The 57,671-nt window shown below is 50.7% G+C and carries 55 protein-coding genes, 1 tRNA gene, 1 other RNA gene, 1 pseudogene and 1 riboswitch (1 of these 59 running past the window's edge); of the genes and pseudogenes, 47 read left to right on the top strand and 11 right to left on the bottom strand.

What is annotated here, in order from left to right:
• Together H6A13_RS03215 and tadA are read left to right on the top strand one after the other, a co-directional pair.
• On the top strand, nucleotides 1–668 hold a 668-nt coding region (locus tag H6A13_RS03215; protein WP_243424715.1), incomplete at its 5' end, for a DUF6128 domain-containing protein.
• A gap of 24 nt (nucleotides 669–692) precedes the next feature.
• Nucleotides 693–1,136 (top strand): annotated as a pseudogene (tadA, locus tag H6A13_RS03220) (tRNA adenosine(34) deaminase TadA); the annotation flags it as partial.
• Between the two features lie 25 nt (nucleotides 1,137–1,161).
• Here tadA and ffs read toward each other — a convergent pair.
• An RNA gene (gene ffs, locus H6A13_RS03225) (signal recognition particle sRNA large type) lies at nucleotides 1,162–1,424 on the bottom strand.
• 39 nt (nucleotides 1,425–1,463) lie between these two features.
• Here ffs and H6A13_RS03230 point away from each other — a divergent pair.
• The 22 genes from H6A13_RS03230 (at nucleotide 1,464) to H6A13_RS03335 (ending at nucleotide 23,606) form a co-directional block, all read left to right on the top strand.
• Entirely contained in the window at nucleotides 1,464–3,224 is a 1,761-nt protein-coding gene (locus H6A13_RS03230; protein WP_204908192.1) for a B12-binding domain-containing radical SAM protein, read from the top strand.
• 123 nt (nucleotides 3,225–3,347) lie between these two features.
• Entirely contained in the window at nucleotides 3,348–4,862 is a 1,515-nt protein-coding gene (locus tag H6A13_RS03235) for a VanW family protein (RefSeq protein WP_243424716.1), read from the top strand.
• A 50-nt stretch (nucleotides 4,863–4,912) separates the two neighbouring features.
• Nucleotides 4,913–5,455, top strand: a complete 543-nt coding sequence (locus H6A13_RS03240) for an AIR synthase-related protein (RefSeq protein ID WP_204908193.1) — start codon at nucleotides 4,913–4,915, stop codon at nucleotides 5,453–5,455.
• 116 nt (nucleotides 5,456–5,571) lie between these two features.
• Nucleotides 5,572–6,063 (top strand): tRNA (cytidine(34)-2'-O)-methyltransferase, encoded by a 492-nt coding sequence (locus H6A13_RS03245; protein WP_204908194.1) that lies wholly within the window; start codon nucleotides 5,572–5,574, stop codon nucleotides 6,061–6,063.
• Between the two features lie 108 nt (nucleotides 6,064–6,171).
• On the top strand, nucleotides 6,172–6,492 hold the full coding sequence (locus tag H6A13_RS03250) for an ATPase (RefSeq protein ID WP_338042998.1): 321 nt from the start codon (nucleotides 6,172–6,174) through the stop codon (nucleotides 6,490–6,492).
• A gap of 56 nt (nucleotides 6,493–6,548) precedes the next feature.
• On the top strand, nucleotides 6,549–8,564 hold the full coding sequence (locus H6A13_RS03255; protein WP_204908195.1) for a V-type ATP synthase subunit I: 2,016 nt from the start codon (nucleotides 6,549–6,551) through the stop codon (nucleotides 8,562–8,564).
• Between the two features lie 2 nt (nucleotides 8,565–8,566).
• The gene (locus H6A13_RS03260) at nucleotides 8,567–9,052 is read left to right on the top strand and encodes a V-type ATP synthase subunit K (protein ID WP_204908196.1); all 486 of its coding nucleotides are present in this window, start codon (nucleotides 8,567–8,569) and stop codon (nucleotides 9,050–9,052) included.
• Nucleotides 9,053–9,104: 52 nt separating this feature from the next.
• Nucleotides 9,105–9,704 carry a V-type ATP synthase subunit E gene (locus H6A13_RS03265; protein ID WP_204908197.1) on the top strand — a complete coding sequence of 200 codons (600 nt, stop codon included), beginning with the start codon at nucleotides 9,105–9,107 and terminating at the stop codon, nucleotides 9,702–9,704.
• A gap of 18 nt (nucleotides 9,705–9,722) precedes the next feature.
• Entirely contained in the window at nucleotides 9,723–10,691 is a 969-nt protein-coding gene (locus H6A13_RS03270) for a V0D/AC39 family V-type ATPase subunit (RefSeq protein WP_204908198.1), read from the top strand.
• Nucleotides 10,684–11,001 carry a V-type ATP synthase subunit F gene (locus H6A13_RS03275; protein WP_204908199.1) on the top strand — a complete coding sequence of 106 codons (318 nt, stop codon included), beginning with the start codon at nucleotides 10,684–10,686 and terminating at the stop codon, nucleotides 10,999–11,001. Before H6A13_RS03270 ends, H6A13_RS03275 begins: the two co-directional genes overlap by 8 nt.
• A 24-nt stretch (nucleotides 11,002–11,025) precedes the next feature.
• Nucleotides 11,026–12,795, top strand: coding sequence for a V-type ATP synthase subunit A (locus H6A13_RS03280; protein ID WP_204908200.1), 1,770 nt, complete (start codon nucleotides 11,026–11,028; stop codon nucleotides 12,793–12,795).
• 2 nt (nucleotides 12,796–12,797) lie between these two features.
• Entirely contained in the window at nucleotides 12,798–14,171 is a 1,374-nt protein-coding gene (locus H6A13_RS03285; protein WP_204908201.1) for a V-type ATP synthase subunit B, read from the top strand.
• 71 nt (nucleotides 14,172–14,242) lie between these two features.
• Nucleotides 14,243–14,902, top strand: a complete 660-nt coding sequence (locus H6A13_RS03290) for a V-type ATP synthase subunit D (RefSeq protein ID WP_204908202.1) — start codon at nucleotides 14,243–14,245, stop codon at nucleotides 14,900–14,902.
• A gap of 235 nt (nucleotides 14,903–15,137) precedes the next feature.
• On the top strand, nucleotides 15,138–15,743 hold the full coding sequence (locus H6A13_RS03295) for a PD-(D/E)XK nuclease family transposase (RefSeq protein ID WP_204908203.1): 606 nt from the start codon (nucleotides 15,138–15,140) through the stop codon (nucleotides 15,741–15,743).
• Complete coding sequence (locus H6A13_RS03300; protein WP_204908204.1) at nucleotides 15,743–15,979, top strand: hypothetical protein; 237 nt, start codon at nucleotides 15,743–15,745, stop codon at nucleotides 15,977–15,979. The genes H6A13_RS03295 and H6A13_RS03300 overlap by 1 nt, the downstream gene beginning before the upstream one ends.
• Nucleotides 15,980–16,169: 190 nt before the next feature.
• Nucleotides 16,170–16,526, top strand: a complete 357-nt coding sequence (locus tag H6A13_RS03305) for a hypothetical protein (RefSeq protein WP_204908205.1) — start codon at nucleotides 16,170–16,172, stop codon at nucleotides 16,524–16,526.
• A gap of 78 nt (nucleotides 16,527–16,604) precedes the next feature.
• Nucleotides 16,605–17,105, top strand: coding sequence for a shikimate kinase (locus H6A13_RS03310; protein ID WP_204908206.1), 501 nt, complete (start codon nucleotides 16,605–16,607; stop codon nucleotides 17,103–17,105).
• A 144-nt stretch (nucleotides 17,106–17,249) separates the two neighbouring features.
• A complete protein-coding gene (locus H6A13_RS03315) occupies nucleotides 17,250–18,542 on the top strand; it encodes a UDP-N-acetylglucosamine 1-carboxyvinyltransferase (RefSeq protein WP_204908207.1) in 1,293 nt (430 codons plus the stop codon).
• A gap of 73 nt (nucleotides 18,543–18,615) precedes the next feature.
• The gene (locus H6A13_RS03320; RefSeq protein ID WP_204908208.1) at nucleotides 18,616–19,860 is read left to right on the top strand and encodes an MFS transporter; all 1,245 of its coding nucleotides are present in this window, start codon (nucleotides 18,616–18,618) and stop codon (nucleotides 19,858–19,860) included.
• A 90-nt stretch (nucleotides 19,861–19,950) separates the two neighbouring features.
• Nucleotides 19,951–20,051: riboswitch (SAM riboswitch) on the top strand.
• 115 nt (nucleotides 20,052–20,166) lie between these two features.
• Entirely contained in the window at nucleotides 20,167–21,348 is a 1,182-nt protein-coding gene (gene metK / locus H6A13_RS03325) for a methionine adenosyltransferase (protein ID WP_204908209.1), read from the top strand.
• A 79-nt stretch (nucleotides 21,349–21,427) separates the two neighbouring features.
• Entirely contained in the window at nucleotides 21,428–22,924 is a 1,497-nt protein-coding gene (locus H6A13_RS03330; protein ID WP_204908210.1) for a HAMP domain-containing sensor histidine kinase, read from the top strand.
• Entirely contained in the window at nucleotides 22,917–23,606 is a 690-nt protein-coding gene (locus H6A13_RS03335) for a response regulator transcription factor (protein WP_204908211.1), read from the top strand. The genes H6A13_RS03330 and H6A13_RS03335 overlap by 8 nt, the downstream gene beginning before the upstream one ends.
• On the opposite strand, the gene H6A13_RS03340 is transcribed toward H6A13_RS03335, so the two are convergent.
• Complete coding sequence (locus tag H6A13_RS03340) at nucleotides 23,596–24,648, bottom strand: hypothetical protein (protein ID WP_204908212.1); 1,053 nt, start codon at nucleotides 24,646–24,648, stop codon at nucleotides 23,596–23,598. The two genes, H6A13_RS03335 and H6A13_RS03340, sit on opposite strands and share 11 nt — an antisense overlap.
• Before the next feature lie 141 nt (nucleotides 24,649–24,789).
• Here H6A13_RS03340 and H6A13_RS03345 point away from each other — a divergent pair, with 141 nt between their 5' ends.
• The 4 genes from H6A13_RS03345 (at nucleotide 24,790) to H6A13_RS03360 (ending at nucleotide 29,441) form a co-directional block, all read left to right on the top strand.
• Entirely contained in the window at nucleotides 24,790–25,824 is a 1,035-nt protein-coding gene (locus H6A13_RS03345) for a GntR family transcriptional regulator (RefSeq protein WP_204908213.1), read from the top strand.
• A gap of 17 nt (nucleotides 25,825–25,841) precedes the next feature.
• Entirely contained in the window at nucleotides 25,842–26,855 is a 1,014-nt protein-coding gene (locus H6A13_RS03350) for an aldo/keto reductase family protein (protein WP_204908214.1), read from the top strand.
• Nucleotides 26,840–28,318: a xylulokinase gene (xylB, locus tag H6A13_RS03355; protein WP_204908215.1), complete on the top strand. Its 1,479-nt coding sequence runs from the start codon at nucleotides 26,840–26,842 to the stop codon at nucleotides 28,316–28,318. The genes H6A13_RS03350 and xylB overlap by 16 nt, the downstream gene beginning before the upstream one ends.
• Nucleotides 28,319–28,391: 73 nt before the next feature.
• The gene (locus H6A13_RS03360) at nucleotides 28,392–29,441 is read left to right on the top strand and encodes an NAD(P)-dependent alcohol dehydrogenase (RefSeq protein WP_204908216.1); all 1,050 of its coding nucleotides are present in this window, start codon (nucleotides 28,392–28,394) and stop codon (nucleotides 29,439–29,441) included.
• A 78-nt stretch (nucleotides 29,442–29,519) separates the two neighbouring features.
• Here H6A13_RS03360 and H6A13_RS03365 read toward each other — a convergent pair whose 3' ends face one another.
• The 6 genes from H6A13_RS03365 to H6A13_RS03390 form a co-directional block, all read right to left on the bottom strand.
• The gene (locus H6A13_RS03365) at nucleotides 29,520–30,497 is read right to left on the bottom strand and encodes a dipeptidase (protein ID WP_204908217.1); all 978 of its coding nucleotides are present in this window, start codon (nucleotides 30,495–30,497) and stop codon (nucleotides 29,520–29,522) included.
• A gap of 90 nt (nucleotides 30,498–30,587) precedes the next feature.
• On the bottom strand, nucleotides 30,588–31,826 hold the full coding sequence (locus H6A13_RS03370; protein WP_204908218.1) for a DUF819 family protein: 1,239 nt from the start codon (nucleotides 31,824–31,826) through the stop codon (nucleotides 30,588–30,590).
• 172 nt (nucleotides 31,827–31,998) lie between these two features.
• Entirely contained in the window at nucleotides 31,999–33,369 is a 1,371-nt protein-coding gene (locus H6A13_RS03375; protein ID WP_204908219.1) for a UDP-N-acetylmuramoyl-tripeptide--D-alanyl-D-alanine ligase, read from the bottom strand.
• A 60-nt stretch (nucleotides 33,370–33,429) separates the two neighbouring features.
• Entirely contained in the window at nucleotides 33,430–34,494 is a 1,065-nt protein-coding gene (locus H6A13_RS03380) for a D-alanine--D-alanine ligase family protein (protein ID WP_204908220.1), read from the bottom strand.
• Between the two features lie 37 nt (nucleotides 34,495–34,531).
• Nucleotides 34,532–35,983: a nicotinate phosphoribosyltransferase gene (locus tag H6A13_RS03385; protein ID WP_204908221.1), complete on the bottom strand. Its 1,452-nt coding sequence runs from the start codon at nucleotides 35,981–35,983 to the stop codon at nucleotides 34,532–34,534.
• 104 nt (nucleotides 35,984–36,087) lie between these two features.
• The gene (locus H6A13_RS03390; RefSeq protein ID WP_204908222.1) at nucleotides 36,088–36,822 is read right to left on the bottom strand and encodes a lysophospholipid acyltransferase family protein; all 735 of its coding nucleotides are present in this window, start codon (nucleotides 36,820–36,822) and stop codon (nucleotides 36,088–36,090) included.
• A 129-nt stretch (nucleotides 36,823–36,951) separates the two neighbouring features.
• Here H6A13_RS03390 and H6A13_RS03395 point away from each other — a divergent pair, with 129 nt between their 5' ends.
• From H6A13_RS03395 to H6A13_RS03455, 13 genes are all read left to right on the top strand, one after another.
• Entirely contained in the window at nucleotides 36,952–37,371 is a 420-nt protein-coding gene (locus H6A13_RS03395; RefSeq protein ID WP_204908223.1) for a protease complex subunit PrcB family protein, read from the top strand.
• Between the two features lie 13 nt (nucleotides 37,372–37,384).
• On the top strand, nucleotides 37,385–38,944 hold the full coding sequence (locus tag H6A13_RS03400; protein WP_204908224.1) for a DUF3794 and LysM peptidoglycan-binding domain-containing protein: 1,560 nt from the start codon (nucleotides 37,385–37,387) through the stop codon (nucleotides 38,942–38,944).
• 82 nt (nucleotides 38,945–39,026) lie between these two features.
• Complete coding sequence (ispE, locus tag H6A13_RS03405) at nucleotides 39,027–39,902, top strand: 4-(cytidine 5'-diphospho)-2-C-methyl-D-erythritol kinase (RefSeq protein WP_204908225.1); 876 nt, start codon at nucleotides 39,027–39,029, stop codon at nucleotides 39,900–39,902.
• 1 nt (nucleotide 39,903) lies between these two features.
• Entirely contained in the window at nucleotides 39,904–40,587 is a 684-nt protein-coding gene (locus H6A13_RS03410) for a GntR family transcriptional regulator (protein ID WP_204908226.1), read from the top strand.
• A 77-nt stretch (nucleotides 40,588–40,664) separates the two neighbouring features.
• Nucleotides 40,665–41,306 (top strand): stage II sporulation protein R, encoded by a 642-nt coding sequence (gene spoIIR, locus H6A13_RS03415; RefSeq protein WP_204908227.1) that lies wholly within the window; start codon nucleotides 40,665–40,667, stop codon nucleotides 41,304–41,306.
• On the top strand, nucleotides 41,299–42,474 hold the full coding sequence (locus tag H6A13_RS03420; RefSeq protein ID WP_204908228.1) for a cation diffusion facilitator family transporter: 1,176 nt from the start codon (nucleotides 41,299–41,301) through the stop codon (nucleotides 42,472–42,474). The genes spoIIR and H6A13_RS03420 overlap by 8 nt, the downstream gene beginning before the upstream one ends.
• Nucleotides 42,471–43,193, top strand: a complete 723-nt coding sequence (locus tag H6A13_RS03425; protein WP_204908229.1) for an acyl-[acyl-carrier-protein] thioesterase — start codon at nucleotides 42,471–42,473, stop codon at nucleotides 43,191–43,193. Before H6A13_RS03420 ends, H6A13_RS03425 begins: the two co-directional genes overlap by 4 nt.
• Before the next feature lie 3 nt (nucleotides 43,194–43,196).
• On the top strand, nucleotides 43,197–44,036 hold the full coding sequence (locus tag H6A13_RS03430) for a CvfB family protein (RefSeq protein ID WP_204908230.1): 840 nt from the start codon (nucleotides 43,197–43,199) through the stop codon (nucleotides 44,034–44,036).
• Between the two features lie 46 nt (nucleotides 44,037–44,082).
• Nucleotides 44,083–44,316 (top strand): polya polymerase, encoded by a 234-nt coding sequence (locus H6A13_RS03435; protein ID WP_204908231.1) that lies wholly within the window; start codon nucleotides 44,083–44,085, stop codon nucleotides 44,314–44,316.
• Between the two features lie 187 nt (nucleotides 44,317–44,503).
• The gene (locus tag H6A13_RS03440) at nucleotides 44,504–47,980 is read left to right on the top strand and encodes a DNA polymerase III subunit alpha (protein WP_204908232.1); all 3,477 of its coding nucleotides are present in this window, start codon (nucleotides 44,504–44,506) and stop codon (nucleotides 47,978–47,980) included.
• A 68-nt stretch (nucleotides 47,981–48,048) separates the two neighbouring features.
• Nucleotides 48,049–49,026 carry a 6-phosphofructokinase gene (gene pfkA, locus H6A13_RS03445; protein WP_204908233.1) on the top strand — a complete coding sequence of 326 codons (978 nt, stop codon included), beginning with the start codon at nucleotides 48,049–48,051 and terminating at the stop codon, nucleotides 49,024–49,026.
• Nucleotides 49,027–49,174: 148 nt separating this feature from the next.
• Complete coding sequence (murI, locus tag H6A13_RS03450; RefSeq protein WP_204908234.1) at nucleotides 49,175–49,996, top strand: glutamate racemase; 822 nt, start codon at nucleotides 49,175–49,177, stop codon at nucleotides 49,994–49,996.
• A gap of 8 nt (nucleotides 49,997–50,004) precedes the next feature.
• On the top strand, nucleotides 50,005–50,490 hold the full coding sequence (locus H6A13_RS03455; RefSeq protein WP_204908235.1) for a YwiB family protein: 486 nt from the start codon (nucleotides 50,005–50,007) through the stop codon (nucleotides 50,488–50,490).
• 27 nt (nucleotides 50,491–50,517) lie between these two features.
• Here the strand turns inward: H6A13_RS03455 and H6A13_RS03460 are convergent, their stop codons facing one another.
• Nucleotides 50,518–51,516: an AraC family transcriptional regulator gene (locus H6A13_RS03460; protein WP_204908236.1), complete on the bottom strand. Its 999-nt coding sequence runs from the start codon at nucleotides 51,514–51,516 to the stop codon at nucleotides 50,518–50,520.
• A 210-nt stretch (nucleotides 51,517–51,726) separates the two neighbouring features.
• Here H6A13_RS03460 and H6A13_RS03465 point away from each other — a divergent pair, with 210 nt between their 5' ends.
• The 5 genes from H6A13_RS03465 to H6A13_RS03485 all read left to right on the top strand — a co-directional run bounded on the left by H6A13_RS03465 (nucleotide 51,727) and on the right by H6A13_RS03485 (nucleotide 55,081).
• Nucleotides 51,727–51,960, top strand: coding sequence for an HPr family phosphocarrier protein (locus H6A13_RS03465; protein WP_204908237.1), 234 nt, complete (start codon nucleotides 51,727–51,729; stop codon nucleotides 51,958–51,960).
• Between the two features lie 291 nt (nucleotides 51,961–52,251).
• Nucleotides 52,252–53,394: a PucR family transcriptional regulator gene (locus H6A13_RS03470; protein WP_204908238.1), complete on the top strand. Its 1,143-nt coding sequence runs from the start codon at nucleotides 52,252–52,254 to the stop codon at nucleotides 53,392–53,394.
• A gap of 98 nt (nucleotides 53,395–53,492) precedes the next feature.
• Complete coding sequence (locus tag H6A13_RS03475; RefSeq protein WP_204908239.1) at nucleotides 53,493–54,038, top strand: M48 family metallopeptidase; 546 nt, start codon at nucleotides 53,493–53,495, stop codon at nucleotides 54,036–54,038.
• Nucleotides 54,035–54,673, top strand: coding sequence for a lactate utilization protein (locus tag H6A13_RS03480; RefSeq protein ID WP_204908240.1), 639 nt, complete (start codon nucleotides 54,035–54,037; stop codon nucleotides 54,671–54,673). The genes H6A13_RS03475 and H6A13_RS03480 overlap by 4 nt, the downstream gene beginning before the upstream one ends.
• Nucleotides 54,674–55,009: 336 nt before the next feature.
• Nucleotides 55,010–55,081: transfer RNA gene (locus H6A13_RS03485), tRNA-Cys, on the top strand.
• A 219-nt stretch (nucleotides 55,082–55,300) separates the two neighbouring features.
• Here the strand turns inward: H6A13_RS03485 and H6A13_RS03490 are convergent.
• Both H6A13_RS03490 and H6A13_RS03495 read right to left on the bottom strand, forming a co-directional pair.
• A complete protein-coding gene (locus H6A13_RS03490) occupies nucleotides 55,301–56,509 on the bottom strand; it encodes a tyrosine-type recombinase/integrase (RefSeq protein ID WP_087151956.1) in 1,209 nt (402 codons plus the stop codon).
• 92 nt (nucleotides 56,510–56,601) lie between these two features.
• Entirely contained in the window at nucleotides 56,602–56,808 is a 207-nt protein-coding gene (locus tag H6A13_RS03495; RefSeq protein ID WP_087151957.1) for a helix-turn-helix domain-containing protein, read from the bottom strand.
• A gap of 370 nt (nucleotides 56,809–57,178) precedes the next feature.
• Between H6A13_RS03495 and H6A13_RS03500 the strand changes: the two genes are divergently transcribed.
• Nucleotides 57,179–57,671, top strand: partial view of a hypothetical protein gene (locus H6A13_RS03500; RefSeq protein WP_204908241.1) — the 5' portion only. It continues 1,262 nt past the right edge of the window; only the first 493 of its 1,755 coding nucleotides appear in the window; its start codon is at nucleotides 57,179–57,181; the stop codon falls past the right edge of the window.

Genomic DNA, 57,671 nt, shown 5'->3' on the forward strand with positions numbered 1-57,671 from the left:
GGTTTTTTACAGAAGAAGGAGCGTGTTTTGGAATATGGCAGGGGGATGCACAGAATGTGAACCCTGCCATTAATTACCGTCTGTACTATACAGATCAGGACGTGGGCGGCAAGGAGCAGTTTGCCCGGATCGGCGGAGTGATCCTGGAGGCGGCCGGAGGAAGAAAATTTGCAGCCGTGTGGGATGATGAAGCAGTGAACATAGGCGGCATGCGCGTGTATACGGAAGAGCGCAGGGAGCAGGAGATCCCCGCCGGGGAAGAAGCAGATGAGCAGGAGATCCCCGCCGGAGAAGAAGCGGATGCGCAGGAGCAGGATATGGAAGCGGCGGATCAGGATCGCCCGGGCGGATTCCTTTGTACCAAGATCCAGAGAAAGGATCTGGCCAGACTGCCCAGATGCGAGTGGAAGCTGTCCAACAACAGTTTCCTGCTTCACGGCTATTATAATTACCATCACCTGGTATTTCTGGACGACGGGGAATGGCTCCGGGTGGGAGTGCCGGGGATCTACCATCCAAAGGAGCAGAAGGCGGCGGAAGCCTTCGGGTTTTCGGAATTCATCCGGCGAAGAGACATTGCAGTGGAGTTGGAAAAAGAAGAGCGGGAAGAAGACGACGGATTCGGATACTGGTGCCGGTGTGTCAGGAGGCAGAGGCCGGGAATCTAGTGTGAGCATGCGGGAGAAGATACCATGGAAGAACAGAAAAAGGATGAAAAATATATGAGGGAGGCGATCCGGCAGGCAAAGAAAGCCTATGCGCTGGGAGAAGTGCCTATCGGCTGCGTCATCGTTTATCAGGATAAGATTATCGGACGGGGATATAACCGGAGAACAGTGGATAAGAATACGCTGGCGCATGCAGAGATGATCGCCATACGCAAAGCCAGCAAAAAAATGAATGACTGGCGGCTGGAAGGGTGTACGATGTATGTGACGCTGGAGCCGTGCCAGATGTGCTCCGGCGCGATCGTGCAGTCCCGGATGACGAGAGTGGTGGTAGGGTGCATGAACCCGAAAGCGGGCTGTGCGGGATCCATATTAAATCTTCTGCAGATGGATGCCTTTAACCATCAGGCAGAACTGACGACTGGTGTTTTGGGGGAAGAATGCAGTCAGATGATGAAAGCATTTTTCAAAGAACTTCGTAAAAAGAAAAAAAGCGTGCATTGCGCTTCGAACGCAGATTCCCAGACGTTACCTTGACAGTTGACTCAGCCCAGGCACCCTTACGGCACCCGGAAGGTTCCGCTTAGTGCTGCTTCGTTCCCGACCTGACACGATTCACAGATTTCCGTCGCGTAAGACCCAAGCCTCAATGCCACTTATCAAGGGCAGCTCTGCAAAGCTGTGCCCTCAGCGCAATATCACCCCTGCTATAGCGGATTGCAGGTACAAGGTACCGCTAACACCCCGGCTGCACGGTTCTTAATTTTACCCTGTTTTGGAGGAAATGTCAAGGATATGAAGATACTTTTGACGGCGATTAACGCGAAATATATACACTCAAATCTTGCGGTTTACAGCCTGAAGGCCTATGCAAAAGACCCGGGGGTGGAGATCGCGGAATATACCATTAATCAGACGGTAGACAGCATCCTGGGAAGCCTGTATGAGAGGCGTCCGGATATCTTATGTTTTTCCTGTTATGTCTGGAACCTGGACTATGTGGAATCACTGGCGAGGGAGTTTGCCAAGATCTGTCCGGAGACGGAGATCTGGCTGGGAGGCCCGGAAGTGTCCTATGATGCCGGAGAAGTGCTCCGTCGGCTTCCGAAGGTCCGCGGCGTGATGAAAGGAGAAGGAGAAGCAACCTTTGCCGGCCTTTGCCGCGCGTATCGGAAGGGAGAAGACAAAGGACCGGAAGCGTTGATGACAAGGGAACGGGAACTGTCCGGATTGCAGGGGATCACATACCGGACCATGGAAGGAGAGATCCGGGAAAATCCATGGAGAGAGCCTCTGGATCTGTCAGAGATTCCTTTTGTATATGAAGAAATGGAACTGCCTGCCCATAAGATCCTGTATTATGAATCCAGCAGGGGATGTCCCTTTGCCTGCAGTTACTGCCTTTCTTCTATTGATAAGAAACTCCGGTTCCGGGATCTTGACCTGGTAAAAAAAGAACTGCAGTTTTTTATCGACCGGGAAGTGCCGCAGGTCAAGTTTGTGGACAGGACTTTCAACTGCAGCCACAGCCATGCCCTGGCTGTCTGGAAATATATCATGGAGCATGACAGGGGAAAGACCAATTTCCACTTTGAGATCGCTGCGGATCTTCTGAATGAAGAAGAACTTGCTCTGATTTCACATATGCGTCCCGGCCTGATCCAGCTGGAGATCGGCGTGCAGACCGTCAATCCGGATACGATCCGCGAGATCCGGCGGAAGATGGATCTGGAGAAAGTGGAGCGGGCTGTAGAGCGGATCCGAAAGGGACGGAATATCCATCAGCACCTGGATCTGATCGCTGGGCTTCCCATGGAGGATCTGGAGAGTTTCCGCCGTTCGTTTGACCGGGTTTACCGGATGAAGCCGGATCAGCTTCAGCTTGGTTTCTTAAAGGTGCTGAAGGGATCTTATATGAAGGAGATGGAGCAGGAATATGAACTGCAGCACACGGAGAGACCGCCATATGAAGTCTTAAGCACCCGCTGGCTTTCCTATGCCGATATCCTTCTTCTCAAAGGGGTAGAAGATATGGTGGAAAACTATTATAACAGCGGACAGTTTTCTCATACCCTGGAAGCCTTAAGCGCCCGGTATGATTCGCCCTTCCGGATGTTTGAGGAACTGTGGGAGTATTATAGAGGCCGGGGACTGGATCAGGTGCAGCATAAAAGGAGCGCAAGGTATGAGATCCTGCTGGAGTTTGCGGCAGGGAAGCTGCCGGAGGAGAAAGAATATTTCAGGGAGCTTCTGACCTTTGATTATTACCTGCGGGAAAATGCAAAGACGCGGCCGGAGTTTGCAGGAGACTACCAGGTGGACAAGGATACGCTCCGCGTTTTTTATGAATGGGAGGCCCGGACCGGAACCTATCTTCCGGATTACCGGGGGTATGATAAGAATCAGATCCGGCGCATGACCCATCTGGAGTATTTCCATTGGAGGAATCAATATGTGCTGTTTGATTATTTTGTAAAAAATCCATTGAACCACGAGGCAAGAATCTGTAAAATAGATATGTGTTGTTTGGAAGGAGAAGAACATGAATTTTCATAATAAAAGAACGAGAAGGATCATTGCTATTGTTATCATCGCTGTTATTATAGCGATGATTTTGACGATGGTGATCCCTTATCTGATGGTGTAGGTTAGGATGAGCAAGAGTCTGTAGGGGGAAATATGTCAGACGGAAAGCTGAAAAGCAGGATTCGAAGGAGCCAAAGAAAAGCACAGAAGAAAAAACAGAGAATGTACCTGATGGCAGGGGCGGCATGCGCCGTGGTCCTGGCAGTGATCGGGATCGTCTATGGCGTTATGTACAGTTATGTGAACCAGTATCCGGAAAACAGGATCCTGGATCATGTCTTCATCGGAACGCAGGATGTATCCGGCATGACCAAAAAAGAAGCAGTACAGGCGATCCAGTCCCATCATGAGGAACATCTGAATTATAAGGTTACCATGAAGGTGGGCGAGGAATCGGCGCAGGCAACGCTTGCGGAACTGGGACTGGAACACCGGGATGTGGACCAGCTGGTGGAAAGCGCCATGGATTATGGCAAAAAAGGCCCCATTGCCATGCGTCTTATGAAAATACGGGGACTGGAAAAAGAACCTTATGTGATAAAAGAGGTTATGAAGCTGGATGAAAAGAAAGCGGAAGCCGTTATCAAGGAACGGGCAGTGCCGCTGGCGGCCCGTGCAGAAGACGCCTATGTGGAACGGACCGGGGACGGGGATTTTCAGGTGGTGGATGAAAAGGAAGGGTACACCGTAAATGTGGAAGCGTCCATCCAGAAAATGAACCAGTACATAGAGAAGACCTGGGATCACTCGGATTTTGAGATCGAGATGGAACTGAAAAAAGAGGAGCCGAAGATCAAGGCGGCAGATCTTTCCACCATTGAGGATGAACTGGGCAGTTTTTCCACAGACGCCGGAGGAGGCGAGCGGTGGCAGAACTTAAGTACCGGAGTGAGCAAACTGAATGGAACGATCCTGATGCCGGGCGAGAGCCTGTCTGTCTGCGATGCAACCGCTCCTTATGACGCGGAGCACGGATACGTGGAGGCCGGATCCTATGAAAACGGCCAGGTCGTGGATTCCTTTGGCGGCGGGATCTGCCAGGTATCGACCACCTTATATAATGCGGTGTTGTACGCGGAACTTCAGGTGGAGAAAAGATATCCGCATTCCATGCTGGTCAATTATGTGAAGCCGTCCAGGGATGCGGCGATCGCGGAAGGGATCCTGGACTTTGTATTTACGAATAATTACGATACACCGATTTATATTTTTGGAGAGATCGATGATGCGAACCAGATGCGGTTTGCGATTTACGGAAAAGATACCAGACCGGAAGGAAGAACCGTAGAATATGAAAGCGAGACGCTGGAGACGGAAGATTACGGGGTGACCTACCAGGAGGATCCGGATGCGCCGCTTGGAAGCATGCAGTATTCCGGAAGCCCCCATACCGGTGTTACCGCACAACTCTGGAAGGTGGTATATCAGGACGGCGTGGAAGAGTCCAGGGAAGTGATCAATCACAGTCAGTATTCCAAATCCGATCAGATCATTCTGGTGGGAACGAAGTCTGACGATCCCAATAAATCCGCGCTTGTAAGAAGCGCTATCTCCACGCAAAGCGCATCGCAGATCAGTGCTGCGACAGCGCAGGCAAATGCATCATAAGCAGCAGCTCCGGAAAGTGTTTTTTGAATGTCAGGAGGGCAAAAGAACAGATGGACAAAGGTGTGCGGGCCGGGCAGAAGATCATCCTGACAGGATGGATCGGCCTGTCCGGCATGCAGATTGTGATGGATAAAAAAGAAAGAGAGCTCCGGGAACGGTTTTCCCGGGCTTTTCTTGCAGAAATCAAAGAACAGGCAGACCGCGTTCCGGCCTGTCCGGCAGAAGAGATGGAAGCGCTGACTGGCGAGACAGTGCGCCCGGTGGGAGAAGGCGGGATCTTCGCAGCCCTCTGGGATCTGGCGAAGGAGGAGAAGACGGGCCTTCATGTGGATCTGAAGAAATTCCCGGTGCGGCAGGAGACCATTGAGATCTGCGAACTGTACCGGCTGAATCCGTACCAGCTTCGATCCGGAGGGTGTTTTCTGATCGTAACAGAGGATGAAAGCCGGGTGGTAAGAGAATTGTCTGCCAGGGGCATACCGGCGGCGGTGATCGGCGAATTGACCAATAATAATGATAAAATCATCCAAAACGGGGAAGATATTCGTTATATTGACCGCCCCGCTCCGGATGAACTGGAAAAGATATTGTGAAAATAGATAATTATTGGTAAAAATTAGAGAAAATAATGATAAGAATTTAACAAATGTGTATATTGACGGGCGTCCTTCATTTATTTACAATATTAATAAAAGGAGGACGCCATATTATGTTTCATATTGTTTTACTGGAGCCGGAAATCCCGGCAAACACGGGAAATATCGGCAGAACCTGCGTTGCTGTCGGTGCCAGGCTCCATCTCATTGAGCCGCTTGGCTTCCGGCTGAATGAAAAAAATCTGAAGCGGGCAGGCATGGATTACTGGAAGGATCTGGATGTCAGAACATATATCGACTATGCAGATTTTCTGGAACAGAATCCGGGCGCAAAAATCTATATGGCAACCACCAAGGCGGCGAAGGTCTATACAGAGGTCCGGTATGAACCGGACTGTTATATTATGTTCGGAAAAGAGAGTGCGGGGATACCGGAAGAAATTCTGGTCCGGCATAAAGAGGACTGCGTGAGGATTCCAATGATCGGGGATACGCGTTCCCTGAATCTCGGGAACTCGGCAGCCATTATTTTGTATGAAGCGCTCCGGCAGAATCAGTTCGCAGGGCTGAATCTGGAGGGACATTTGCACAGGCTGGAATGGTAAAAATGCAGGATGAATTGTGCGACTATTCAAGAGGGTGCGACGATTGTGCTAGACTTTTGCTAAGAATCATATTATAATTGTGACTATAGCACGAAAACGAGAGAGGTGGTGAACAGACGAATGGTAGAAGAAACCATTAAATCCATCAGGGAAACGGAGAGCGCGGCAGAAGAAATCGTAAAAAAGGCAGACGCCGAGTGCGCCGGTATTCTTGAGGAAGCGTCAAAAAAAGCGGCCGGGATCAGAGATGAAGCGGTCCGGGACGCAAAAGAAAAGGCAAATGCCAGTCTGTTGTCGGCAAAAGAAGTCGGAGAGAAGAAGATGGAGGATGCTTTGAAGGAAACACAAGAGCAGATTGCATCTTTGAAAGAAGCAGCGCTTGCAAAAGAAGAGGAAGCTGTAGCCGCGGTGATCGCGGACCTCGTCTGACTTGTCTGGCTGATAAAAAGAAGCCGAAAAATAAGTAGAGAAGGAGGGATGAGGCTATGGCAGTTTTGCAGATGCAACGAATTAGTATCTGCGCGCTGAAAAAAGATCGTAAGGCAATCCTGGAAAAGATACAGTCCATGGGCATTATGGAAATGAACCAGGTAGCGGAAGGCGAAGAAGGCTTTGAAAAAATGGATACCTTCGGCGCCAGGCAGCGTTTCGAAAAGAAAGCGTCGCTTACCGACAATGCCCTGGATATCTTGGACATCTATGCTCCGGAAAAGAAGTCGATGTTTGCCAGCCTGGAAGGCAAGGCGCTGGTTGATGCGGATCAGTTTACAGAGATCACAGGACGGAAAGACGAGATCCTGAAAAAAGCGGACCGGCTGGTGGCCTGCAATAAGGAAATTGCGGAACACCGGGCTGAGATCACAAAGCTTGAGAATCAGATCGAAGCGCTGGTACCCTGGCTTGAACTGGACGTGCCGATGAATTTAAAAGGCACGGGAAAGACAGAACTGCTTCTTGGAACCATGCCGGGAGAGACGGAACTTTCCACAGTTTATGAAAAGATTGCAGAAAACTGTCCGGAGACGGAAGGCGTGGATGTACAGATCATCCACAAAGATCAGGACGCCACATATCTGGCGGTGCTGTGCCTGAAAACGGATGCGGCCGCGGTGGAAGAAGCATTAAGGGCCGCAGGATTTGCAAGGCCTTCCCAGGCGACAGACGCAGTGCCTGCAAAAAAGACAGCAGAACTGAAAGAGCAGATTGAACAACTGAATACGAAGATCGGGGAGATTGAGGAGGAGATCAAAGCCTGCGCAGACGACAGGGGCGACTTAAAAGTAGTCGGCGATTATTTCCGGATGCGGGCAAAGAAATACGAAGTCCTCGGTACACTTCCCCAGTCCCAGCGGGCATTTGTGATCAGCGGATATATTCCGAAGAAAGCGGCGCCGGCTGTGGAGAAAGCCATCGGTGACCACTATGACTGTGTGATCGATATTGATGAAATAAAGGAAGACGAAGAACCGCCGACTGTACTTCAGAACAACGCATTTTCTTCCAGTGTGGAAGGTGTTCTGGAGGCATACGGACTCCCCCACAAGGGCGAGTTTGACCCGACCACGATCATGTCATTTTTCTATGTATTTTTCTTTGGCATGATGTTGTCGGACGCGGCGTATGGAGCGATCGTAGCCATCGCCTGTTTTGTAGCACTGAAAAAATATCCGCGGATGAGCGCCAGCATGCATAAGTCGCTGAAGCTGTTTTTCTTCTGCGGATTATCCACCATCGTATGGGGAATCTTATTCTCCGGATATTTCGGCGATGCGGTGGACGTGATCGGAAGGACTTTCTTTGGCGTGGATGTAACGGTGCCGCCTCTGTGGTTCGCACCTTTGAACAACCCGATGAAGCTTCTGATCTATTCCATGGCGTTTGGTCTGGTCCATCTGTTTGTGGGCCTTGGGATCAAAGGGTATATGCAGATCAAGGATAAACAGTATCTGGACTTCTTCTGTGACGTGGTCCTGTGGTACATTTTCCTGATCGGTCTGATCCTGATGCTGATCCCGTCAGACATCTTCGCATCCATCGCGCAGATGACGGTGGTATTCCCGCCGGCTCTTAACACACTGGCGAAGGTGCTGGCCATCATCGGAGCGGTCGGACTTCTCCTGATGAGCGGCCGGTCCAGCAAAAATCCGGTGCTTCGGATCGCGCTTGGCGCTTACGACATTTATAATATCACCGGATGGCTCAGCGATGTGTTATCCTACTCCCGTCTTCTGGCCCTGGGCCTTGCGACCGGAGTTATCGCATCCGTAGTCAATCAGATGGGAAGCATGTTCGGAGGCGGCGTGATCGGAGCCATTCTGTTCGCACTGGTCTTTGTGGTAGGACATCTGATGAACCTTGCGATCAACCTTCTGGGGGCATATGTACACACCAATCGTCTCCAGTTTGTAGAGTTTTTCGGAAAATTCTATGAAGGCGGCGGACGGCCGTTTGAACCGTTCGAGACAGATACAAAATATGTAGATATTAAGGAGGAAAGTTAATCATGAGTATATGGGAGAATTTAGGACTTGTATATGCACTTCTTGGTGCAGCAGCAGCAGTATTTCTTGCAGGCGCAGGATCCGCGCTTGGTGTAGGTATCGCCGGACAGGCGGCTTCCGGAGTTGTAACCGAAGACCCCAGTAAATTTGCCAAGGTACTGGTAATGCAGCTTCTGCCTGGTACACAGGGTATCTACGGACTTCTGGTAGGATTTATCACTCTTTCCAAGATCGGACTTCTTGGAGGCGGAGCGGCAGATCTGACACCGGAAACCGGACTTCTTGTTCTGGCGGCGTGTCTCCCGGTAGGTATCGTAGGACTGATCTCCGGAAAATCTCAGGGACAGTGTTCTGCGGCAGCCATCGGAATCATCGCAAAGAAACCGGATCAGTTTGGTAAAGCCATGCTGTTCCCGGCAATGGTTGAGACCTATGCGATCCTTTCTCTTCTGATTTCTATCCTGGCCGTAACAGCAATTCAGATTTAGTTTGTCAGAAAAACGATAGAAGCAGAAATTAAGAAAAGGAGTGCAAGGGTTTATGACTGGATTAGATAAAATGAAAAGTCAGATCCTGGACGAAGCGAAAGCGGCTGCAGAAGGCAAGATCGCCGAGGCAAAGGCGCAGGCGGAAGAGACGATCCGCAATGCGAAAGAAGATGCCGCAAAGCAGACCGAGAGCATCCTGCACAAATCCAAGAACGATGTGTCAAATTATCAGGAGCGGCTGGAGTCATCCATCGACCTGCAGAAAAGGACGAAGATCCTGGCTGCAAAGCAGGAAGTGATCGCCGGAGTGCTGGAAAAGGCACGGGCAAAGGTAGAAGCGATGGAAGCCGGAGAATATTTCTCCATGCTGCTGAAAATGGTAGAAAAGTATGCGCTGGCACAGGACGGCGAGATCTGCCTGTGCGCGGCGGATCTTGCAAGACTGCCGGAAGGATTTGAGGCAGAGGTTTCCAGGATCGCAAAGGAAAAGGGCGGAAGCCTGAAGTTGTCCGGGGAAGGCAAACAAATTAAGAATGGATTCATTCTGGTCTATGGCGGGGTCGAGGAAAACTGTACGATCAATGCCATGTTTGATGCGAAGAAAGACGAGCTGTCCGACATCGTGCACCGGTTAGTATTTTCACAGGCGTAACCAGATGGGAGGAATAAAATGAGCGAACAATATACCTACGCGGTTGCGCGCATACGAGCCCTGGAAGTCGGACTGTTTTCGAACAGCACCATCGATCAGCTGATCGCCTGCCAGGATTACGGGCAGTGCCTGCAGTTTCTGGAGGAAAAAGGCTGGGGAGACAGTGAAAGCTCCGGCGATGCGGAGGCGATCCTGACCAGAGAAGAGGAGAAGATCTGGGAAGTTGTCAAAGATCTGCATATTGATATGGATCATTTTGCAGTCCTTTCCTATCCCAAGCTTTTCCACAATCTGAAGGCCGCAATTAAGGAGGTATGCACCGGGGAAAAGAACAGACACATTTATTATGAGGATGTGTCGATTCCCGGAGATGCGATGCGCGAGATCGTTTCTGAGAAAGATTTCGGAAAACTTCCTGCGTATATGCAGCATGCGGCAGCAGAAGCCTATGAGTCGCTTCTTCATACCGGGGACGGACAGTTGTGCGATTGTATCATTGACCGGGCGGCGCTTGACGCCATCTATGAAGCCGGGAAAGAATCGGATGCCGCGATCATTCGTGATTATGCGGAATCCACGGTAGGCGTGGCGGATATCAAGATAGCCGTTCGTTCACAGAAGACCGCGAAGTCAATGGATTTTATGAAACGGGCCATGGCGGAATGTGAAAGTGTAAATGTAGACCAGCTTTCCAAAGCGGCGCTTGCCGGCATGGACGCGATCCGCGATTATCTGCTGGGAACAGCCTATGCAGAAGGAGCGGATGCGCTGGCCGAGTCACCGTCAGCATTTGAACGCTGGTGCGACAACCGGATCATTCAGACCATCAGTCCACAGAAATATCAGGCATTTACGATAGGTCCTGTAATCGCCTATGTAATTGCCAGACAAAATGAAATAAAAACGGTACGAATCATTCTTTCCGGCAAACAGAACGAATTACCGGAGGATTCGATCCGAGAAAGGGTAAGGGAGATGTATGTATAAGATTGCAGTGATCGGCGATTATGACAGTATCTACGGCTTTGCCGCGCTGGGACTGGATACGTTTCCTGTAACAACCCACGAGGAAGCCGGAGAAAGATTGCATGTGCTGGCTGCCAAAGGATATGGGATCATCTATATCACCGAGGCGCTGGCGGCAGAATTGAAACATGAGATAGCAAGATATCAGGGACAGCTGCTCCCGGCCATCATCCAGATCCCGGGAATATCCGGAAATACCGGAGACGGAGTCCGGGGTGTCAAAAAGTCGGTGGAACAGGCTGTCGGCTCCGATATCTTGTTCAGTAACTAAGAAAGTAGAGGTGATTCGTCCATTATGAGTAGCATAGGTACGATTAAAAAAGTAGCGGGACCGCTGGTCATCGCTTCCGGCATGCGAGATGCCAACATGTCAGACGTGGTACGTGTAAGTAAACAGCGTCTGATCGGCGAGATCATCGAGATGCACGGGGATGAAGCGTCCATCCAGGTATACGAGGAGACCTCGGGACTTGGACCCGGAGAGCCGGTAGAATCTACGGGAGCGCCCATGTCGGTAGAACTTGGGCCAGGTCTTATTTCCAGCATTTACGACGGAATCCAGCGTCCGCTTGACGATATTATGAAGATTTCAGGAAACAACCTGCAAAGAGGTGTAGAGGTTGCGGCCCTGAAGAGAGATAAGAAATGGGAATTTGTCCCGGTTGCAAAAGTGGGAGATGAGGTAGAGGCCGGAGATGTGCTGGGAACTGTCCAGGAAACGGCGGTTGTACAGCAGAAGATCATGGTTCCCTACGGCGTGGAAGGTACTGTTAAAGAGATTGCTTCCGGAGAACATACCGTGGAAGAAGTGATCGCTGTGATTGAAACAAAAGACGGCGACAAAGAACTGACCATGGTGCAGAAATGGCCGGTAAGACGGGGACGTCCGTATGTAAAGAAGCTGCCTCTTAATATGCCTCTGGTAACCGGACAGCGTGTCGTTGATACTTTCTTCCCGATCGCAAAGGGCGGTGTTGCCGCAGTTCCCGGACCATTCGGAAGCGGTAAGACAGTCATCCAGCATCAGCTGGCAAAATGGGCAGAGGCTGATATCGTTGTCTATATCGGATGCGGCGAGCGTGGAAATGAGATGACCGACGTTCTGAATGAGTTCCCGGAACTGAAGGACCCGAAGACCGGACGTTCTCTGATGGAGCGGACCGTGCTGATCGCCAATACATCAGACATGCCGTTTGCAGCCCGTGAGGCGTCCATTTATACAGGTATCACGATTGCAGAATATTTCCGTGACATGGGTTATTCCGTAGCCCTGATGGCAGACTCCACCTCCCGTTGGGCAGAGGCCCTTCGTGAGATGTCCGGACGTCTGGAAGAGATGCCCGGTGAGGAAGGTTATCCGGCATATCTGGGTTCCCGGCTGGCCGAGTTCTATGAGAGAGCCGGACACGTGGTTTCCCTTGGAAAAGAAGGAAGAGAAGGTTCCCTGTCCGTAATCGGAGCCGTATCCCCTCCGGGTGGTGATACCTCCGAGCCGGTATCCCAGGCAACCCTCCGTATTGTAAAGGTATTCTGGGGACTGGATTCCAACCTGGCGTATAAGAGACATTTCCCGGCCATCAACTGGCTGACCAGTTATTCGCTGTATCTGGACAATGTCAGCGGCTGGTTTAATACACAGGTGGCGCCTGACTGGATGGAAGACCGTCAGAAGATGATGAGCCTTCTGCAGGACGAGGCAGAGCTGGAAGAGATCGTGCAGATGGTCGGCATGGACGCTTTGTCTCCACAGGACCGTCTGAAGATGGAAGCTGCAAGATCCATCCGTGAGGACTTCCTGCACCAGAACTCCTTCCATGAAATAGATACCTATACGCCCCTGCGCAAACAGTATCTGATGATGAAGCTGGTGCTTGCCTTCTATGAGCAGTCTATGGAGGCATTAAATAAAGGCGCGTCCATGAAGATCCTCCTGGGCATGGCGGTCAGAGAAAAGATCGGCCGTTACAAATACACCGAGGTGGCAAATATCGAGGACGAGTATGAAAAGATCATGAATGAACTAAGCACAGAGATTGCAGGTGCATTCGGGAAGGAGGACTTCTAATTATGCCAAAGGAATATAGAACCATACAGGAAGTTGCCGGACCGCTGATGATGGTAAAAGGTGTTGAGGGCGTTGCCTTTGACGAACTGGGCGAGATCGAACTTGCAAATGGCGAGAAGCGCCGCTGCAAGGTACTGGAAGTTGACGGCGATAACGTAGTCGTACAGCTGTATGAAAACGCCGCAGGTATTAACTTAAGCAACAGTAAGGTGCGTTTCCTGGGACGCAGCATGGAACTTGGCGTATCCGGAGATATGCTGGGCCGTGTCTTTGACGGACTGGGACGTCCTATTGACGACGGACCGGAGATCCTTCCGGAAGAGAGAAGAGATATTAACGGCCTGCCTATGAACCCGGCGGCCCGTGTATACCCGTCCGAGTTTATCCAGACCGGCGTGTCCGCCATCGACGGACTGAACACACTGGTACGTGGACAGAAGCTGCCGATCTTCTCCTGTTCCGGTCTGCCCCACAATCAGCTGGCGGCGCAGATCGCAAGACAGGCAAAGGTACTTGGCAAAGACGAGAACTTCGCCGTTGTATTTGCGGCAATGGGTATTACATTTGAAGAGTCCAACTTCTTCGTAGAATCCTTTAAGGAAACAGGAGCCATTGACCGTACCGTATTGTTTGTCAACCTGGCGAATGACCCGGCGGTAGAACGTATCTCCACGCCCCGTATGGCGCTGACGGCAGCAGAATACCTGGCGTTCGAAAAAGATATGCACGTACTGGTTATCCTGACCGATATTACAAACTACGCGGACGCTCTCCGTGAGATCTCCGCTGCGAAAAAAGAGGTTCCCGGACGACGCGGATATCCCGGATACATGTACACTGACCTGGCTCAGATGTATGAACGCGCAGGCCGTCAGAGAGGCAAGATCGGAAGTATCACCATGATCCCGATCCTGACCATGCCGGAAGATGACAAGACCCATCCGATCCCGGACCTTACCGGATATATCACAGAGGGTCAGGTAATCTTAAGCCGTGACCTGTACCGGAAGGGCCTGCAGCCGCCGATCGACGTTCTGCCGTCCCTGTCCCGTCTGAAAGATAAAGGTATCGGCGAAGGAAAGACAAGAGCAGACCACTCCAATACCATGAACCAGTTGTTTGCGGCATACTCCCGTGGTAAAGACGCAAAAGAGCTGATGACCATCTTAGGAGAAGCGGCGCTGACAGAGATCGACCTGATCTACGCTCAGTTTGCGGACGCATTCGAGAAAGAATATGTCAATCAGGGCTACAACACCGACCGGTCCATCGAAGAGACACTGGAGATCGGCTGGAAGCTTTTGTCCATCCTGCCAAGATCCGAGCTGAAACGTATCGATGATAAGTTCTTAGATATGTACTACGGTAAACAGTAAGCCATGCAGCGAGATGAAGCGGAAGCGGAATCGAGCCGGGGCATGGCGTAGTATGAAAAGGAGGCAGATATATGGCATCTACGCAGATCACTCCTACCCGTATGGAACTGACTAAGACCAAGAAGAAACTTGCCACCGCCAGAAGAGGCCACAAGCTTCTGAAGGATAAGCGTGACGAGCTGATGCGCCAGTTCCTGGATATGGCACGGGAGAATATGGAGCTCCGTGAAAAAGTAGAAGCCGGAATCCTCTCTGCAAATAAGAATTTTGTCATCGCAAAGGCCGGAATGGACGAGGCAACTCTGAATACGGCCCTGATGGCGCCCAAGCAGGAAGTAAGCTTAAATGTAGACAAGAGAAATGTTATGAGCGTCAACATCCCTGCGTTCGAGACAAAGACCAGGACAGCGGACGCCAATGATATTTACTCTTATGGTTTTGCTTTTACATCCAGCGACCTGGATGGAGCGGTGAAATCTCTGGCAGACATCCTGCCGGATATGCTGAAGCTTGCAGAGCGGGAGAAAGCGTGCCAGCTGATGGCGGCTGAGATCGAAAAGACCAGACGTCGTGTAAATGCGCTGGAGCACGTGATCATTCCGGAAGCACAGGAGACCATAAAATATATCACGATGAAACTGGATGAGAACGAGAGAAGTTCCCAGATCCGTCTGATGAAAGTAAAAGATATGATGCTGGAGGAAGCTCACCATTATAGTGAAAGAGCTTAAGAAAGCAGATAGAGAAAAAGAGCGCGGCAGCCTAAGGAAGGCTGCCGTGTTTTTTGCTAAAAAGCAGAAAGAACCTGAGTTGTTTTTCTTTTGCAATTATGATAATCTATAACTATCTAACCGGTGAAGGCCGGATCTAAAATTCTTATATTCTTTTTTCAATTCTACATTTCTAAAAGGAGGAGTCTGTCTATGAAGAAATCTCTCAAATCTCATACTGTTTCAAAGCTGGGACATGGAGCAACAGAAAGAATTTCTGGAGTTTTGTTCTGGAAACAAAGGTGTTAGAATCTTATATGATTCATTTTTTAAAGAAATATTAAGTCCGGAAAATGCGCCGGAGCGTCTGGATGAATTGCTGTCTCTTATTCTGTGTCAACAGGTAAAAATTTTACAGGTACTTCCTAATGATTCTACGCGGATTGCGGATGAAAGTTCTCTGGTTATTATGGATATTGTGGTAGAACTGGAGGACCATAGTATTGCGAACGTGGAAGTGCAAAAGATTGGTTATAAATTTTCAGGTCAAAGAAGTGCCTGCTATTCAGCAGATCTTCTCCTGCGCCAGTATAAACGTGTACGGGGAGAAAGGGGAAGGGCGTTTAGCTATCGGGATATTCAGAAAGTATATACAATTGTGTTTTTTGAAAAGAGTCCGAAAGAATTGCGAGAAGACAAAATGAATTGTATCCACCGTTTTACGCAGGTATCCGATACGGGCGTAAAGATGGAACTTTTACAGGAATTTTGTTTTGTCAGTCTTGACATCTTTCGGGAACTTTTGCACAATAATGGTATCAGAAATAAGCTGGATGCATGGCTCACAATGTGGAAAGGGTGATGGGGATGTTTTCGGAGGAGTTGCGTGAACTGGACCGGAATACCGTACAGCTGATGATCGATGAAATGCAGGAGGAGATCGATGCATTAAAGAAAGAGCGGGAGGAAGCCAGGGAAGATCGAGAAAAAGAAGTTAGCAGGAAGGATAAAAAGATTTCCGAGCAGGAACGAGAAATTGCAGAACTTAAAAAGAAGCTGGCAGCATATGAAGAAGTTTCCGAAAATGGGAAGAGATAAACAGATATGAAAAGAAATCCTGCACGGGCAGAAAGCCTGTGCAGGATTTTTGTGTGTGGGGCAGGAATCGCTGTGGGTCTGTATCTGGCGGAACAGTTCGGATGCAGGAGAGGATAAGCACAGGGAAAAGCAGCAAAAAAAGATCCGCTGCATATAATAACACAGATACTGATTTTAAGGAGTGTGCGCCATGGAACAGAAACTTCCCTACTACATGGTTTATCCGGTGCCGGTGTTGTTTGATGAGGTAAGGCAGTCAAGGAGAGATCTGGAGTATATGAAAGCATTATACCCGGATGCGGCAAAACGGCTGACGCCATATGTGGAAGAAGAGTGCGACCGGCTTATGTACGCCGGAAGCGTGATCTATGATGAATATCCGGATCCGCTGCAGTTTCGGCTTCTGTGCAGGAGGATATTTGATAAGGCGTCAGAAGACGAGGAAAAACCGGGAGCCTGGATGGCGGATCTGATCCAGGTCATGGCCTGTCAGGAGATCTTAAGGAGGCGGACGGAATACCGGAGCAGGCGCAGGAGATTCTTCTAAAGGAGCGGGAGATTCATTTTTCCCATGACAGTCGCTTTCGGATGTGTTAAAATACGGAAAGCGAAAGGAGGGAGTTCCGTGAAAAATCTTATATTTATCGGTATGCCTGCTGTGGGGAAAAGCACGGTGGGAGTGGTGACGGCAAAGCGGCTGGGCTATCATTTTATAGACGTGGATATCCTGATCCAGGAAAAAGAGGGAAAACTTCTGAAAGAAATCATCCGGGAACAGGGCATTTCCGGATTCCTGGAAGTGGAGGACCGGATCAACGCGGAACTGGAGGCGGACCATGCGGTCATAGCCCCCGGCGGGAGTGTGGTGTACTGTGAAAATGCGATGAACCATTATAAGGAAATCGGGACAGTCGTATATTTGCAGGCTTCTTTCGAGACAATAAGTAACAGGCTCCATCATGCGAAAAACCGCGGCGTTGTACTGCGGGAAGGCCAGACTCTTCTGGAACTTTATGAGGAGAGAGTGAAGCTTTTTGAAAAGTATGCGGACCTTACGATCTGCGAGGACGGACTGGATCTGGAAGAGACCATAGAGGCTGTTCTGGAAACTATACAAAAGGAGTAACGGTCTGCTTTCAAATATTACAAACAAGTTACAAAATATAAAAAATATTTTACATTTGCCGATTCTATGGTATAATATCATGGAGTATGAGTATAAAAAATTCTGTAATGAGAGAAAGAATAGATCATATTTTTGAGGTGTGTTATGGAACAATATATCATTAAAGGCGGGCATCCGCTGGTAGGAGAAGTTGAGATCGGGGGAGCAAAAAACGCTGCGCTCGCGATCCTGTCAGCAGCTATCATGACAGACGATACCGTACTGATCGACAATCTTCCGGATGTAAATGACATTAATGTATTATTGGATGCGATCGAGGGCATCGGCGCAATGGTTCACCGTGTAGACAGACATACGGTGAAGATCAATGGAAAGAATATCCATGATGTTTCCATTGAATACGATTATATCAAAAAGATCCGTGCTTCCTATTATCTTCTGGGGGCGCTGCTTGGCAAGTATAAGAGAGCAGACGTTGCGCTTCCGGGCGGATGTAATATCGGAAGCCGTCCGATCGATCAGCATATCAAAGGATTTCGCGCGATGGGCGCGGATGTGGAGATCGAGCATGGCAAGATCATGACAGAGGCAGACCGGCTGGTCGGAAAACATATTTATTTTGACGTAGTAAGCGTGGGCGCGACCATCAATGTTATGATGGCGGCGTCCATGGCAGAGGGAATGACGATCCTGGAAAACGTGGCCAAGGAGCCACACGTGGTAGACGTGGCGAACTTCCTCAACAGCATGGGAGCAAATATCCGCGGTGCAGGAACAGACGTGATCAAGATCCGCGGCGTACAGAAGCTGCACGGAACAGAGTATTCCGTTATCCCGGACCAGATCGAGGCTGGAACATTTATGTTTGCAGCAGCGGCAACCAGAGGAGACGTAACCGTGCTGAACGTAATCCCGAAGCATCTGGAGGCAACGATCGCCAAACTGGTAGAGATCGGATGCGAAGTAGAGGAATTTGACGACGCCGTGCGTGTAGTGTCCAAGGGCAACTTAAGAAGCACCCACGTAAAGACACTTCCCTACCCTGGCTTCCCGACAGATATGCAGCCGCAGATCGGCGTGACACTGGCATTGTGCAAAGGGACAAGTATTATTACAGAAAGTATCTTTGAAAACAGATTCAAATATTTAGACGAACTGGCAAGAATGGGCGGAGTCAGCAAGATCGAAGGAAATTCCGCTACCATTGAAGGCGTAGAAAAATTCACCGGCGCCAGAGTCAGCGCACCGGACCTGCGCGCAGGAGCGGCACTTTGCATCGCCGGCCTGGCTGCGGAAGGATACACCGTGGTGGACGACATCGTCTATATTCAGAGAGGATATGAACGCTTTGAAGAAAAACTCCGCTCCCTTGGCGGCGTGATCGAAAAAGTATCCTCAGAAAAAGAAATGCAGAAATTTAAGTTAAAAGTAGGATAATGTGGAAAACTTTAATTGGGGACGGGGGATTTTTGAAAATCCCCCGTCCCCAATTAAAGTGTGTGGATAACTTATGTGGAAAGAGTGGAAAAGTAATCGGTATTTTATTCTTGTCATGGCTGCGATCGTGAATTTTGTCCATGGCAATCCTTATATCTGGACGGTGTTTCAGCCGTACATGGAGCGGGAATTTGATATTTCGACGGCTGCGTCCAGCCAGCCTTTTACGGTTATCATCGGTATTTTTGCGTTTGGAAATATGATCGGTGGCTGGCTGCAGCATAAGATCGGTGCGAAGCGGACGGCGCTGGCGGGAAGCGCGTTTATGTGTCTGGGCTTTTTGATGGCAGCGCTGGCTCCCAAGGAGGCGCCGTGGCTGGTGACGCTTGGGTATGGAGCCATCGGAGGGCTTGGATCAGGCTGTGCCTTTAGCATGCTGGTAGCGATCCCGCAGGGATGGTTCCCGGATAAAAGGGGGCTGGTGACCGGCATTACCATAGGAGTGATCGGGCTGTCCGGAGTCATTATGAATCCGCTGTGCGACTGGCTTCTGACGGCAAAGGGATTTCATTTTGCGATGCTGATGGTGACGGTCTTTTATGCGGTCCTGTGTCTGGGGGCCTTTTTCCTGGAAGAGGCGCCGCTCGCGATCCAGGAGCAGGGCGCTATATCTTCCGCGATCCAGGAGCAGGGTGTCATGACAGGCGGGCCTAAGGAGCAGGCCGCCGCGGCAGGAAGTAGTTGCGGACAGATTGAAACGGCGGCGCTCCAGTGTCAGTACACAGCAGGGGAAATGATGCGGACCGGGCGTTATTACTGGCTGAGCCTTGCCATGGCCCTGGCGGTTCCGGCCTATGTGCTGGTGAATCCGCTGATGATGTCCCTTGGCATGGAGCGGGGGCTTACCGGCGCCCAGGCGCTGGCGGGAGTGACGGCTGCTTCGGCGGCGAATATCATCGGCCGGGTGGCAGCGCCCTGGCTGTCAGACCGGGCGGGCCGCAAACCGGTGGTGTACGGGCTGTTTGTGATTGCCATGGCGGCTTCTTTTGGCCTGATGGCGGCAACCGGCATGACGTTTGCGGTGCTGTGTTCGGCGATCTGCATGGTCTATGGAGGCGTGGTCAGCGTTTTCCCGGTGATGGTATCGGATTATTTTGGAATGAAGCATCAGGGAACGAATTTTGGAGCGGTGATGATCGGGTATGGGATCGCCTCCATCCTTTGCCCGCTGATTCTTGCGGCGGCAGGGCAGGAGAAAGCGCTTCTGATTGCCGGAGTGTGCTGCGTGGCCGGGCTTTTTGCGACCCGCAGGATTTAAAGAGTATGCGACCACAGGATTTTCCCTTGACAAGGCTGCGAAAACGGTGTAAAGTCTTACACGTACACAAAATCACATATTGCAGACTTTCTCTTATTCAGAGCAGTGGAGATACAAAGGATCTGTGAAGCTGCGGCAACCCCCGTTATGCGGGAAGGTGCCAACCTGAGCGAGCAATCGAACAATAAGAGGATTGGTTTATGAAAATATAAAGCAGTCCGCTTATGCGGGCTGTTTTTTGTGGCGGAAAACCTCTATTCCTTATACAGAGAAAGAATGCGGGAAGAAGAAAAGGAGAAAAGAACAATGGAGAGACGTTTATTTACTTCGGAATCGGTAACAGAAGGACATCCGGATAAAATGTGCGACCAGATCTCAGACGCGATCCTGGACGCGCTGATGGAGCAGGACCCCATGAGCCGTGTGGCCTGCGAGACCTGTACGACAACAGGTCTTGTGATGGTGATGGGAGAGATCACCACCAATGCCTATGTAGACATCCAGAAAATCGTGCGTGATACCGTCCGGGAGATCGGCTATACCAGAGGAAAATTCGGATTTGACGCCGATACCTGCGGCGTGATCACCGCCATTGACGAGCAGTCCGCGGACATCGCTCTTGGCGTGGATAAGGCGCTGGAAGCAAAGGAAATGTCAGAGGCGGATCTGGATGAGATCGGAGCAGGCGACCAGGGAATGATGTTTGGCTATGCTTCGGACGAGACGCCGGAATACATGCCGTATCCCATCGCGCTGGCCCACAAGCTGGCCCGCAGACTGACAGAAGTCCGCAAAGACGGCACCCTGCCTTATCTGAGACCAGATGGAAAGACACAGGTTACGGTAGAATACGACGAGAACGGCGTGCCGTTCCGTCTGGACGCGGTCGTTTTGTCCACACAGCACAATCCGGAGATCAGCCAGGAACAGATCTGCGCAGATATCCGGAAATATGTGTTTGACGCAGTGATCCCGGAAGGAATGACGGATGAGAATACCAAATATTATATCAATCCCACCGGACGTTTTGTGATCGGCGGTCCTCACGGCGACAGCGGTCTGACCGGACGGAAGCTGATCGTAGACACCTACGGCGGCATGGCTCGCCACGGCGGCGGAGCATTTTCCGGAAAAGACTGTACCAAGGTGGACAGATCCGCAGCTTATGCGGCCCGGTATGTGGCAAAAAATATCGTGGCTGCAGGACTGGCGAAAAAATGCGAGATCCAGCTGTCCTACGCGATCGGAGTGGCACACCCCACATCCATTATGGTGGACACCTTCGGCACAGGCAGGATCAGTGATCAGAAGCTGGTAGAGATCATCCGTGAAAACTTTGACCTGCGGCCGGCAGGGATCATCCGGATGCTGGATTTAAGAAGACCAATCTACAAACAGACAGCCGCTTACGGACATTTCGGACGGACAGACATTGATCTTCCGTGGGAGAAACTGGACAAAGTGGAGACACTGCGGAAATATTTATAAAAACTTTATAAAAATTTATGGGCGCTTTGTTTAAGAGGCGCCCTTTTTCGTGATATACTTTTGTCGGAGGATGTAGTCTATGAAGCTGAAGACAAAATTAATCATCGCTTTTTTGACGGTACTGCTTCTGCCTATTATACTTGGAACAACCCTGATTTTTCTGCTGGGAGCCTATCAGATCAGTACCATAGAGAAAACTTATAAGATCAGCGGGACAACGGTGGAAAGCCTGTCCAATTCCATGCAGACCATATCCAGCCTGACGGAAGAATCCTATCATGAACTGGTAGATATGGCGGCAGAGAGTCCCGCCCGGATGGAAGACGCGACGGCTCTTGGAGAGTTTAACCGCCTCCTTCAGGAGAAGAATGCGTATCTTCTGGTCCGCAAGGGCTACACCATGATCTATGTGGGGACAGATATGGAGAACGCAGACAGCGTGATCGCGGAACTTCCGGATTACGGCGGCGCGGAAACCACATCGGAAAACGGGATCTATCTGGGAGGGGACGCCCAGTCTCTGGTCAAGCAGGTGGACTTTGAATACCCGGACGGAGACAAAGGCAGCGCCTTTATCGTATCAGACGTCCGGAAAATGATCCCGGAACTGGAAGAACTGATGGTAGATATCGTGGTGTGCATCGTATTTATCCTGATCCTGACAGCCTGCGCGCTGACCTACTGGGTTTACCGCTCCGTGATGCAGCCGCTGCAGAAAATGCAGCTGGCGGCCAAAAATATCAAAGAGGGAAATCTGGACTTTGAGATCCGACCGATGGCGGATGACGAGATGGGACGGCTGGCCCAGGATCTGGAGGACATGCGGGTGCGCCTGCGGGATAATGTAGAAGAAAAACTCCGCTATGATAGAGAAAGCAAAGAGCTGATCAGCAACATTTCCCATGATCTGAAAACCCCTGTGACCGCCATCAAGGGCTATGCGGAAGGGATCATGGACGGCGTGGCGGATACGCCCGAGAAGATGCAGAAATACGTGCGGACCATTTACAATAAGGCGGACGAGATGAATACGCTGATCAATGAGCTGACCTTTTATTCCAAGATCGATACCAACCGCATCCCGTATAACTTCAATACCCTGTCGGTTAACGATTATTTTGAAGACTGCGCGGAGGATCTGTCCCTGGAGCTGGAAGCAAAAAATGTGGAGTTCGGGTATTTCAATTATGTGGAAAAGGACGTAAAGGTCATTGCGGACGCCGAGCAGATCAAGCGGGTGATCCACAATATTGTGAACAATTCCCTGAAATATATGGATAAGCCGAAGCCCAAGATCAACCTGCGGGTAAAAGACGTAGGGGATTTTGTGCAGATAGAGCTGGAGGATAACGGAAAAGGGATCGCGGCCAAGGATCTGCCCAACATTTTTGACCGGTTTTACCGTACCGATGCGTCCAGAAATTCTTCCAAAGGCGGCAGCGGCATCGGGCTGTCCATTGTAAAGAAGATCATTGAAGAGCATGGCGGGAAAATCTGGGCTACCAGCCGGGAAGAAACCGGAACGACCATGTATTTCGTTTTGAGAAAATATCAGGAGGTGCCGATTTATGAGTAAAATATTGATCGTAGAAGATGAAGAGACCATCGCTGATCTGGAAAAAGATTATCTGGAACTGAGTGGTTTTCAGGTGGAGGTGGCAACCGACGGCGAGACAGGATTAAAGCGTGCCATGGAAGGGGATTTTGATCTCTTTATCCTGGATCTGATGCTGCCGGGCGTGGACGGCTTTGATATCTGCCGGCAGATCCGGAGTGAAAAAAATACGCCGATCATCATGGTGTCGGCGAAAAAGGATGACATTGATAAGATCCGCGGCCTGGGCCTGGGGGCGGACGATTATATGACAAAGCCTTTCAGCCCCAGCGAGCTGGTGGCAAGAGTAAAAGCTCACCTTGCCCGCTATGACCGGCTGACAGGAAGCGCCAGAGAGGTCAATAAGGTGATCGAGATCCGGGGCCTGAAGATTGATACCACGGCAAGAAGAGTCTGGGTCAACGGGGAGGAAAAGAATTTTACCACCAAGGAGTTTGATCTTCTTACCTTCCTGGCGGGACATCCCAATCATGTGTACACCAAGGAAGAACTGTTCCGGGAGATCTGGGACATGGAATCCATCGGGGATATTGCGACCGTTACGGTGCATATCAAAAAGATCCGGGAAAAAATAGAGATGGATACCTCCAATCCCCAGTATATCGAGACGATCTGGGGAGTGGGGTACCGGTTTAAAGTATAAATGTACTGATGGCAGTTACGCCCCGCAGGTCATAACCATATGGCTGGGGCGTTTTTTCCTGATAAAAGATATCAACGCTCTGCCCAAGCGTGAAAGAAGTATCCTGAAGATCCTCCGGAACCGGCGCTTTGTAGAAGCAGCCATCGCTGCCTGCCACGAACAGGGTATCTGCTTCCTGGGACTGGACGGCGCCGCTTACATAGGTAAGGTCTTCCATCTGATCTTTTCTGACCAGGATCAGAGAGCCTGCAGCCCCGCTTGTCAGCGTCAGGGAATCTACAGCTTCCCAGTCGGGAATCTCTGTGGCATAGATCCGCACGTCCGGCAATTCCTGGTTAGTGGAAGCCACAGCCGGCAGAAGGCTCTGGACGTTACTCTCTTCCGGAGAAGGCGATGAGGCCGCCTGACTGGCAAAGGGCAGAATATACGTGTTTTCTCCAGCCTGAAGGCGGACAGAGCCAATGGACCGCGAAGGCGCGGCAGAAGAAGCGGAAACCGGCAGATCCAGATAGATGCCGGAGGCGCAGATGCGGGCCAGTTCGTTTCCGCTTACAGAGGTAAATTCCGCAAGGCTGGAGCCGTTGGTCAGTTCTGCAGGGATCCGTGCGACCTCCTGGTCGATCGTGCCTTTGGAGATCTTAATCTCTACAGGGTCCTGGCTGGCCACAGCCTGCGGGTTGGTGAAATAGATCCGTAAGAGCTGGGTGTCCAGATCCGCGGAAATCTCATATGCGGTGCTGTTTAACTCCTGATCATCCAGACAGACTCTGAGGAGATAATGGTCATCGGTGATCGTATGATATCCATTTCCAGTGACATCATCTGCAGAAGCAAACATTTTTCTGTGTTCTCCGTTTTCCAGTGAGATCTTCAGATCCATGCAGCCGGTACGGGTACCGCCGCAGTAGCTGCCTTTTTCAAAAATCACACGGTAATTGTCGACCTTCTGACCTTCTTCTGGTGTGCGAAGTTTCATCCAGCAGACCGCTCCAAGAATAAGAACCAGAATTCCAAGAATGATTCCCAATCCCTTTTTTAACATAAGAATCCCGCCTTTCTTACGAGTATGGCTTTATTGTACTACAGCGCCGGGGATGCCGCAAGTTTTCCGGGACAGAAACACTTTGACTTCTCAATGGTATTATGATAGAATACCATTGAGAAATGACCGGGAGGTGTGTGCATGGAGTCAACAGAACTTCGGTACATTGAACTGAAAAACCAGATCTGCCGCCAGATATACGAAGGAATCTGCCGGGACGGGGAAAAGATCCCGTCTGAACGGCAGTTGTCGGAAGATTTTAACGTCAGTAGGATTACGGTGCGCAAAGCGCTGGAGCTTCTGGAAGAGGAAGGGCTGATCCTGCGGGAGGTGGGGAACGGAACCACTGTGACGCTGAAAAATCATGGAAATGAGACGGCGATGGATGTGATCGCGCTGGCGGCCCCCTCCAGAAATCCCTTTTTTGCCCGCTTTATTGCAGAATTTCAGAGATGCGCCTGGGAACAGGATGCGCTGCTCCTGTATGTGGAGGCGCCGGAGGGAACCACCCTTGAGGATTGTCTGTACCGGCTGTATACCAAAAATATCCGGAATGCGGTGGTCTGGCCGGACGACCGGGGCGTGGACCAGGAAAAACTGCTCCGGCTCCGCAGTATCGGCATGAATCTGGTCTTTTTTGATACGGACGCCTGCGGGCCATTTGCGGACAGTGTCTTTGTGGATAATGTGGATGCGGTGCGGACGCTGCTGGAAAGAGAAGAAAAGCACCGGCAGTACCTGTATGTGGGATGGGATAATCTGGCCATCGGCAATATCCGCAAAAGAGAAGAAGCGTTTCGCAAACTCTGCCCTCAGGGACAGGTCTGTCACGTGCCCTGGAGAAGGAATCGGCAGATGGCGCGGACAGCGGCGGAAGAGATCCGTAAGATGGCAGAAGAGATGTCGGACGGACTCATCGTATGCGGGACCGGAGAACTGGCCCAGCAGACGGCAGAGAGCCTCTGGGAGACAAATGGGCAGGAGAGTTCCCGGGTGCGGCTGGCGGCCATTGATGATTTTGAGGGTTCGGGACGGTTCCCGGTATCAGTGTATAACCAGGATCTGGGTGTGGCGGCCCGGGAGATTTATGAATGTCTGGAACGCCAGAGAGAGGAAAAAAGCGGATGGAGAGCCAGGATCATTCCTGTCAAAGGAACATATATTCCCGGCAGATAGAGAAAGGAGAGGATCGTATGGAACAGGTAAATCCCGTACTGGTTCCCGAAAGGAAGCTGTCCGACGGGATGGTGATCCCCGGGATCGGCATGGGGACTTTTGGAAATGACCGTTACAGTTCCGGGGAAGTGTCAGACGCTGTTTACGGCGCCATAAAAGCAGGTTACCGGCTGTTTGACTGTGCGGCGGCTTATGGAAATGAAAAGGAGATCGGCCAGGTGTTTCAGAAAGCCTTTGCAGACGGCATTGTGCAGCGGGAGGACCTTACCATTATGACCAAGGTATGGAATGACAGGCACGGGGAAGGTGACGTGCTGGTGGCCTGTGCGCAGAGCCTGCGGGATCTGAAGCTTTCCTATCTGGATATCTACATGGTGCACTGGCCGTTTCCCAACTACCATGCGCCGGGAGCCCATCTGGAAGGAAGAAATCCGGATGCAGTGCCCTTTTCTCTGGAAGAGTATCTGACCACCTGGCGGCAGATGGAGCGTCTGGTGGATCTGGGACTGGTAAAGAGCATCGGCATGTCCAATATGACCATCACCAAGCTGGAGCAGGTGCTTCCTCTTTGCAGGATCCGTCCCACGGTTCTGGAGGTGGAGATTAGTCCTACGTTTCAGCAGCCAAAGCTTTTTGAATACTGCAAAGAGCAGGGGATCCAGCTGATCGCGTTTAGTCCCATGGGTTCCCCCTGCAGACCTGCGCGGGATACGGAAGAAGGAGACGTGGTGACCTTTGAACTGCCGGCGTTAAAAGAGATCGCGGCGGCTCATCACTGCCATCCGGCGACAATCTGCGTAAAATGGGCGGTGCAGAGAGGACAGATCCCCATTCCATTTTCCATTTATGAAAAGGAATATGTGGAAAATTTAAAATGTGTAACGGAAGATTTCCTCACGGACGAGGAAATGGAGCGATTAAGAAAGGCAGATCAGAACGCCCGCCTCATCAAGGGAAAGGTATTTCTCTGGGAAGAGGCAGAAGACTGGCGGGATATCTGGGATGGTGAAGATGCATGGAATATTTTGTAGGAATCGATCTGGGAACGTCGAGTGTACGCGCGGTGGCGGTGGATCCGGACGGAAACGCGGCTGCTGCAGGGCAGTGTGAATATGATATTCAGAAGCCGGAACTGGACCGGGCAGAGCAGGATATGGATCAGCTGTGGGAGGCGACCGTACAGGCGATCCGGAAAATGCTCGCCGAAAAACCGGAAATCCGGGATGAGATCCGGGGGATCGGATTTTCCGGGCAGATGCACGGCCTTGTGATGGTGGACCGGGAGATCCGGCCTGTGGGAAATGCCATCATCTGGGCGGATCAAAGAAGCGCGGAACAGATCCGCCATATCTATGAGACCGTGCCGGAAGAAGAGTTCGCAAAAGTTTTTGAAAACCGGCTGAGCACAGGATTTCTCCTGCCGTCTCTTGTCTGGGTGCGGGAAAAAGAGCCTGCACGTTATGAAAAGATTTACAAGGTGATGCTCCCCAAAGATTACATCCGTTACCGGATCTGCGGGGAACTGGGCACGGATGCCTCTGACGCCTGCAGCACCGGCATGTGGGATATGAAGGCGCGTACCTGGGCCTTTGATATTTTAAAGAAGCTGGATATCCCGGCGGAGTATCTGGTGGAGAGCCACGAGTCCTATGAGAAGGCAGGGACCGTGACTAAGGAATGCGCGGAGCGGACCGGACTAAAAGAAGGTACCTTTGTGGCCTTCGGCGGCGGAGATTCCCTGATGATGGAGCTGGGAAACGGGATGATCAGAGGCGGCCTTATGGCGTCTACCATCGGTACGGCCTGTCATCTGACCTGCGCCCTTGACGCGCCGACCTATGATCCGAAGCTTCGGACCAACACCTGGTGCCACGGGGGCGAGCATCTCTGGAGCATTATGGGCGCGCATTTGAGCGGAGGCGTTGCTCTGAAATGGCTGAAGAACAATATCCTTGGCGCACAGAGTTTTGACGCGATGACAGCGCTTGCTTCAGAGGTTCCTGCAGGCAGTGAAGGACTTCTCTTCCTGCCCTATCTGAACGGAGAGCGGACGCCGCACAACGACCCGAATGCCAAGGCCGTGTATCTGGGCATGACGCTGCGCCACGATAAGCGGCACATGATCCGCAGTACCATGGAAGGGATCGTGTACAGCATGAAAGAATCCTACGCGATCTTTCGTTCCCTGGGGATCAGGGGCGACCGGATCATTGCGGCGGGAGGCGGGGCAAAGAGCCCGCTTTTCCGGCAGATTCAGGCGGATATGTATGACTGCCCCATCTATATCAATCAGGGAAAAGAGCAGGCAAGCATCGGCGCGGCCATGACCGCGGCGGTGGGATGCGGTTTTTATAAAGATTATGAAGAAGCCTGTGCCCGGATGGTACATTTGAGCCCGGAGGCGACAGAACCCATCCCGGAAAATGTAAAAAGATACGAAGAAGAATTCCAGCGCTTTAAAGAGATATATTTTGCAAATAAGGCATTGTTTTAACGGTGGTTTTGCATTATAATAGCACTAGAAAGTTTTTTAAACATCTTAATAAAGTAGTAGGAGGTCTAAGACTATGGATGGAAAAATGAAAGTTGCAGTCATGACCGGGATCGGCAAAATGGGATTTGAAGAGCGGGACATCCCGAAGCCGGCAGCAGACGAGGTGCTGGTAAAGCTGGAGTATGTCGGGATCTGCGGATCTGACATGCACTACTATGAGACCGGAGCGATCGGCGATTACGTGGTAGAGCCGCCGTTCGTACTGGGACATGAGCCGGGCGGTACGGTTGTGGAAGTGGGAGAAAATGTAACACATTTAAAAGTAGGCGACCGCGTGGCGCTGGAGCCTGGAAAGACCTGCGGAAAATGTGAATTCTGTAAAGAGGGCAAGTATAATCTCTGCCCGGATGTTATCTTTTTTGCAACACCTCCGGTAGACGGTGTATTTCAGGAGTATGTGGCACATGAGGCGGCCCTTTGCTTCAAGCTTCCGGACAATGTAAGCACCCTGGAGGGCGCGCTGATCGAGCCTCTGGCTGTCGGATTCCACGCAGCGATCCAGGGAGACGCGCATCTGGGACAGAAAGCAGTGGTAATGGGCGCAGGCTGCATCGGCCTGGTGTCCATGATGGCGCTGAAGGCAAGAGGCGTATCCGAGGTTTATGTGGTAGACCTGATGGACAAGCGTCTGGAAAAGGCCATGGAGCTTGGAGCTACCGGCGTGATCAATGGCGGAAAAGAAGACGTGGTAGCAAAGATCAGAGAACTGACCGGGGGAATGGGAGCAGATCTGATCATAGAGACTGCAGGATCTCAGCCCACTACGGTACAGGCGATCCATGCGGCAAAGAAAGGCTCCACGATCGTTCTGGTAGGCTACAGCAAGAGCGGCGAGATGACCCTTCCCATGAGCCTGGCGCTGGACAAAGAGCTGACCTTCAAGACCGTATTCCGTTATCGCCATATTTATCCGCTGGCGATCGACGCCGTAGCAAAAGGCAAGGTAAACTTAAAAGGTATCGTTACCGACATCTTTACCCTGGATCAGGCGCAGGAAGCCATGGATCACAGCATTCACGACAAAGCAGATATCGTAAAAGCAGTGATCAAGATTGCGGAATAAATGGAAATAAAATGGAAACAAAATGGAAATCGGGACGTAGACCTTTGCAAAAGGTCTACGTCCCGATTTCCATTCTGTTTATGCATGCAGTACTTTATGGATCAGTGTGTGCCAGTTTTTCCAGGCAATCTTTTCGATTTCTTCGTGGCTGAATCCGGCTTTTCGGATGGCCTCCATGAGCGCAGGCACGTGGGAGGCGTCCTCCAGTCCGATGGTGTAAGGCGTTGCCTGGCTGCTGAAAGAGTTCAGGGTGTCGCCTTCCAGAAATTCTGAGAAGTCGAAGCCAAATCCCACGTGATCGATGCCCATGATCTCTACCATATGGATCAGGTGTTTGACCAGGTTGTCTACGGTCTGTTCGGACTCTACCGGATGGACAAACTCGTTGAAGGAGTTTAAGCCGACCATGCCTCCGGTGTCTGCAAGCGCCTTCAGCTGTTCGTCCGTAAGGTTGCGGGCCTGGTTGCAGAGCGCCCGGCAGTTGGAGTGGGTGGCGACTACGGGTCCGGCCGCCACGTCCATGACGTCCCAGAAGGATTTGTCATTGATGTGGGACATGTCCAGGATCATGCCAAGATCCTGGATCTTTCGCACTGCTTTTCTTCCCAGGTCTGTCAGCCCGCGGTCCGGATTGCCTCTCGCGCCGGTGGCCAGCGGGTTTTCTTCGTTCCAGGTCAGGCTTGCGTGACGGGCGCCGAACTGATAAAATTCATCGATCCTGTCTACGTCTTCTCCGATGCTCTTTAATCCTTCCAGTCCGATAAAGGCATACATTTTCCCGTCTTTTATTGCTTCGTCCATATCCCGGAAGGACCGGCATACCTTCAGGATATCGGCGCAGTCTTTTTCTTCCTGCGCGATGGCTTCCATCATCTGATGGGTTCTTTTCAGCGGATCTTTGTCATAGGGCGGATCGTTCCAGATCACGAAGATACCGCCTGTAATGCCGCCTTTTTCCAGCCGTTCGTAATGATATCTGCGGAAGATATCTCTTTCCCCGGCCAGATGGTGATGTGTAACGTCTGTCCAGATGTCACAGTGAGCGTCAAAAATCATAAGTCAATCCTCATCTCCTTCTAAATGAATCACTGGAAATTGCCAGTACAAAAATACAGGGGCAGATAACCGCCCCTGTATAGTGTGTGATTATGCTGCGCCTAACAGACTTCCGATGATCAGGCCGCAGTATGTACCGATTACATAGCCGATGGTTCCTACGATCAGGCAGGGACCTACCAGTTTTGTCCAGCCTTTGGAAACGGCCATGGCAGCAGATGTGGTGGGTCCGCCGATGTTGGCGTTGGACGCGCACAGGATCTCTTCCAGGTCGAACTTGAAGATCTTTCCAAGTACCAGGCTGAACAGCATATTTACAATAACTACGATCGCTGCAAATACCAGAAGCAGCGGAGAGTTCCGCACGATCAGCGGGATGGATGCCGGAACACCGATCACAAAGAAGAACAGGTAGATCAGGAAAGTTCCCATCTCATTGGTTCCCCGGATCTCGCCAAAGAATCCGGGAGCTGCGGTAGCGCAGATCATGGAGATCGTAGCGATCCACAGATACATATTACCAAACAGGGTGTTCAGCATGGACAGTACCGGGTTGGAAGTCGGGATCACGCCGGCCAGGAAGTCCGCAACGATGCCGGATACGGCAACGATCACGAAAGCAACGGCAACAGCCAGTGCGATATCCTTTAAGGACATTTCCTTTCTGCCCCAGTAAGCAGCGGCTGCAGTTCCTTCCGTGTCATTGTCTGCGGTTCCGGATTCTACGGCATCCTGATGCGGATGTTTGTAGTGTTTGCGGAAAAATCCGATTCCGGGGATCATGACCAGTACGAAGAAGTACAGAGCCATCAGAAGGTTGTCGGCAACGGTGGCTGCGGAAAGCATCTCGCCGGTTACGCCAAACGCCTCACCCAGTGCAGCGAAGTTTACAGAACCGCCGATATAGGTTCCGGTAAATACGCCTGCCAGGGCATTGAGTTCCGGGATAAAGTTGCCGAGAACGGCAAAGCCGATGAGGGCGCCTGCCATGGTTCCCACGGAACCGCACAGGAAGATTCCCAGAAGCCGCAAGGAGTCTTTGCCCATGTCCCGGACATTACACTGCATCAGAAGCAGCGGCAGGGACAGCGGTACGACATAGTTCCATACCGTATCCCATACCGGAGACGCGGTCGGGATGATACCTAAGTTTGACAGGATCAAAGCCATTACCAGGGCTACGATGGCGCCGCTGGCTTTGGCAGCCCAGGTGTATTTCTGTTCCAGATAGATCGCTCCGGCGGCGCCGGCAGCACAGATGGCCCAAAGAACCCAGGTGTTGTCCGCTCCTACCAGCGGATTGTCCATGTTAAAAATTTCTCCCCACATTTTTTCTCCTCCTTTCGCTGTAAAAACATACCGTAAAAAATATAGAGAGATTCAATTGTGGTAATTGAACCTCTCTATATTATAGTGACTTTGACAAAAAAAGTCAATCTTAGACAACAATAATTGTACACAATGGCGAAAAATGTACAGGAACTTTCAGAAAATTGACCTGCTAGAATTTCTGGAGTTCTTCCACCAGTTCCGGGAACCACATGCCGTGGGACGCTTTGACCAGTACATTATCCCCGTCGCGGATGATCTCGTTCATGACGGACAGGAAATCAGCCTTGGTCTCAAACCAGTGTGTCTCAGTCTGCGGATTGGCGGACGCTCCTTCTGCCAGGCTTTTTGCCAGGTCTCCGATGGCACAGACTACGTCGATGCCTTTCTCGGCGCAGTAGGCGCCTACTTCCCGGTGAAGGTCCAGTTCTTTGTCTCCCAGCTCGCCCATGTTGCCGAGGATGGCAACCTTGCGGCCGATGGCCATATCCAGTACATCGATCGCGGCTCTGGTGGAGATGGGGTTGGCATTGTAGCAGTCGTCCAGGATCATCAGCCGGCTGGTGCGGATGATGTTGTTACGGCCCGGCATGGACGGAAGTCCTTCGATGCCGGCCTTGATCTCATCAGCGGTCAGTCCCAGTGTATAGCCTGCGGCTGCGCCTGCCAGGGCATTGGAGATCATATGAGCGCCCGGAAGCGGTACCACGCAGGCAAAGAAAGAGCCGTCCGGCAGATGGATGGTGCAGGCTGTGCCCCGAAGTCCCAGGGGCTCGATATTGTCCGCACGGAACTGGCAGTTTTCGCCAGTGCCGAAGAATACGGGCTGGGTGCCTTTGACCGGTCCCATCTTAGCTAACAGGTCGTCGTCTCCATTTAACAGGATGGATCCGCCGGACTTCATGTCCTGGATCATCTGGGATTTCTCCTGCAGGATGCCTTCTCTGGTCTTGAAAAATTCCAGGTGCGCCACACCGATGTTGGTGATCACGCACACATCCGGGCTGGCTACAGAAGAGAGACGGCGCATTTCGCCGAAATGATTGACGCCCATTTCCAGAACAGCGGCCTCGTGCTCTTCGGTCAGCTGGAAAATAGTAAGGGGAAGTCCCCATTCATTATTAAAATTGCCCAGGGTCTTGTGGGTCTTATATTTCTGGGAGAGCACGGAAGCGATCATCTCTTTGGTGCTGGTTTTGCCCACGCTTCCTGTGATGCCAACCACTTTCAGATCAAAAGAATCCCGGTACAGTTTGGCAATATCAAGAAGCGCCTGTCCGGTCGATTCCACCAGGATATAGGGGAAATCTGTCTCACCCAGATCTTCATGGGAAACAACGCACAGAGCGCCTTTTTCGATGGTGTCCGGGATAAACTGGTGGGCATTGAACTTTTCTCCGTCAATGGCAACGAATAAGTTGCCTGCTTCGACTTTCCGGCTGTCGATGACTACGCCGGTGACCTCCTGGCCCAGTTTTGCCGGGTCGCCGTGATACGTACCGCAGCAGGCTTTGGTAATGTTCTCTAATGTAAGATTTTTCATGATAGAAGATTCCTTTCTATATACACAGTTTCTGATAGGACAGTATCAGATCCGGATCCGCTAATAGCGGACCCGGATCGATTCTTCGATGATCTGTTCGCAGAGCTCGCCGTAGTCCATACCGGCCGCGGCCGCAGCCTTGGGGATTAGACTGGAGGGAGTCATGCCCGGCAGACCGTTCATCTCCAGGCAGTAGAACCGTCCGTCTGTCTCGTCCACAATAAAATCCGCCCGGGCGTAGACGTCCATCCGGAGCGCTTCAAAAGCTTTTTCTCCTGCTCTTTGCATTTTTTTCTGTGTCTTTGCATCCAGAGACGCCGGTGGACAAAGTTCTGTGGCGCCGCCGCTCTGGTATTTATTTTCGTAGTTAAAAACGCCGTCTTTTGGAATGATCTCTACCAGGGGGAGAGCCTTGCCGGCTACAATGCTGCAGGCATATTCCCGGCCCTTGATATAAGGCTCGATGACGACTTCGTCCTGGCCGTCCTCTTCAAAGGACCGGCGGACAGCTTCTTTATATTCACCCTCTGTGTGGACGATATAAACGCCGATGCTGGAGCCGCTGGAACAGGGCTTGATCACCAGCGGGAGATAGTAGCCTAACTCATCCAGGGGAGTATCCTTGGCCTTCTCTGTCAGAGAAGTGCCGCGGGGCGTAGGCACCCGGGACATCTTGAAGATCTGCTTTGCTACCAGCTTATTCATGGCAAGCGAGCAGCCAAGGGAATTAGGCCCGGTGTATTTGATGCCCAGGATATCAAAGGTGGCCTGGATCTTGCCGTTTTCGCCCACCGAACCGTGGAGGGCGATAAAGGTGATGTCTGCCAGCCGGCACAGTTCTATCACATTGGGCCCGAAATAGCAGTCAGACTGATCCGGTCTGGAAAGCCGGAGCTTTTCAAGGTCCGGAGTCGTAGTCTTGATACCGTCGGCAATCTCCATGCCGGCGCCCGGAAGATCGAATACTTCTTCCAGTTTTTCGGAATCATAGGGGAGCCCGAAAAAGACGTCAAGCAGGAAGGCCTGGTGGCCTCTTTCCCGCAGGGTTTTACAGATGCCAAGTCCGGAAGTTAAGGATACGTCTCTTTCCGGGCTTAAGCCTCCTGCAAGTACAATGATTTTCATAAAAATGGTCTCCTTCACATAGGGTTATCTTTTATATTTATGCTTTGTTCACCTGATCCAGAAGGTTCTTCTTCACCTCGTAGAGACGGGGAGAGAGATCCACATAGATCTGGTGCGGATAGAAGAGACGCTTGGTCTCCTCCCACAGGGAATCCTTTTCCTGCCGGCAGTAGTCGGCGATCTCTTTTACGCTGGGAGACTGGTAGATGCATTCGCCGTTCCGGAATACGGGAACCATCATTTCCCGCAGGGTATAGGAACCGCCAGGCATCTTCGTCTTTTTCCAGGTCTCGATCGGATCGAAAAGGAGCATGTCCTCGGAAGGATCAAAGGTCTCGTCTGCGAAGCAGATCAGGTCTGCCTTTACCTTGCCGGAATCCTTCTCATAGACACGGTAAATGGTTTTATTTCCCGGGTTGGTAATCTTCTCTGTATTTTCAGAGATCTTGATCTTGGGGATAAATTCCCCTTCGCTGTTCTGGATCGCAGCCAGCTTATAGACGCCGCCAAAGGACGGGCAGTCCTTGGAGGTGATCAGGTGTGTGCCCACGCCCCAGGAATTGATGGCCGCGCCCTGCATCTTCAGATCATGGAGGAGATACTCGTCCAGATCATTGGAAGCAGTGATCGTGGCGTCCGTAAAACCGGCTTCATCCAGCATCTTTCTCGCCTGTTTGGACAGATAAGCCAGGTCGCCGCTGTCCAGGCGGATGCCGTATTTGCCGAATTTCCGGCCGGATTCTTTAAATTCACGGAAGACACGGATGGCGTTTGGAACGCCGGACTTTAATGTGTCGTAAGTGTCCACCAGAAGCGTACAGTTATCCGGATAGAGGTCTGCATAGGCTTTGAAAGCCGTATATTCATCCGGGAAACTCATGATCCAGCTGTGGGCATGGGTTCCCATGACCGGCACGTCAAAGAGCTGTCCGGCCAGTACATTGGAAGTTCCCACGCAGCCGCCGATGATCGCGGCTCTGGCTCCGTAAAGGCCGGCGTCTGGTCCCTGGGCCCTGCGGAGTCCGAATTCCATAATCCCGTCTCCGTTCGCCGCATAGACGACCCGGGAAGCCTTGGTGGCGATCAGGCACTGGTGGTTTAAGATCGTAAGGATAGCAGTTTCCACAAGCTGCGCCTCCATAATGGGGGCGATCACCTTTAAGATCGGCTCCTTGGGGAAGATCACGCTTCCTTCAGGAATGGCGTAAATATCGCCGCTGAAATGAAAACCGCTCAGATAATGGAGAAAGTCTTCGCTGAAAATGCCAAGCCCTCTCAGATAATCTACATCTTCATAGGTGAAATTCAGGTTTTTGATATAGTCGATCACCTGTTCCAGCCCTGCGCAGATGGAATATCCGTTATTACAAGGGTTGGCGCGGAAAAACACATCAAAGATCACTTTCTCGTTCTGCCCTTTGACGTAATATCCCTGCATCATGGTCAATTCATACAAGTCTGTCAGCAAAGTCAGATCCTGCTTATTCATGATTAACACTCCTTTTCTGGCATAGGCAGAATGTCCTGCCGAAACATCATTTCGTATATTATAGCATCAGTGGAGACAAAAGTAAAAGAAAAACCCGGACTGTTTTATAAAAGCGACTGGTTCTTTCTGATCGTCTCCTGGATCAGGTCAGAACAGTAAGTGCTCAGATGTTTCCGGGTGTCTTTGTCGAGTTCCTCCAGCCGGATCGGAGCGCCGTATTCAATGACCACATGGGTCTTTTTTACCTTTGGAAGGTGGTTCTCAAAGATCTCGGCGGTGTTGTTCATGCTGATCGGAATGATGGGACATCCGGCTTTTTCCGCAATCTTAAAAGAGCCGCTGTGGAAAGGCAGCAGGCTTAATTCTTCGCCGCTGTTGCGGGTCCCTTCCGGGAAAATGCAGATGGAGATCCCGCGTTTGATATAATCAATGGCGGTCAGGATCGTTTTTAAGCCCTCTTTGGGTGTGGAGCGGTCAAGGAACAGGCAGTAGAGCCGGTTCATCCAGTCCCGGAGAAGGGGGTAGCGCAGCATTTCCTTTTTGGCGATATAGCCGGTCAGCCGTCTGCATCTGGAATAAGTCAGAAGGATGTCAAAATAGCTGCGGTGGTTCCCGATAAACAGGACCGGTTCATCCGGGATATTTTCCTCGCCGATGACAGTGACCTGGACGCCTGCGACCCGGAGCATCACCCGGAACATCCACTGGACCAGGCGCAGGCAGCGGTAATCGCTGGCCTCCTGATCTTTTTTCGCGCGGAGTTTCTCCACCAGAAGGACGGGAATCCCCAGAACCAGATAGAGAAACAAAAGGATTGCAATGATCAGAAATCGTATCATACAGGAAACCTCTCTTTAGTAATTTCATCATATAGAACATTTTCCCACCTATCATAACATATTTCTGGCATTTTTCCTAGAGTCGCTGTGTATGATAATAAAGAGAAAAAGCAGTTTTTCCGGGGGCATATGAAAAGAAGGATCAAAGCTTGTGTCTGTGCCGCTTTTTTTGCCGCGTCTGCGTTTGTCTTCGCCGGGTGCAGCATACAGAACATGGAGCCGGAGAGGATCCGGGATGTGGAATATACGGTGGTGGATAAGGACGAGGTGCCGGAAGAATTCAAAGCCCGGATCGAGGAGGAAAAAGAAGAGCCAATGAAGCTCTTTTACGCGGACGGAGGGTATCTGTACGCGGCCAGAGGATACGGGGAACAGAAGACCAGCGGATACAGCGTCAGAGTGACAGACTGTTTTGAAGGGGAGGAGGGCGTCTATATCGAGACCAGCCTGCTGGGACCGGACAAAGGAGAAGAGATCAGAAAAAGTGCCGCCTGTCCCTATGTGGTGGTGAAGATGGAATATATCGATAAGCAGATTATTTTTCAGTAGGAGGGAAAGCAAGATGGAATATCAGACAGAGAGGATACAGACCTGTCAGACAAAGGAAAAGGTAACGGACCAGTTTTATCTGAACCAGGATCTGAACGTGCCGGACGCAAAGCCGGATGTGGCAAGAGTGATCCTGGCGTCTGGAAAGGCGGTCCTGGAGGACGTGCGGTTCGCGGATCATTATGTGAAGCTTACCGGAAAACTGAAGGTGCAGGTGCTTTATGCCGCCGGGGAAGGGGAATATCCGGCCGCCAGTCTGGAAGGAAGGATCCCGTTTGAGGAAATGGTGTATCTGGAGGAGGCAGACGGCAGTCTGGTCGTGACGCCTGTAAGCACAGAGGTGACGGCTGCGGTGATCAACTCCAGAAAGCTGGAGATCAAGGGCGCTGTGGAGATCAGTGTGGGAACAGAAACGATCTGTGAAAATAAGATCGTTACGGATATTTCGGACGAGGAGATCCCGCTTTACAAAAAATATAAGGACATGGACGTGTTAAATGTCCACGCGGCCAAAAAGGATGTGCTGCGGATCCGGGAGGAAGCGTCCCTTCAGGGGACCCGGGAAAATATCGATACCCTGCTCTGGACGGATATCACGTTGCGTAAATTCGATACCCGGATTGCGGAAGATCAGATCACCGTGCAGGGAGAGCTGCTATTGTTCTGCCTGTACGGGACAGAAAACGGGAAAACAGACTGGACGGAGCAGACGCTGCCTTTTGAAGGGACCCTTGCCTGCGGCGGGGCGGAAAGTTCCATGTATCACCAGATCTGGCCGGAACTTACGGAGGTGTCCGCAGAGCCGCAGATGGACGAGGACGGACAGATGCGCCTGATCGCCGTGGACGGGGCGGTAGAGGTCCGGTATGTGGTTTACAAAGAGACCCGCCTGCGTCTGCTGGAAGATCTGTACGCGCTGGAACAGACCTGTATTCCGGAGAAAAAAGAAATGAGGCTTCATTCCCTTCTGATGCAGAACCACTCGAAGTGCAAGGTGGCCGAACAACTGTCGCTTCCGGAGATCAAAGACGCGATCCTTCAGATCTGCCACAGCAGCGCCCGCATCCAGGTGGACAGCGTGGAGAAGGCCAGGGAGGGCCTGCAGATCGAGGGACTCCTCCATGTGAACTTTTTGTATCTTAAGGCGGACGATCAGACCCCTTATGACACCTGGCAGGGAATGGTTCCCTTTTCTTATCTTCTGGAAGGAGGAGACGCAGAAGAAGGGATGGAGTATGACCTGACCTGGATGACGGAGCAGCTGTCTGTCAGTCTGCTGGGAAGCGACGAGATTGAAGTCCGGGCGGTGCTGGCTTTCCAGTGCTTCTTCTGGCGGCCTGCTGTTCTTTCTAATATAGAAGAGATCACGTTCCAGAAGATCAGCCAGGAGGAGCAGGAAAAAAGGCCCGGGATCACAGGCTACATCGTCAGGAACGGGGATTCTCTCTGGGATCTGGCAAAGCGGTATCAGACCACACAGGAGAGCATCTGCAAGGTCAACGGACTGGAAGACGGAGAAATAAAAACAGGGGATAAGATATTGATTTTTAAAGAAAATATGAGTATACTATGAGTACACTGTATACAAGATACAGTATGTGAGCAAAAAAGGATCCGGCATGCCGGATCCAAAATCAGTATGAGGAGAATCACGGATGGATAAAATGGAGTTAAAGGCACTGGGAAAAATCAATCTGGGTCTGGACGTCCTGGGAAAACGGCCGGACGGCTATCATGACGTGCGCATGGTCATGCAGACCATCTATCTGTATGACCAGATCACGATCACGAAAAGGAAAGAGCCGGGGATCGGACTGAGTACCAATCTGTTCTATCTTCCTGTGAATGAAAATAATCTGGCTTACCGGGCTGCAAAGCTTCTGATGGATGAATTTGAGATCCGAAGCGGCGTAGATATTTTCCTGGAGAAACATATCCCTGTGGCGGCCGGGATGGCAGGGGGAAGTTCCAACGCTGCGGCTGTCCTTTACGGGATCAACCGGATGTTTGACCTGGGACTTTCCACGGAAGAGCTGATGAAGCGGGGCGTATCCCTGGGGGCGGACGTGCCCTACTGTATCATGAGAGGGACGGTGCTGGCAGAAGGGATCGGCGAGATCCTGACGCCTCTGCCGCCCATGCCGAGATGCCAGATCGTGGTGGCAAAGCCGCCGGTGAGCGTATCGACAAAGATGGTGTATGAAAAGATCGATTCCCGCAGGATCGTAGAACATCCGGATATTGATGGGATCATCGAAGGACTGAAAGAAGGGGATGTGACGAAGATCGCGTCCCGTATGGGAAATGTGCTGGAACAGGTAACAGTGGAAGAATATCCGGTCATTGATAAGATCAAGAAACTGATGGACGAAGGCGGAGCAAAGGGCGCGATGATGAGCGGCAGCGGGCCGACCGTTTTTGGGATCTTTACGGAGAAGAGCCTGGCAAAAAAGGCGGCGCTTAAGATAAGGGAAGCAGGACTTGCAAAACAGGTCTATGTGACCAATGTACATAATGCGAGGAGGAAGTAAAATGGAGTCAAATTTTACGGTGAATATGAATGAATACCTGCCCCTGCGGGACGTGGTTTTTAATACGCTGCGCCAGGCGATCCTGCGCGGCGAACTGAAGCCGGGAGAGAGGCTGATGGAGGTGCAGCTTGCCAACAAGCTGGGCGTAAGCCGGACGCCGATCCGGGAGGCGATCCGCAAGCTGGAACTGGAAGGGCTGGTCCTTATGATCCCGAGGAAAGGGGCCGAGGTGGCAGATATTACGGAAAAGAGCCTGACAGATGTGCTGGAGGTCCGCAAAGCCCTGGAAGAGCTGGCGGTACAGCTGTGCTGCGACAAGATTACAAAAGAAGAATTAAAAGAACTTCACGAGGCAGCGGATGAATTTCAGAGGATCTTAAAGACCAGCAGCGATGTGACCGAAATCGCGGAAGCAGACGTGCGGTTCCATGATATTATCTATATGTCCACTGGAAACCAGAAGCTGATCCAGCTTCTCAACAATCTGCGGGAGCAGATGTACCGGTACCGCGTGGAATGCATCAAGAGAAAAGAGGCCCATCCCCGGCTGATGGCAGAACATGCAGAGATCATCCGAAGGATCGAGGAGCATGAGAAGGAAAAAGCGGCAGAGATCGTCAGCCGCCACATTGACAACCAGGCAGAAGTGGTAACAGACGTCATCCGGACCAAACACGGTGAATAAAACGATGGTTTCCTGTCAACACTCCGGGTAGAAACAGCGGCGGAAAGCCTGCTGGAAGAAGTAAGGAGTGGACGGGAATGAACAAACAGAAGGTCTGTATGACAGGGGCAGTGATCCTGGCGCTTGTATTTACGCTTTTACTCACCGGGACAAGAGTCCGGGAAGTGGAGGCAAAGGTTCATAAGACTCAGGAAGCGCTGGCAGAAGAAGTGTTCCGCTTCCATGTGACGGCAAACAGCGACGATCCGGAAGACCAGGAGTTGAAGTTAAAGGTCCGGGACGCGGTGATCGCCCGGATGAAAACAGAGATGGGCGAAGCGCCGGAAAGAAGCGCAGGGGCGACCAGGCGCTGGGCATTGGAACATCTGGATGAGATTGAAGAAACCGCGCGGGATGTGATCCGAAAGGAAGGCTTCCGGTATGACGCCAGGGCAGAGGTGACCCGGTGTTATTTTCCGGACAAGCGTTACGGAGATCTCCTATTTCCTGCCGGAACCTATCAGGCGCTGAAGATCAGCCTGGGAAACGCCGGAGGGCAGAACTGGTGGTGCGTTCTTTACCCGGCTCTCTGCTTTACGGATCCGGTGTGCGCGGTGGTGGATGAAGACGGGAAGAAAGAACTTGAGGAAGCGCTGAGCGAAGAGGAATACGAGATGATCACTGCATCCACGAAATTCAAGATAAAATGGTTCTTTTTTGGAGGCAGTTGGAATGACTGATTTTTTGGTAAAAAGATTTGTAAAAGACTATGAGGACACGGAAAAGGTGTCTGTCAGGACCGCCTACGGGGTGTTGGCCAGTGTGACAGGCATCTTTTGTAATGTTTTGTTATTTCTGGTAAAGGGAAGCATCGGACTGATGCTCCACAGCCTTTCGGTTACGGCCGACGCCTTTAATAACCTGTCCGACGCAGGCTCTTCTGTGATCGGACTGGTTGGTGTGAAAATGGCCAGCAAGCCGGCTGACAAGGAGCATCCCTTCGGGCACGGCAGGCTGGAGTACATCGCGGCTCTGGTGGTGGCGTTTCTGGTGCTGGAGATTGGATTTACATTTTTCAAGGAATCCATTGGCAAGATCTGCAGCCCCCAGGAAATGAATTTCCAGATGCTTTCGGTGGGGATCCTGATCCTCTCCATAGGCGTGAAACTGTGGATGGCGTATTTTAACCGGAAGCTGGGAAAACGGATCGATTCCAAGGTGATGCTGGCTACGGCCACAGATGCCATGGGGGATGTGGTTACTACGTCCGCCACGATCGCGTCTCTTTTGATTTTTCATTTTACCGGCTGGAATGTGGACGGCATCGTGGGACTGGCTGTGTCCCTGATCGTGATGTGGGCAGGCGTGGGAATCGCGAAAGATACGCTGGAACCGCTTCTTGGAGAGGCGGTCACGCCGGAAGAATATGACCGGATCAGCCGGTTTGTGGAAGGCTATGACGGGATCGTGGGAAGCCACGACCTGATCGTACATAATTACGGCCCGGGGAGAAGCATGGCCTCCATCCATGCGGAGGTGCCAAATGATGTGGACATTGAGGAGTCTCATGAGATCATTGACCGGATCGAACGGGAAGCTGTCAAAAAACTGGGGATCTTTCTGGTGATCCACATGGACCCGGTGGAGACCAGGGACAAAAAAGTCCTGGAGACCAGGCATAAGGTAGAACAGATCCTGGAGGCGCTGGATCCGGAGGTGTCCATCCATGATTTCCGGATGGTCAGCGGCAAGGATCAGAATAATCTGATCTTTGACATGGTGGTGCCTTTTGAGTATGATGGAAAGAAGCAGGAAGAATTAAAGAAATCGGTGGCAAAACTTTTGCGCCTTACTGGAGAAAATTACCAGTGTGTGATCACAGTGGAAAGGAGTTACGTGGGCAGATGAGACGAGAGAATGAATATCAGTTTGAGAGCAGAGTCCGGTTCAGTGAGGTGGATCACCACCAGCAGATGACGCTTCCGGGGATCCTGAATTATTTTCAGGACTGCAGCACCTTTCAGTCGGAAGCGCTGGGATGCGGGATCGACGCCTGCAATGAGAGAAAGAGAGGATGGGTGTTGTCCTCCTGGCAGGTGGAGATAGAGCGCTACCCCAGATTCGGGGAAAAGATCCTGGTGCGGACCTGGTCCTGCGGGTTTGAAGGCCTTTACGGCTACCGGAATTTCTGCATGGAAGACGGCAAGGGAGAGATTGCGGTCCGGGCTTATACCGTCTGGGTCTATATGGATCTGGAAAAAGGACGTCCTGCAAAGGTGGATCCGGAAGAAGCCGCCCGGTACGGCTGCGGGGAACCGCTTGCCATGGAACCGGCCTCCCGGAAAGTACGGATGCCCAAGGAGGCGGAAGCGATGCCGGATTTCCCGGTGCGCAGATATCACATTGATACCAACGAACATGTCAATAACTGCCAGTATGTGCAGATGGCTCTGGAATGCATCCCGCATCCGGAAGAGATCACAAAGATGCGGGCGGAATATAAGAAATCAGCGGTTTTCGGGGATCAGATCTATCCCAGATACGCAAAAGAAGAGGACCGGGAAGTGGTGGAACTCTGCGATGCGGCAGCAAAACCCTACGCCCTGGTAGAAATAAAAAGGAGATAAGAGATGGCATTAGCAGATGGATTGGGGAAAAAGACGCGGTTGATGGCGGTAAAAAAGGTAGAGTTCGGCATGTATCTGGGAAATAAGGAGGAAAGAGTCCTGCTTCCCAGAAAACAGGTGCCAAAAGATCTGGAGATCGGAGATCCGGTGGAGGTGTTTCTTTATAAGGATTCGGCAGACCGGCTGATCGCCACCACCCAGGAACCAAAGATCACGCTGGGAGAAGTAAAGGCCCTTAAGGTGGCGGATACCGGGAAGATCGGGGCTTTTCTTAACTGGGGGCTGGAAAAGGATCTGCTGCTTCCCTTTAAAGAGCAGACCGCAAAGGTAAAAAAAGGCGACGAGGTGCTGGTCTCCCTGTATATTGACAAATCCGGACGCCTTTGCGCGACCATGAAGGTCTACGAGATGCTGCGCAAAGATCCGCCGTATCAGAAGGACGATCACGTGGAAGGGATCGTATATGAAACCAGCGACCGGTTCGGCGTCTTTGTGGCAGTAGACGACTGCTACAGCGCGCTGATCCCGAAAAGAGAAGCCTATGGGGACCTGAAGGTGGGACAAAGGATATCGGCCAGAGTCCTTCAGGTAAAGGCGGATGGAAAGATGGACTTAAGTGTCCGGGAAAAAGCGTATCTACAGATGGATGAGGACGCCCGGAAGATTTTCGAAAGGATGGAAGCATCCGGAGGAAGCCTGCCCTTTACCGACAAGGCGGACCCGGAGCGGATCCGGCAGGAGTTCGATATGAGCAAAAACGCCTTTAAGCGGGCGGTGGGCCGTCTGTTAAAGGCAGGGAAGATCAAGATTACGGAAAAAAGCATTGAAATCCTGAACAGATAAGATATAATAAGAACGAAAGGTAAGTATTGGAAAGGAGACCAATCACATGAAAGTACAGAATATTACAAACATTGACAAGTTTTTTGAAGTAGTAGATTCCTGCAAAGGAAAAGTAGAGCTGGTAACAGGCGAGGGCGACAGACTGAACTTAAAGTCCAAGCTGTCCCAGTATGTATCCATGGCAAATATCTTCTCCGGCGGCGAGATCCCGGAGCTTGAGATCGTAGCTTACGAGAGCGAAGATATTGATAAACTGGTAAAATTCATGGTGAACGGCTAAGCCCGGTCCTCAGGAGAGATACCAGAAGCCTTGTAGAATTTCAGACGATTTGATCCGCCGGAAAAAGATCCTGTTTTCCGGCGGATTTTTTTGACCGCAGACCGTATTTTTGTTATGATGTTACCAGAAAAGAAAGAGCGTTTCCCGGCGCGGACGCCGGGGACTACTTGAGGAAAGCAGGAAAGATATGAGTTTTGTGCATCTTCACGTCCATACAGAGTACAGTCTTCTGGACGGATCGAATAAAATCAAAGAGTGTGTCGCAAGAGTCAAAGAACTTGGCATGGACAGCGTGGCGATCACAGACCACGGCGTCATGTACGGAGTGATCGATTTTTACCGGGCTGCAAAAGCGGCCGGCATCCGGCCCATTCTCGGGTGCGAGGTCTATGTGGCTCCGGGCAGCCGGTTTGATAAAGAAGCAGGCGCGGGAAAAGACGACAGATATTATCATCTGGTGCTGCTTGCGGAAAATGATCTGGGTTACCATAACCTGATGAAGATCGTTTCCAGAGGATTTACGGAAGGATATTATTACAAGCCAAGAGTAGATCTGGAACTTCTCCGGGAATACCATGAAGGGCTGATCGCGTTAAGCGCCTGCCTGGCCGGAGAAGTGCAGAAGAATATCCAGCGAGGCATGTATGAGGAAGGGAAGGCGGCGGCGCTGCGTTACCAGGACATTTTCGGGGAAGGCAATTTTTTCCTGGAACTGCAGGATCACGGCATGCCGGAACAGCGGCTGGTGAACCAGTCGCTTCTCAGGATGTCCCAGGAGACCGGCATCGAACTGGTTGCCACCAACGACGTCCATTATACCTATGCGGAAGATGAAAAGCCGCACGATATCCTTCTGTGCCTGCAGACAGGCAAGAAACTGAAGGATGAAGACCGGATGCGCTATGAGGGCGGCCAGTACTATATCAAATCCGAAGAAGAGATGCGGGAACTTTTCCCCTATGCGCTGCAGGCGCTCCAGAATACCCAGAGGATCGCGGACCGCTGTCAGGTGGAGATCGAGTTCGGCGTGACCAAGCTGCCAAAATACGATGTGCCGGAAGGCTATACTTCCTGGGAATATCTTAAGAAACTCTGCTATGACGGGCTTGCCGCACGCTATCCGGACGCCGGAGTGCAGTTAAAGGAGCGTCTGGAATACGAACTTTCCACCATCCGTTCCATGGGATATGTGGATTATTTCCTGATCGTGTGGGATTTTATCAATTATGCCAGGACGCAGGACATTATGGTGGGGCCCGGAAGAGGGTCCGCAGCGGGAAGTATCGTATCCTACTGCCTGGGAATTACCAGTATCGACCCCATCAAATACCAGCTGCTGTTTGAGCGGTTCCTGAATCCGGAGCGTGTCTCCATGCCGGATATTGACGTGGATTTTTGTTTTGAGCGACGTCAGGAAGTCATTGATTATGTGGTGCGCAAATACGGCGAGGACCGGGTGGTGCAGATCGTCACCTTTGGTACGCTGGCGGCAAAAGGTGTGATCCGGGATGTGGGACGTGTGATGGATCTTCCCTACGGCTATGTGGACAGCATTGCCAAGATGATCCCCGGAGAACTGAATATTACCCTGGACCGGGCGCTGACCATGAATCCGGAGTTAAAGAAACTCTATCAGGAGGACGAGCAGGTCCGGGAACTGATCGATATGTCCAGACGGCTGGAAGGGCTTCCAAGACATACGTCCATGCACGCGGCGGGCGTGGTGATCGGCCAGAAGGCCATTGATGAATTTGTGCCGCTGTCGCTTGGTTCCGACGGTTCCGTGACCACCCAGTTTACCATGACCACACTGGAAGAACTGGGACTTCTGAAAATGGATTTCCTGGGACTGCGGACGCTGACTGTGATCCAGGACGCCCAGAAACTGGCCAGCAAAAGCGCGGGCCGGGAAATCAATGTGGACGCCATTGATTATGATGATAAAGCCGTGTTAAATTCCATCGGCACCGGAAAGACCGACGGCGTATTTCAGCTGGAAAGCGCGGGGATGAAGAGCTTCATGAAGGAATTAAAGCCGCAGAGCCTGGAAGATATCATCGCCGGGATCTCCCTGTACCGTCCGGGTCCTATGGACTTTATCCCCAAATACATTAAGGGAAAGAACCATCCGGAACTGATCACCTATGACTGTCCCCAGCTGGAGCATATCCTGGCGCCTACCTATGGCTGTATCGTTTATCAGGAACAGGTGATGCAGATCGTCCGGGATCTGGCGGGCTATACCCTGGGAAGGAGCGACCTGTTAAGGCGCGCCATGTCCAAGAAAAAGGGCGACGTGATGCAAAAAGAGCGGCAGAATTTTGTGTATGGCAATCCGGAGGAAAATGTGCCGGGCTGTATCGCCAACGGGATCAATGAGAAAACGGCCAATCAGATCTATGACGAAATGATCGATTTTGCAAAGTACGCATTTAACAAATCCCATGCGGCTGCCTATGCGGTGGTGGCCTATCAGACCGCCTGGCTGAAATACTATTATCCGGTGGAATTTATGGCTGCGCTGATGACGTCTGTGATCGACAATTCCGGCAAGGTGTCGGAGTACATTTACACCTGCCGGCAGATGGGGATCGAGATCCTGCCGCCGGACATCAACAAAGGTGTGGGCAACTTTTCCGTGGATAACGGAAGGATCCGCTATGGACTTGCCGCCATCAAGAGTATCGGGCGGCCGGTGATCGAGGCCATTATCAAAGAGCGGGAAGCAGCAGGAGAGTTTAAAACGCTGAAAGATTTTATTGAACGGCTGTCCGGCAAAGAGGTCAATAAGCGGACCATCGAAAGCTTCATCAAATCCGGGGCATTTGACAGCCTGGGCGGGACCAGAAAGCAGTTCATGGTCATTTACCTGCAGGTTATGGACCAGGTGAACCGGGAGCGGAAATACTCGATGACCGGGCAGATGTCTCTGTTTGATATGGTAAGCGACGACCAGAAGGCGGAGTTTGACATTCCGCTTCCAAACGTAGGGGAATACGAAAAGGAAACGAAGCTTGCCTTCGAAAAGGAAGTGCTGGGCATTTACCTGAGCGGTCATCCCCTGGAAGAATATGAGGACAAATGGAAGAAAAATATCACCCGGACCACTCTGGAATTCCAGCTGGACGAGGAGACCGGAAGGGCGAAGGTCCATGACGGCGCCAAAGAAACGGTGGGCGGCATGATCACCGCCAAGACCATCAAATACACCAAGAATAATAAGGTCATGGCATTCCTGACACTGGAAGACCTGGCAGGCAGTGTGGAGGTCATTGTATTTCCAAAGGATTACGAGAAGAATCAGCAGTATCTGGAGGAGGAGAGCAAGGTCTTTATCCGGGGAAGAGTCTCCGAGGAAGATGAGGCGGACAGCAAACTGATCTGCGAGACGGTGATCCCCTTTGAGCAGACCCGGAAGGAACTGTGGCTCCAGTACCCGGACAAAGCCGCCTATCTGGCGGGCGAGCAGGAACTATTTGCCATGCTGGCCGATACAGAAGGGGACGATGAGGTGATCATCTACTGCAGGAAAGAAAAGGCGGTGAAAAAGCTTCCGCCGGGAAGAAATGTGAAGGCGGACAAGGTTTTATTGAGCAGGTTGACGAATTATCTCGGGGAAGCTTGTGTAAAACTAATTGAAAAACCCATTGAAAACCGGCTGTAATTACGATAAAATATGTTCGGAAAAGGTAGTAACTAACCAGAAGAATGAATACAATGGAGGAATTTGCCATGGCACAGAAAATAATTCGTACAATCGGAGTCCTTACAAGTGGAGGCGATGCCCCGGGAATGAACGCGGCGATCCGCGCGGTTGTCAGAAGCGGACTTGGAAAAGGACTGAAAGTAAGAGGTATTCGGAAAGGCTACCAGGGATTATTAAATGAAGAGATCATTGATCTTTCTGCAAGAGATGTATCTGATACGATCCAGAGAGGCGGAACGATCCTTCAGACCGCACGGTGCGAGGAGATGCGGACAGAGGAAGGACAGCAGATGGCCGCTGCGATCTGTAAGAAATATGGCATTGACGGGCTTGTTGTGATCGGAGGAGACGGTTCCTTTGCAGGTGCGCAGAAGCTGGCTCATCTGGGCGTGAATACCATAGGTATTCCGGGAACCATCGATCTGGACATTGCCTGTACAGAATATACCATCGGATTTGACACCGCTGTCAATACTGCGATGGAAGCAATCGACAAGGTGCGTGATACCTCTACTTCTCACGAGAGATGTTCTATCATCGAGGTTATGGGAAGAGATGCAGGATATCTGGCGCTGTGGTGCGGTATCGCAAACGGTGCGGAGAGGATCCTGATGCCGGAGGAGCATGATTATGATGAGGCTGCAATCGTAGCTGACATTCAGGAGTGCAGAAAGCGCGGCAAGAAGAACTATATCATCATCAACGCAGAAGGAATCGGCGATTCCATCAATATGGCGAAGAGAATCGAGGAAGCGACCGGCATGGAGACCAGAGCGACCATCATCGGACACATGCAGCGCGGCGGAAGCCCGACCTGCAAGGATCGTGTCTATGCATCCATCATGGGCGCGATGGCAGTGGATCTTCTGATGGAAGGAAAGTCCAACCGCGTCGTAGGATACCGTCACGGCGAGTATGTGGACTTTGATATCAACGAAGCGCTGAGCATGAAGAAGACGATCCCGCAATATCAGTATGATGTTGCGAAGGCGCTGGCGCTGTAAGGAAAGGATATCTTATAGGCGCAAAAGCGCCGGGATGCCCGGTAGAGACGGGAAAAACAAATAGCAGAGAAAAGGCAGAGACAGAACACACGCCGGGAAGAAGCGTATCTGGCCTGCCTTTTTCAACAGGAGATAAAGGAGACAGACCGTGGGGAATGCGAAGAAAAACTATGCGCCGGTAGGAGTCTTTGACTCCGGCGTGGGAGGACTGACGGTAGCGCGGGAGATCATGCGCCAGCTTCCGGAGGAAAATGTAGTATATTTCGGGGATACGGCAAGGGTGCCGTATGGAAGCAAGTCCAAAAATAATATTATCCGATTTTCCAGACAGATCATCCGGTTCCTTCTGACCAAAGAGGTCAAGGCCATCGTGATCGCCTGCAATACGGCCAGCGCCCTTGCGCTGGAAACGGTGCAAGAAGAGGTGGATATCCCGGTGATCGGGGTGATCGAACCGGGAGCAAGAGCCGCGGTCCGGGAGACAAAAAACGGATGCATCGGCGTGGCCGGAACAGAGGCGACGATCCGGAGCCAGACCTACACCAGGGTGATCCAGAGGCTGCGGCCCGACGCCCGGGTGATCGGGAAGGCCTGTCCCCTGTTCGTTCCGCTGGTGGAAGAAGGATTTGCAAAACATCCGATCACAGAAGAAGTGATCGATATCTACCTGTCGGAGATGAAAAAGACGGATATTGATACCATGATCCTTGGATGCACCCATTATCCCCTGCTCCGTTCCCGGATCATTTCTTATTTCGGCGAGGCGGTCCACATTGTCAATCCGGCCTATGAGACGGCCATGGATTTAAAAGCGGTGCTGGAAGAAAACGGGATCAGAAATGATTCCGGACAGCCGGGAACCTATCGGTTCTATGTCAGCGACGCGGCAGAGAAATTTACGGAATTTGCAGGATCCATCCTGCCTTATGATGTGGATGCGACCAGACAGATCAACATAGAAGAATATTAGGTGATACTATGACAAAAGACGTACTGCTCACGATATCGGGCATGCATTATGATATGACGGGGATCCCGGACGAGGACGGCAGCGAAGAGGAAAACGGACCCATTGAGGTGATCACGCCGGCTTCGTATTATTTTAAGAACGGGAAACATTATATCGTTTATGACGAGGTAGTGGAGGGAATGCCGGGAACGATTAAGAATAAGATCCGCATCACGGGCAGCCAGATGCTGGAGATCATGAAGTCCGGGCTTGCCAATACCCATATGACATTTGAAAAAGACAAGATTAATATGACCCAGTACGAAACTCCCTACGGGGAGCTACTCGTAGGGATCCATACCAGAGATCTGCGGTTAAAAGAAACGGAAGACCGGATCGATGTAAACGTCAGCTATGAACTGGACGTAAACGGCGATAAAGTGGCCGACTGCAGCATCACCATGCAGGTGAAAAGCCACGGGGCGGCAGCCGGCGGAGCGGCAACGCCTTCGTAAGGTCAGGGTTCGTGTGCTTTGTCTGCTTTAACCCTGTCCCTCAAACATGGGCCACTCGGTCATGGTAAAGCGCTTGCGGTATTCGCCTGGCGTCATGCCATAGGTGGTTTTGAAGAGCCGGTGGAAGTGGCTGGAATTTTCATAGCCGATATCCACGATGATGGCTTCGATCGGTTCTTTTGTTTCTGTCAGAAGATAAGCGGCCTGCAAAAGACGGCGCTTCTGCAGATACTGGGTAAATGTATAAGGAAAATACCGTTTCATCAGACGGCTGATGTAATAATCCGGCTTGCCCTGCCGATCACAGAAATCTGCAAGGCTGGCCGTTTTATATTCTGTCTCAATATAATTGAGGGCGTCCATCACGATGGCCTGCTCATAGGAAGAAGGCGTGCCCACGGTCATCTTGTAGGCCCTTCCGGAAAGATCAAGAAGCAGAACGCCCATGGTCGCCTGCAGGATCTGACGGCTGTTCCTGCGGCGGTTTAAAAGGATGCGGGTCATATTTTCCAGGAGATTTTTTGCCTCCGGCATATCCTGAAGATGAAAATGAAGGAAGGCGCATTCCGTGGTTTCCTCTCTGGAGACCTGCAGGATAAAGCGGCGCAGGAGCGTATCTTCCCGCAGCATGCTTAACGGATATTGTAAAAATGCAGGAAGGATGACAAAGTTCAGGGAAATATCGTGATAACCGGCGGCCCCTACACGGTGGCGGGCTCCGGGAGGCAGGAACAATAACTCATCCTTTTTCAGGGTGAGTTCTTCGCTGTCGTTGATGATATGGGTAGAAGAGCCGCTGCAGACATAGACCAGCTCCAGGTAATTGTGGGTGTGCTCCGGAAGAGGCACAAAACGGGGCTGTTTCAGAAGATCGATCATGGTCATGGGCGTCAGGATCGTCTCCGCGTCAAAAACATTGCCTTCCTCTTCTTTTACAAAATAAGAAAGCACAGGCTTCTCCCCTGAGAGAATCTTTTCTTCCTGTGCATTTACTTTTTCTAAGTATTCCAATAAGTCCTTATTCAAATGTCTCACTTCCTTGCAGGCAGCCAACGTCGGATTCTACGACCACTATACCACATTTTCTGCAGAAATCGGCGTTTTTTTGCCAGAAAAGACGGATTTTTAGCGGAAAGGGAGAAAGTGGCTGCAAAAATTAACAGTTTTTTAGCAACCATCGTTCTAAAAAGTAAAGGGAGTTTTTTGTAGAATAACGTCAGAAAGGAGAGTGAACCGATGATCAAAGTTCCCGTAAATTTTAAGAGGACGGAAGATGCTGTTGAATTTGTAAAAATCGCGAATGAATATCCATTTCAGATGGATCTGGCCAGTGGCAGCAGGATCGTTGACGCGAAGTCGCTGCTTGGAACCATCGCCATCAGCCAGGCGGAGGGGCTTTCCCTTCGGATTTATTCAAACCCGTCGCCTTCGACGGAGCAGTTGCTGAATGCAATGCAGAACTATCTGTAACCCCTTTTTTCTATAGAGCGGGAGCTGCCGTGGGAAGCATCACTTTCCCTGCGGCGGCTCCTTTTACGTAAAGGGGCAGCGTGCTTTCGCACGCTGCCTTTTTATAATCCAGAGATTGTGATAGAAATACAAAAGCTCGGGGGGATAAAAAATATATTTTGTATTTCGATTACAATATAGCACAGGAAACAACCTTTGGAAATATTTCCCTGGTACAGATATATGGAAAAATATTGTGATCGAAGCACAATTTTGATATGCTAGAAGAGAGTCGTAAAGGAGGAACGGATTATGGCGGTAGAACTGCAGTATCTTTATCAGGAGATCAAACCGGAATACGAGGTCAGGCTGCACACAGACTCCTGCTTTGGCCACAAGATCAGCTGGAGCCATGTGGTGGAAGGAAGTGAACTTTCGAAGTTCCTGTACGGAGACGAGCTGGTATTTAACTCGGGGTTAAATTACGTGTCAGAGGAATGGCTGGAAGATTTCTTAAGCGCCATGCAGGAAGCCGGGGCCGGCGGCGTGATCATCGCGCTGCGGGAAGGGAAACAATTTCCGCAGAAGATCATCGACTGGTGCAATGAGGTGAAACTGCCCCTGTTTTCCGCTTCCTGGAAGACGCCTTACATTGACATCATGCGGAAATTTTCAGAGATCTTGCTGAAAAATGAGCAAAGAGAGACCAACCTGATCGCTGCGCTGAAAAACGCGATCTTTTACCCGGAAAATGAAGAACTGTATCTGAACCATCTGGAGCGGAACGGATTCCCCCGGGACATTTCCTATACCGTAGTGATCTTAAGCTGCCATGCGTATGACACGGAGCAGGGAAACCAGTTTCTGACGGCGATCCAGAAAACACTCCATAACCGGTTGAAAAAAAGCATCATTTACGAAGAAGAAGGGAAGCTTGTCATCCTTGCAGGCGGGTACCGGGGCGAATGGCTGCGCAGAGAATTTTATGAGCTGTGCCGGGAAGATCCCAATCTCTATATCGGCGCAGGGACAACTGTGCGGCGGATGAAAGACATCCACCGCTCCTATGAAAACGCATATACCGCCTACCAGCTGACCAAGACCACCATTCCCAAAAACTTCCTGACCTACGATGAGCTGGGGATCTACAAGATCCTGACTGACGTAAAAGAAACAGGCATCTATCCGATGTTTGTCCGGGAAGTGCTGGGGAAACTGATCGATTATGACAAAGAACACGGCACCGAGTACGTCAGGCTCCTGAAAGCATACTTCGAAAACGACTGCAGTACAGTATGCACCGCTGCCGCAGTATACTGCCATAAAAACACACTGACCTACAAATTAAATAAGATCAAAGAAGTGCTGGGATATGATATTCTTACCAATGAAAACCGGGTACGGATCATGGTGGCGTTCTATATCCTGCAGCTCGGCAGTCAATTTGGGACGTAGACCTTTTGCAAAGGTCTACGTCCCAAATTGACAATCACCCTGTCCCAAATTGACATTTACCCTGTACCCAACTGTGATTTTTCTGGTATGATTATAATATGGGAAAAATAATTTATATTGATCAGATTCCGGTTACAGTTGAATATCGGCGGGTGAAGAATGTGAATCTTTACCTGAAGCCCCCGGACGGGCAAGTGCTGGTGACGGCGCCCAGGCAGGTGCCGCTTAAGAGGATCCGGGAGTTTGTGGAGGGGAAGGCAGACTGGATCCGTAAACACCAGGAGAGGATGCAGCGGGCAGTGGCCAGTAGGGAGGCGGAGCCGGAGCTCTCCCGTGCGCAGAGGGAGCTTTTGCGGGAGAAGGTGGCGTATTATGCCGGGAAGTGGGAGTCGCGGATGGGCGTACATGCCACCGGCTGGACGCTTCGGAGGATGAAGACCCGCTGGGGCAGCTGCACGGTGAATACGGGCAGGATCCGGATCAACACGAGGCTGTATTTTTATCCGGATGAAATTCTGGAATACATTGTGGTGCATGAGTTGTGCCATCTGCTGGAGCCAAGCCACGACCAGCGGTTCCAGGCGCTGATGACAGAATTTCTGCCGGACTGGAAGGAAAGAAGAAGGAGGATGAGGAAAAGATGAATGAAAACAGAACGAAAAGGAACCGGCTGCTGGCGGACCGCGTGATCCGGGGATTACAGTCCCGCAATATGGAAGGTTTTTACGCGGAGACGAAGGAGGAGGCGCTGAAAAAGGCGCTGGAACTGATCCCGGAGGGCAGCAGCATCTCCTGGGGAGGGACTATGTCCGCAGGAGAGATCGGCCTGAAAGATGCGTTGTGTTCCGGCAGTTATACGGTTTATAACCGGGACGGGGCAAACAATCCGGAGGAGAAGCGGGCGGCGGAGCTTGCAGCGTATGACTGTGATTTTTTCCTCGCCAGCACCAATGCCATCACAGAAGACGGCGTCATGGTAAATGTTGACGGCTATGCCAACCGGGTATCGGCGATCGCGGCAGGACCGCGGACTGTATTGATGATCGTGGGCATGAATAAAGTGGTAAAGCATGTGGAAGATGCGTTTTCCAGGGCGAGAAATGAGGCGGCGCCCATCAACGCGCAGCGGTTTGGCGTGGATACGCCCTGCTCCAAGAACGGAATGTGCTATGACTGCAAGAGCCCGGATACCATCTGCTGCCAGATCCTGATCACACGGTTTTCCAAGATCCCGGGCCGCATCAAGGTCATCCTGGTAAATGATGAACTGGGATTTTAAGAAAGAAGCGGTGCTTAAGTTTTAAATGGGAGATAAGTCTTGAAAGAAAGGCGGTCAGATCGGAAAAAATCCGGAGGAAATCGGGGCGGAATGCTTGACGGGCGGATATGTATTTGTTATAATACATAAGTGTTCGTACCCGTCGCCTGGTAAGCTCGAAAAAACCTCGCTAACGGCGGCGACATGGATCGCACGTAAGCGACCAAAAGACGGTCGCTAAGTGCTCATACCAAGGCGCAGTAGCCAAGTGGTAAGGCACAGGTCTGCAACACCAGAACTACCCCACTCAGTTATGTGCCAGAACTTTGACAAATCTATACTATATTTTTTAATCATGGCGCAGTAGCCAAGCGGTAAGGCGTGGGTCTGCAACACCCTGATGCACCGGTTCAAATCCGGTCTGCGCCTCTCAAAAAGCCCGGAAAATCAACGTTTTTCGGGTTCTTTTTATTTTTCAAGGTTTGTAAAAAAATAAGGTGGCAGATTTTTTTTTGACCAACAAAAATATTTTTCTTGTATCACCTTTTCTAAACTCATTCCAACAAAAAATTTTAAACTTAAGACCGCCAGAAACCGCATAAAATCGAATAAAATCGGTTCATAAGGTGGACGATAAGGTGGACGGATTTACGCAATTGCATCCACCAGATCCACTTTCTTTTGTGAGTCAGTATGAAAGTAAGTCTTTATAACTACATCATAGCTGTCACCTAATAATTCCGCCGCATCTTTCAGCTCACCCATATTAGTTGTTTTTCGGACAATATTAGTCGCAAACGTATGTCTGAGAGCATGGAGGGAATATTCCTGGATTCCTGCTCTTCTGCATATTTTGACTAAAGTATTCCTTATGTTTTGTAACGTTGGGCTGATATGATTTTGAGTCGCAAGAATTAAATCTTTCTCAAAATAGTTTGTATCGTATAGCTCAAGCATACACTGAAGACAAAAATCAGCTTTTTTATTTAGAGGAACTATTCTAACGCTGTTCGGATACTTTGGATCTGTAAGAACCAATTTAGTTTTTGTTTTTGCGTCCTTGTCGCGGTTTTTTACACGACTTAAAGTTTTATTGATTTTGACATAGCGACGCGAATCTTTCCAAATAATTTTTGATTTTCCTAATGCAAGAAGTTCACCTCCTCTCAGACCGGTATTCAAAAGGAATACAATAGCCGGACCATATCGGTAAAGGAAGCGTTCATTCCGGTTAGGACTGGGCATCATTGCGATCTCCTCGATGATTGGAATATCCTTCTCATCTATAATCTCAATCTCTTTTGTTTCCACGGGCAGAGAATTCTCTGCCGGCATAATAACGGAATTCATGATTGAGTAGTTATTCGGGAGCTCGCCCATATTTTTTGCGTGCTTTATCATTGCTGACCAAAAGAGATAGATTTTTTTAATAGACGAATAGCTCAAAGTATCTTTATTAGCATTGACTGTCTGTGTAATATCGTCAGCGGTCAAGTTATTGAAAGATAGCCGTGCTGCTTCTGTATCCCGTATATGAGTGTTATATGTTCTTTCCAGACGGTCCAGGCTGCTCTGCTTAAATATACCAGCCTCAACGTAAAGTGATTTGCGATAAAGGTATTTCTGAGCATAGTCACATACTTTTATATTGCTGGTGATAGCATCCTGTATTGCAATCTTGACCTTCCATTCATCCAGTAGTTTCTTCGCTTCTCCTTTGGTGGGTGCGCTAAATTCTTTATCCGGTAGCCCTTTCTTTCTGTATCGGGCTGTCCATCCTCCTCTCTTATTTTTAAAGATAGATCCATCACCCTTGGATCGTCGTTTCTGCTGTGTACCTTTCGTTGTTGTTGCCATGATTTACTCCTTTCAGAGCCAAAATCGTGCCAACTAAGGTATGGGTCTATTGTAATATAGATAAATACCGGTGGCAATCCCTTGGCCGCATCCTAAAAAAACAATTCTTTCCCGATGTTTTTCTTCAGAAAGTCCTGTATGGATGTAGGAGAAGTAAAATACTGCCGACCGATTTTTGTTACCGGCAATATTCCACTATCAAGCATTTCTCTTGTTTTGGTTTTACCTACTCCGAGCATCTGTGAAATCTCAAGTACGGAATAGGCCCGGAAATCATCCGGATTTATTGTTTTATTCAAAAAAACACCTCACTCTTATGTCAGATTAAAAGAGACTGCCGCCGGTTCAGTTCCTGTGCCTTTTTGTTTAAGCCACGTAGCAGGTCTGGCTGTGCCAGGATTAAGCTGCAGGTACGCGGAATGCAATACTATCTGAAGCACCTCTATGACCACTGGGGCAGGTATGAAATTGTCAAAGGACAGATATCAGGGGAAATAACCCTTTGTAAAAAAGAAACGTGAAAAATAAGTTATTTGGAATTTTTTGAATACTAATATTTCTGCTAATTAGTAGGAGACCAGCTATGAAAGATGTGACAATATAGTTTAATCCATAGTATAATTGTGTTATGAAAACAAAAGAATACAGGGAAATTAGGAGAAACAGACTATGAGTTTCCAAGAGACCTTTTCTATATCAGAGCTACAGAGAATGTGCGCAATGTCAGAATACCTTGAAGAATCAGACATTCATATGAATGATACAACTATTTCGTGGGATGGGAACATTATCTATTTTAAAAATAAAAAGCCAAAAGCAACGGGAAATGAATTTCTAATACCTATTCAGGTAAAAGGAAAAGTATTTGAATCATTGCCACAAGAAAAAAGTATACGATATTCCGTGCGTACTAGGGATTTAGAAAATTATTTAAAAAATGGTGGCACAATTTTTTTTGTAGGAGCGATTCAAAAAGAAACCGGTTCTGTTAAAATGTATGCCAAATTATTGTTACCGGTCGATCTTATGAAAATAATTAAGGATAAAGAAGAACAGGATCATATAACAATCGACTTGGCCTTAATAGAAACTTTTAAAGAACTGGAACAATTATGCGTGTTGTTTTGCGAAAATAAACCTAGGCAAGCCTATATTACAAAAG

This window comes from Mordavella massiliensis, from assembly GCF_016902415.1.
Classification (GTDB): Bacteria; Bacillota; Clostridia; order Lachnospirales; family Lachnospiraceae; genus Merdimonas; species Merdimonas faecigallinarum.

Bases quoted from the DNA above. Each gene is read 5' to 3' on its own strand.
- H6A13_RS03480 (WP_204908240.1), top strand. From the start codon at position 54,035: ATGAATGAAAACAGAACGAAAAGGAACCGGCTGCTGGCGGACCGCGTG.
- H6A13_RS03330 (WP_204908210.1), top strand. From the start codon at position 21,428: ATGAAGCTGAAGACAAAATTAATCATCGCTTTTTTGACGGTACTGCTT.
- H6A13_RS03360 (WP_204908216.1), top strand. From the start codon at position 28,392: ATGGATGGAAAAATGAAAGTTGCAGTCATGACCGGGATCGGCAAAATG.
- H6A13_RS03280 (WP_204908200.1), top strand. From the start codon at position 11,026: ATGAGTAGCATAGGTACGATTAAAAAAGTAGCGGGACCGCTGGTCATC.
- H6A13_RS03235 (WP_243424716.1), top strand. From the start codon at position 3,348: ATGTCAGACGGAAAGCTGAAAAGCAGGATTCGAAGGAGCCAAAGAAAA.
- H6A13_RS03285 (WP_204908201.1), top strand. From the start codon at position 12,798: ATGCCAAAGGAATATAGAACCATACAGGAAGTTGCCGGACCGCTGATG.
- H6A13_RS03255 (WP_204908195.1), top strand. From the start codon at position 6,549: ATGGCAGTTTTGCAGATGCAACGAATTAGTATCTGCGCGCTGAAAAAA.
- H6A13_RS03475 (WP_204908239.1), top strand. From the start codon at position 53,493: ATGGGAAAAATAATTTATATTGATCAGATTCCGGTTACAGTTGAATAT.
- H6A13_RS03385 (WP_204908221.1), bottom strand. From the start codon at position 35,983: ATGAATAAGCAGGATCTGACTTTGCTGACAGACTTGTATGAATTGACC.
- H6A13_RS03340 (WP_204908212.1), bottom strand. From the start codon at position 24,648: ATGTTAAAAAAGGGATTGGGAATCATTCTTGGAATTCTGGTTCTTATT.
- H6A13_RS03230 (WP_204908192.1), top strand. From the start codon at position 1,464: ATGAAGATACTTTTGACGGCGATTAACGCGAAATATATACACTCAAAT.
- H6A13_RS03465 (WP_204908237.1), top strand. From the start codon at position 51,727: ATGATCAAAGTTCCCGTAAATTTTAAGAGGACGGAAGATGCTGTTGAA.
- H6A13_RS03290 (WP_204908202.1), top strand. From the start codon at position 14,243: ATGGCATCTACGCAGATCACTCCTACCCGTATGGAACTGACTAAGACC.
- H6A13_RS03320 (WP_204908208.1), top strand. From the start codon at position 18,616: ATGTGGAAAGAGTGGAAAAGTAATCGGTATTTTATTCTTGTCATGGCT.
- H6A13_RS03395 (WP_204908223.1), top strand. From the start codon at position 36,952: ATGAAAAGAAGGATCAAAGCTTGTGTCTGTGCCGCTTTTTTTGCCGCG.
- H6A13_RS03430 (WP_204908230.1), top strand. From the start codon at position 43,197: ATGGCATTAGCAGATGGATTGGGGAAAAAGACGCGGTTGATGGCGGTA.
- H6A13_RS03300 (WP_204908204.1), top strand. From the start codon at position 15,743: ATGGGGATGTTTTCGGAGGAGTTGCGTGAACTGGACCGGAATACCGTA.
- H6A13_RS03365 (WP_204908217.1), bottom strand. From the start codon at position 30,497: ATGATTTTTGACGCTCACTGTGACATCTGGACAGACGTTACACATCAC.
- H6A13_RS03305 (WP_204908205.1), top strand. From the start codon at position 16,170: ATGGAACAGAAACTTCCCTACTACATGGTTTATCCGGTGCCGGTGTTG.
- H6A13_RS03490 (WP_087151956.1), bottom strand. From the start codon at position 56,509: ATGGCAACAACAACGAAAGGTACACAGCAGAAACGACGATCCAAGGGT.
- H6A13_RS03375 (WP_204908219.1), bottom strand. From the start codon at position 33,369: ATGAAAAATCTTACATTAGAGAACATTACCAAAGCCTGCTGCGGTACG.
- H6A13_RS03350 (WP_204908214.1), top strand. From the start codon at position 25,842: ATGGAACAGGTAAATCCCGTACTGGTTCCCGAAAGGAAGCTGTCCGAC.
- spoIIR (WP_204908227.1), top strand. From the start codon at position 40,665: ATGAACAAACAGAAGGTCTGTATGACAGGGGCAGTGATCCTGGCGCTT.
- H6A13_RS03245 (WP_204908194.1), top strand. From the start codon at position 5,572: ATGTTTCATATTGTTTTACTGGAGCCGGAAATCCCGGCAAACACGGGA.
- H6A13_RS03425 (WP_204908229.1), top strand. From the start codon at position 42,471: ATGAGACGAGAGAATGAATATCAGTTTGAGAGCAGAGTCCGGTTCAGT.
- H6A13_RS03270 (WP_204908198.1), top strand. From the start codon at position 9,723: ATGAGCGAACAATATACCTACGCGGTTGCGCGCATACGAGCCCTGGAA.
- H6A13_RS03295 (WP_204908203.1), top strand. From the start codon at position 15,138: ATGGAGCAACAGAAAGAATTTCTGGAGTTTTGTTCTGGAAACAAAGGT.
- H6A13_RS03275 (WP_204908199.1), top strand. From the start codon at position 10,684: ATGTATAAGATTGCAGTGATCGGCGATTATGACAGTATCTACGGCTTT.
- H6A13_RS03470 (WP_204908238.1), top strand. From the start codon at position 52,252: ATGGCGGTAGAACTGCAGTATCTTTATCAGGAGATCAAACCGGAATAC.
- ispE (WP_204908225.1), top strand. From the start codon at position 39,027: ATGGATAAAATGGAGTTAAAGGCACTGGGAAAAATCAATCTGGGTCTG.
- H6A13_RS03410 (WP_204908226.1), top strand. From the start codon at position 39,904: ATGGAGTCAAATTTTACGGTGAATATGAATGAATACCTGCCCCTGCGG.
- H6A13_RS03335 (WP_204908211.1), top strand. From the start codon at position 22,917: ATGAGTAAAATATTGATCGTAGAAGATGAAGAGACCATCGCTGATCTG.
- H6A13_RS03400 (WP_204908224.1), top strand. From the start codon at position 37,385: ATGGAATATCAGACAGAGAGGATACAGACCTGTCAGACAAAGGAAAAG.
- H6A13_RS03315 (WP_204908207.1), top strand. From the start codon at position 17,250: ATGGAACAATATATCATTAAAGGCGGGCATCCGCTGGTAGGAGAAGTT.
- H6A13_RS03455 (WP_204908235.1), top strand. From the start codon at position 50,005: ATGACAAAAGACGTACTGCTCACGATATCGGGCATGCATTATGATATG.
- H6A13_RS03420 (WP_204908228.1), top strand. From the start codon at position 41,299: ATGACTGATTTTTTGGTAAAAAGATTTGTAAAAGACTATGAGGACACG.
- pfkA (WP_204908233.1), top strand. From the start codon at position 48,049: ATGGCACAGAAAATAATTCGTACAATCGGAGTCCTTACAAGTGGAGGC.
- H6A13_RS03390 (WP_204908222.1), bottom strand. From the start codon at position 36,822: ATGATACGATTTCTGATCATTGCAATCCTTTTGTTTCTCTATCTGGTT.
- H6A13_RS03380 (WP_204908220.1), bottom strand. From the start codon at position 34,494: ATGAAAATCATTGTACTTGCAGGAGGCTTAAGCCCGGAAAGAGACGTA.
- H6A13_RS03440 (WP_204908232.1), top strand. From the start codon at position 44,504: ATGAGTTTTGTGCATCTTCACGTCCATACAGAGTACAGTCTTCTGGAC.
- metK (WP_204908209.1), top strand. From the start codon at position 20,167: ATGGAGAGACGTTTATTTACTTCGGAATCGGTAACAGAAGGACATCCG.
- H6A13_RS03265 (WP_204908197.1), top strand. From the start codon at position 9,105: ATGACTGGATTAGATAAAATGAAAAGTCAGATCCTGGACGAAGCGAAA.
- H6A13_RS03370 (WP_204908218.1), bottom strand. From the start codon at position 31,826: ATGTGGGGAGAAATTTTTAACATGGACAATCCGCTGGTAGGAGCGGAC.
- H6A13_RS03240 (WP_204908193.1), top strand. From the start codon at position 4,913: ATGGACAAAGGTGTGCGGGCCGGGCAGAAGATCATCCTGACAGGATGG.
- H6A13_RS03345 (WP_204908213.1), top strand. From the start codon at position 24,790: ATGGAGTCAACAGAACTTCGGTACATTGAACTGAAAAACCAGATCTGC.
- H6A13_RS03435 (WP_204908231.1), top strand. From the start codon at position 44,083: ATGAAAGTACAGAATATTACAAACATTGACAAGTTTTTTGAAGTAGTA.
- H6A13_RS03260 (WP_204908196.1), top strand. From the start codon at position 8,567: ATGAGTATATGGGAGAATTTAGGACTTGTATATGCACTTCTTGGTGCA.
- xylB (WP_204908215.1), top strand. From the start codon at position 26,840: ATGGAATATTTTGTAGGAATCGATCTGGGAACGTCGAGTGTACGCGCG.